A 42,075-nucleotide genomic window follows, 5' to 3' on the forward strand; every position below is an offset into this window, starting at 1 on the left:
GGCCGCCCCTCTGCCGATGGCGATGACATCTGCGGCAGCTCCCGCCGCCGCACCTGCCGTCATCGTGCTGCGGCCGCTGCGCCCGCGCGAAGAACTGTTCATCATTCGATCGGCCTGCGGCGCCGACATCCGCTCGCTGTGCGCCGGCGTGGCGCCCGGCGGCGGCCGCATCGTGCAATGTGTCGCGAGCAATGCCGCCTCGCTCTCGCCCGCCTGCAGGGACGTGCTCGCCCCGTTCGCCGCGCGATGAGGCCGCGGCCGATGCGACAGCCAATGACCGGCGGCGTGCGCGCAGGAATTCCGCATGCCTTCGGCGACTTCGCGGACCGTTGACATAGACTGGTTTCGATCACGACAAGACCGGGAGGAAGACATGCGTTCGTGCCTGCTTATCGCCTCTGCGCTCCTCGCCTTCGCGGCGACCATGACCTTCGAAGCGTCCGACGCCAATGCCGTGGTCTGCGCCCGCGGCGTCTACCGCGCCGGTTGCGCGGGACCGAACGCCGCGGTGGTGGTCCGCAGGCCGGTGCCGGCGGTCCGGTGCACCACCGTGCTGGTCAACGGTGCCTGGGTGAAGCGCTGCGTCTGAGCGCGGATGGCCAAGCCGGTCCGGTTTGGCTATGCTTCGACGTGATGGTTTCGGACACGCGCCGGGCGTGTTCGAAAGCGGGTTTTGGCGTGCCTCGCCTTGCCGATAATTCTGCTGGCGCCGGATACCGGAGCACATTAGTCTACCCCTAGATAGTAAGTATACTGTCAATTAGGGAGGCGAACGTTGCGGATCGCCGTGATCGGCGGAGGGCCCGGCGGGCTCTATTTCGCCTATCTCTGGAAGAAGCGTCACCCCGAGGATCAAGTCGACCTGTTCGAACAGAACCCGGCCGATGCGACCTGGGGCTTCGGCGTCGTGTTCTCGGACCAGGCGCTGGAGTTCCTGCGCGCCGACGACCCCGAGACCGTCGACGCGATCGCGCCGCATATGGAGAGCTGGGAGAACATCACCCTCAACCTGCATGGCGACAGCGTCGCCATCGACGGCGTCGGCTTCTCCTCGATCGGCCGGCTCGAGTTGCTGAAGTTCCTTCAGCAGCGTGCGCTCGACACCGGCGTCACGCCCCGCTTCGACACGCAGGTGCACGCCATCGATCAGTTCAACGGCTATGACCTGATCGTTGCCGCCGACGGGCTGAACTCGCTGGTGCGCCGCGCCTTCGAAGGCGATTTCGGCACCTCGCTGTCCTACTCGTCCAACAAATTCGTCTGGTACGGCACCTCCAAGCGCTTCGACACGCTGTCGCAGACTTTCGTGAAGACCGATCGCGGCGCCTTCAACGCCCACCATTATCGCTATTCGGCGACCATGAGCACGTTCCTGGTCGAATGCGACCACGCGACCTGGCAGGCCTATGGCTTCGCCTACAAGGACGTCGAGCAGTCCAAGGGCGTCTGCGAGGAGGTCTTCGCCGACACGCTCGGCGGGCACTGCCTGGTGTCCAACAAGTCGGTGTGGCGCAATTTCCCCTGGGTCTGGAACGAGCACTGGTCGTTCAAGAACATGGTGCTGATCGGCGATGCGCTGCATTCGGCACATTTCTCCATCGGCTCGGGCACGCGGCTTGCGATCGAGGACGCCATCGCGCTGGTCAAGGCGCTGGAATCGGATGCGCATCTTGCGACCGCGCTGCATCGCTACCAGGCCGCGCGCAAGCCGATCGTGCAGAAGCTCGTCAATGCGGCGCGTACCTCGGCCGGCTGGTACGAGCGCTTCGCCGAACACATGAAGCTCGACGTCATGGATTTCGCCTACAGCTACATCACCCGTTCCGGGCGCATCGACGATTCCCGGCTGCGGACGATGTCGCCCGGCTTCATGGCACGCTACGAGGCCGCCAAGAACGGCGGAGACGCCGCATGAGCCGCGAGATTCACGACCAAGTGCCCGCCGAAAATCCGGGCGCGCGGGAAATCGGCTTTGCCGTTCCGCAGACCTACAACGCCAGCCGCGTGCTGTTCGACAATCTTGCCAAGGGCCGCGGCGACAAGCCGGCGCTGATCGGGCCGGCGGGCTCACGCAGCTATGCCGAACTCTGCGCAGAAGCCGCCCGGTGGGGCAACGGTCTCGCCTCGCTGGGGCTCGAGCGCGGCGATCGCGTGCTGCTGTTCCTCGACGACACGCCGGCTTATCCGGCGGCGTTCTTCGGCGCCGTCCGCGCCGGCTTCGTGCCGCTGCTGATCAACACGCTGACGCCGCCGGACCTGCTGCAGTTCTATCTCGCCGATTCCGGCGCGGCCGTCGCGGTCGCGGATGCCGAGTTCTGTGGGCGCTTCAACGCGGAAGCCTGCAAGGCGACCGGCCTGAAGACGCTGATCATCGTCAACGGCGCGGCCGGCGATCACGCCGTGCCGCAGGCGATCGCGGCTGCGAGCTGGCTGACCGAGTTCCCGGCCGAACTCGCGGAGGCCGACACCGATCGCAACGAGATGGCGTTCTGGATGTACTCGTCCGGCTCGACCGGCCGGCCCAAGGGCATCGTGCATCTCCAGCACGACATGGCCTACAGCGAGGCCGCCTTTGCAAAGAACGTGTTGAAGCTCGGGCCGGACGACATCTGCTTCTCCGTGCCGAAGATCTTCTTCGCCTACGGCTTCGGCAATTCCGTGACTTTCCCGTTCTCGGCGGGCGCGGCGACGCTGCTGCTGCCGGGCCAGCCGAAGCCCGCCGCGATCTTCGCCGCGGTCGAACAGTACAGGCCGACGGTGTTCTTCGGCCTGCCCACGCTCTACACCTCGCTGACCAAGGCCGACGGCGCGGACAGGACCGATTTCTCGTCGCTGCGCATGTCGCTGTCCGCCGCGGAGGTGCTCTCGGCGGAGGTCTTCAACGGCTGGAAGACGCTCACCGGCCTCGAGATCGTCGAAGGACTCGGTTCGACCGAGGTGCTGCACATCTATCTCTCCAACCGTCCGGAGCGGAAGAAGCTCGGTGCCGCCGGCTTGCGCGTGCCCGGCTACGAGGTTGCGCTCCGCGACAAGGACGGCCGCGAGGTCGGCGACAACGAGGAAGGGATCCTGTGGGTGCGCGGCGATTCCAACACGCCGCTGTACTGGAACCGGCCGGACAAATCAGCCGAGACCATCCGTGAGGAAGGGTGGATCTACACCGGCGACCGCTTCGTGCGCGACAGCGACGGCTTCCACTTCTTCCGCGGCCGCGCCGACGACCTCATCAAGATCTCCGGCCAGTGGGTCTATCCGCTCGAGGTCGAGCTGTGCCTTGCCGATCATCCCGACATCCGCGAATGCGCGGTGTTCGCCGCCGAACTCCCGGATCGCCGGATGACGCTGAAGGCGGTCGTGGTGATGAACAATCGCGCCGCCGACCAAAGCGAGGCGACGCGCAGGCTGCAGGACTACGTCAAGGGCAAGCTGCTGCCGTACAAATATCCGCGCGAGGTGATCTTCACCGACGAACTGCCGAAGACCGGCACCGGCAAGATCGACCGGCAGGCATTGCTGCGGATGTGAGGGCGCGCGCGGGAGAGGCGCAGAGGGTCGTCATGGCCGCCCCCGCGTTTCCTGAGAGGTCCCCGGCCCCCTCGGTATCGTCCCGGCGCAGGCCCCCATACGCCGCAGCGCTGGTCGTTGCGCGAGATGGTCATTGCCGATCTTCGCCAAATCGGGATTTGTGGTTAGGGGTCCCGGCCTTCGCCGGGACGACGGCGGAAAGTCTGGACGGCGAAATGTTTGGCCGCCGCCTGCGTCCCCTCACCCCGCCTTGCCGAGATGCTCCAGCGCGTCTTCCGCCCGCAGCGGCACGCGCGAGGCCTCGTTGTTGAGATCGACGAGCTGCGTCAGCAGCGTCATCAGAACCTTGCGGTCGGCGGCCTTGAGCGGCTCCATCATGCGCGCCTGGGCGCGTTCAACGACGGGGATGATCTCGCGCAGGATCGCCGCGCCCGACCGCGTGAGATACAGCAGCTTGATCCGCTTGTCCTCGGGTGCGGGTTTGCGCTCGATATAGTCCTTGGCCTGCAGCCGCTCGATCACGCTGCCGAGCGTCGAGCGGTCGAAGGCGATCACCGCCGACAGCCGCGTCGCGTCGATGCCTGGATGGGTATGGATCGCGATCAGCGCCGCATATTGCACCGGCGTCAGGTCGAACGCCTTGCACTCCTCCATGAAGATCGAGACCGCGATCTGCTGCATGCGCCGGAACAGGTAGCCCGGCGCGGCATAGACTGCGTCGATGGTGATCGGCGGCAGCGGCTTACTCGGCATCGGGCTGCTTCTCCGGCGCGGCATCGGCGAAGGCCGGCAGCGCCTTGGCCGCGGCCTCCGCCTCGAGCAGGCGCGGATAGGCGGACACGTCGACTCCGAAGCGGCGCGCATTGGCGAGCTGCGGCACGAGGCAGAGATCGGCCAGCGTCGGAGCATCGCCGAAGCAGAACGGGCCGGGTTCATCCCTGATCAGCGTCTCGCAGGCCGAGAGCCCTTCGCGGTTGACCCAGGCCGCCCATTCCTGGACCTTCTCCTCGGCAAGGCCGAGCTCGCGCAAGCGCGCCAGCACCTTCAGGTTCTGCACGGGATGGGTGTCGCAGGCGATCGCCAGCGCGAATGCCCTCACCCTCGCACGGCGCAATAGCTCCTTCGGCAGCAGCGGCGGATTGGGATGGGTCTCGTCGAGCCATTCGATGATGGCGACCGACTGGGTCAGCACCGCTCCCGCATCGTCCTCGAGCGTCGGCACCAGGCCCTGCGGATTGATGGCGAGATAGGCCGGCGCGCATTGCTCGCCCTTGCGCAGATGGTGCGGCAGATGCTCGGCCCCGAGGCCCTTCAGGTTCAGCGCGATCCGCACGCGGTAGGCGGCGCTGGAGCGGAAATAACCGTGCAGCTTCATCGGAACCCTCCCGTGTCGTTCTTGTTCGTCGCGTTGACGCTACCTAGATCGTAAGTATACTGTCAATCAACAATACGAACGAACGGGAGCCGTACCATGGAAGCCGTGACGAAGACGCCGGAACGCGAGGCGTTCTACAAGAAGATCGACGGCGAAAATCTCACCGCACTGTGGACGGTGATGAGCGACCTGATCACGCCGGAGCCGAAGAGCGCCTGCCGGCCGCATCTCTGGAAGTTCGACGTCATCCGCGACTACATGACCGAGGCCGGCAAGCTGATCACCGCCAAGGAGGCCGAGCGGCGCGTGCTGGTTCTGGAAAATCCCGGCCTGCGCGGCCAGTCCAAGATCACGACCTCGCTCTATGCCGGCGTGCAGATGGTGGTGCCCGGCGACGTCGCGCCCGCGCACCGGCACAGCCAGTCGGCGCTGCGCTTCGTGCTCGAGGGCAAGGGCGCCCATACCGCGGTGGACGGCGAGCGCACCGCGATGGAGCCCGGCGACTTCATCATCACGCCGTCGATGACCTGGCACGATCATTCCAACGAGACTGATGAGCCGATGTTCTGGCTCGACGGCCTCGATATCCCGCTGGTGCAGTTCTTCGACTGCTCCTTTGCGGAGGGGTCGAAGGACGATCAGCAGAAGATCACCAAACCCGCCGGCGACAGCTTCGCCCGCTACGGCCACAACCTGTTGCCGGTCGACCTGAAGCGGAGCTCGAAGACCTCGCCGATCTTCAGCTATCCCTATGCCTACACCCGCGAAGCGCTGGAAAAGGCCCGCGCAAGCCAGGAGTGGGATCCATGTCACGGGCTGAAGCTGAAGTTCAGCAACCCCGAGACCGGCGATTTCGCGATGCCGACCATCGGCACCTTCATCCAGCTCCTGCCCAAGGGGTTCAAGACCGCGCGCTATCGCGCGACGGATGCCACCGTGTTCTGCCCGATCGAGGGACGCGGCCGCAGCCGGATCGGCGATGCCGTCTTCGAGTGGGGGCCGCGCGACCTGTTCGTGGTGCCGAGCTGGCAATGGGTGACGCACGAAGCCGATGATGACGCCGTGCTGTTCAGCTTCTCGGATCGTCCGGTGCAGCAGAAACTGGATCTGTTCCGCGAAGACCGCGGCAACGCCTGAACGCCGCCTCATCCTCCGTCATCGCCGGGCCTGCCCCGGCCATCCACGTGCCGCCAGGTCCCCAGAATAGAGGTGGATGCCCGGGACAAGCCCGGGCATGACGACTTCGATTGTGGCGCGCAGCTCCACTCACATCGACATTGCGAGCGCAGCGAAACAATCCAGAATGCCCCGCAGAGACAGCCTGGATTGCTTCGTCGCTTCGCTCCGCGCAATGACGGTGGCTACCGCCAGTGCAGCAGCCGCGTCTCCAGCCAGCCGATCACCTTTCCGACCGCCAGCCCGAACACCGACAGGATCACGACGCCCGCGAGCAGCTGATCCGTCTGCATCAGGTTTCCGGCCTGGAGCACGAATGCCCCGATGCCGTATTGCGCGCCGATCATCTCGGCGCTGACGACGAGGAGCAGCGCGACCGACGCGGTGATGCGGAAGCCGGCGAGGATCGCGGGCAGCGCGCCCGGCCAGATCACCCTGCGCACAATGGTGGCGAAGGGCACGTTGAAGCTCTGCGCCATGCGGATCAGGTTGCGCGGCACGGCGTCGACGCCGCTATAGACCGAGATGGCGGTCGAGAAGAAGACGCCGAGCGCGATGGTCGCGATCTTCGGTTCTTCGCCGATGCCGAGCCAGAGGATGAGGAGCGGCAGCAGCGCGATCTTCGGGATCGGGAACAACGCCGAGATGAAGGTGATGCCGACGCTGCGCGCCAGCCGCGACAAGCCGATGGCGAAGCCGACGGCGACGCCGGCCGCCGTTCCCAACAGCCAACCGACGCCGATGCGCAGCAGCGAGGCCGAAACGTGTTGCCAGAGCGCACCCGACAGCGCGAGCTGGTAGATCGCGCGCGCGATCGCCGACGGCGCCGGAAGGAACAGCGGATTGACGAGACCGGCGCTCCCGGCCGCCTGCCAGATCGCGATGACGAGCGCGAGTGCGATCCAGCCGCCGAAACGGCTGCTGGCGGGCACGAAGCCTGCGCCGCGGAAGCGGACGCGTCGCACCGTGTCGTCTTTCGAAGTCATTCCCTGCGGCGCGCGATCAAGCATGCTGGACCTCGCGCTCGGCATCGATCGCCTCGTTGCGGATCAGCGACCAGATCTCGTTCTGGAGGGCGATCAGCTTCTCCCGCGCCGCCGGCTCGCCGCGCACAGCGCGGGTCATCGGCACGGCGACGACCTCGCGAATGCGTCCCGGCCGGCGCGACAGCACCACGATACGGTCGGCGAGGCGCGCCGCCTCTTCGAGATTGTGCGTGACATAGACCGCGCCCATGCCGCCGTCGGCGAGCAAGCGGACGAAGTCCTCCATCAACAGTTCACGCGTCTGCGAATCCAGCGCGGAGAGCGGCTCGTCCATCAGGAGAATGGCCGGCCTCACCGCGAGCGCGCGCGAAATGCCGACGCGCTGGCGCATGCCGCCGGAGAGCTGCTTCGGATAGGTCGCGCGAAAATCGGTCAAGCCCGTGCGGCGAAGGGCATCGTCGACCAGCGCGCGGCGCTCGGCGGCCGAAAGCCGGGTGTGCAGCAGCGGAAACTCGACGTTCTCCTCGACCGTGGCCCAGGGCAGCAGTGCGAAATCCTGGAACACGAAGGTGAGCGGGTTGAGGCTGTCGGCCGGCGGCGCGCCGCGCAGTTCGGGTGCACCCGATGTCGGCTGCAGCAGCCCGCCAAGGATCGACAGCAGCGTGCTCTTGCCGCAACCGGAAGGTCCGACGATCGCCACCACTTCGCCGGCGCCGACCGTGAACGAAACGTCGTCGAGCACGGCGAGATCGCCGAAGCGGTGGCTGATGTGGTTGGCGATCAGGTCCATTCTGGCTTGTCTATCCTCAACTCCGTCGTTCCGGGGATGGTCCATCGCCCCGGAATGACGGGAGCATCAATCCGCTTTCACGTAATCCCCGGCAATGATCGCATTGGCATCAAAGCCCCTGTCGGCGAAGCCCTGCTCCTGCAACCATTTGATCTGGTTGTCGACGTTCTTGACGTCGAGCTTTCCGTCCGGATCGATATAGGCGCAATTGCCGACCACCTGCTCCAGCGGCAGGTTGGTGTACTTGGCGATGATCTCCAGCAGCGGCTTCGTTTGCTCGTTGACCGGCGCGACGCCGTCCTTCATCGATGCGAGGATGACGTCGTGATATTCGCGATCCGCCTTTGCCAGCGCGCCGAGCAGCTTCGTCACCAGCGCCTTGTTGGTAAGTGTCTTCGGCGAAGCGAATACCGCGCCCAGTTGCCACGGCGTCTCGTCGCCGACCCAGCCCAGGAATTTCGCGCCGCCCTCGTCCATCAGCTTGCGCGCGGTGGAGACCGGAAGCAGCGCGGCATCGACGGTCTCGCCCTTCAGCGCGGCGGCCGCATTCGACAGCGATTGCAGCGGCACGATCTTCACATCCGCGAGCTTGAAGCCGTATTTGTCGGCGAGCAGGCCGAGCGAATAGTGAAAGCTCGAGCCGACCTGCGTCACGGCCACGCGCTTGCCCGCGAGATCCTTTGGCGTCTTCAGCCCGGCGGCATAGGCATTGTTGCTGGCGAAATAGCCGATCAGGGGATAGCCGGCCTTCTCGCGGCTCATGCCGCCGATCACCTTGAGCACGCCCTTGCCGGCGAGATTGTAGAGGCCGGCGGTAAAGGCGGTGACGCCGAAATCGACGTCTCCCGAAGTGGTCGCGACGGCGATCGGCTGCGCCGCGTCGAAGAATTTCAGCTCGACGTCGAGGCCGGCCTCGCGAAAATAACCCTTGTCCTGCGCGATGAAGACGGGCGCCGACGACGACAGGCGGAGCACGCCGATCCTGGCCTTCAGCACGTCCCCGGCCTGGGCCGCACCCATCGCCATGATCGCCACCAGGCCCGCAAGTGCGAGCCGCGCCATCCCGATCATTCCGCTTCCTCCGTCGCCATTCTCTTGGTCGTTCTGTTGCAGCCTGTCACAGCCCTTCGGGCACGGGCTGATCCCGTCCGATGAAGGCGCCCTGTTGTTTCAACGTTTCCTGCAATTTTTCAACCGGGATGTCACGCGGGCTCCGGTTTCCGGACAACGCCAGCGCGGCTGCGGAACCGGCCGCCTCTCCCATCACGAAACAGGCGCCGGACACCCGCGCCGCCGACTGGCCCTCGTGGGTCATCGACGCGCAGCGCCCGGCGACCAGCAGGTTGTCGACGCCTTCCGGCACCAGCATGCGGTAGGGCAACTCGTTATAGCCGCGCGATTCCGGAATCGGCGGGAAGGTGAAGACGACATCGCCGGGAACATGGGCTTCGATCGGCCATCCATTGACACCGATCGAGTCCGCGAAGGAGGCGCAGCCGAGCACATCCTCGCCGCTGAGCTGGTATCCGCCCCTGATGCGACGGGTCTCGCGGATGCCGAGTTGCGGCGGCAGGTCGACGATGTAGGAGTTCTCGAAGCCCGGCACGGTGCGGAGGAATTCGAAGGCGGCAAGCGCCTGCTTGCGGCCCTCGATCTCGCCGCGGGTGAGATCATCGGGCTCGATGCCGTTGATGGCATGACCGTCCTCACGGGCGACCTGCGTGAAATTCACCCGCCATTCGATGCCGGACTTCTGCGGCCGCACGATCGCGCTCTTGCGCGGGAACGTGTGCGTGCCGGCGGCGAGCGCCTTGTCCATCAATTGCGGAATGGTCCGCCACGCATCGCCCGCCTTGTCCGGGTCGATGCCGTTGAGGCGCAGCATCATCGACGGATAGAGCGGATGGCCGTGCTCGTCGCCGACCTCGAACGGCGCGCCGGCCCAGGCCGCGAGATCGCCGTCACCGGAACAATCGATGAAGACCCCGGCGCGCACCGCCTGCCTTCCGGCCTTGGTCTCGACCATCAGCGCGTCGATGCGGCGGTCGCCGGCCATCACCACGCCGGCGCCCAGGGCATGAAAGAGGATGTGCACGTTGTGGCTGGCGAGAAGATCGTCGGCCGCGATCTTGTAGGCCGCGGTGTCGTAGGCCTGCGCGTAGACCTTGCCGAGGATCAGGTGCGGCGCGTTGAGACCGTTCAGGCGATCGATCCGGGCCAGCAAGTCGGACGCCATGCCCTGCACCAGCCGGTGGGCCTTGCCGTGGACGTTGCCATGCAGGCCGCAGAAATTGGTGACGCCGGCGGCCGTGCCCATGCCGCCGAGGAAGCCATAACGCTCGATCAGGAGCGTCCGCCGTCCGGCCCGCGCGGCCGACGCCGCCGCCACGATGCCGGCCGGACCGCCGCCGAGCACGACGACCTCATACTCGCCGTAGAGCGGCACCTGACGTGCCGGTTCTTCGATCGTCATGGCCCGCATGGCGCATCCTGCTCCCGAAATCGCTTGCTTGGAGCGGACTATGAATTAACGCGAGCTGGGCTACAATCCACCGAAATACGCGATCAGCTTTCTCGAATCGCGAAAGGTCGAAAATGGACATCCTGGTGAACCTTCAGGCGTTCCTCGCCACGGCGGACGCGGCCGGTTTCTCGGCCGCCGCGCGAAAACTCGGCGTCTCGACTTCGGTTGTCGCCAAGCGCGTCACGCAACTGGAGGCGCGGATCGGCACGCCGCTGTTTCACCGCTCGACCCGGCAATTGCGGCTGACCGAAGCAGGCCAGCGCTACGTGCATCGGGCGCGCGGTGTCGTCACCGACGCCGCCGATCTGCTCTCACGCATGGGCGAGAAGGGCCACGACCTCGTCGATCACCTCCGCATCAAGGCGCCGACATCGCTGACGGTGGCACGACTCGCCGATGCGTTCAGCGCATTCCAGACGCAGAACCCGCGGCTGAAACTGGAGATCGTGCTGATCGATCGCCCGGTCGATCCCGTCGCCGAAGGGTTCGACATCGCGATCGGCGCGTTCCCGCATTCCTTCGGCGGCGTGGTGGACGAGCCGCTATGTCCGCTGAAGCGGCTGCTGTGCGCCTCGCCGGCCTACCTGAAGACGCACGGAACGCCGAAGCATCCGCGCGATCTCGTCGATCATCGCTGCCTCAGCTTCCTGCCGACCGGCCCCGAGTGGATCTTCGACGGGCCGCGCGGCCGCATCAGCATCCAGGTCAGCCCCCTGCTCTCCTCCAACGAGGGGCGTGTGCTGGTACGGAGCGCGATCGCGGGCAACGGGATCGCGCTGATCTCGGACTATCTCGTGATGGATGCCTTGCGCGACGGCACGCTGAAGCCGGTGCTGCCCGACTTTCCGATTCCGGAACTGTGGGTGAAGGCCGCGATCCCGCAACGGCGGCGCAACGCGGCCGCGGTACAGGCGCTGCTCAAACTGCTCAAGACGTCGCTTGCGCCGGTGCCGTGAACGTGTCGCGCACCCGTCACAACATCGCGGTTGCCCTTGGCCGGCAGACCTGAGAGAAGTCGCGCCGAGCGTGCGGGGCTGCCCGCGACTTTCTATTGTCACGTCAATGAATGGATCCGACCTTTTGAAATTCGCTCCCGTTGCCCTGATCGCGATCGCACTTTCAACCGCCCCCGCCGCGGCCATCGAGCAGAACTGCCGCTTCATCCAGGCCAAGCCCGATCGCGAGGCCTGTTACAAGCGCCAGGAAGACGAGCTTGCGGCAAAGCGAAAGGCCCCCGCGCCGACGGATGATGGCAAGCGACTCGAAACGCTGCGCCAGATGCGCCAGGACGACGAGGCCGTCTATCGCAGCATCCAGAACATCTGCCGGGGCTGCTGACGCTCAGCCGGTCCCGTCTCGCCAGTTCGCCGCGCGCTTCTCGACGAAGGAGGCCAGCCCTTCCGCCGCCTCGGCGCTTTGGCGCTTCACCGAATGCAGGTGCACGAGCCGTTCGTAGGCGGCATCGTCCACGGCCATTCCGCCGAACGAACTCTCCAGCGCGAGACGCTTGGTCTCGGCCATTGCCTCCGGGCCGTTGGCCAGCAATTGCTCGACCACCTTCGTACCGGCGGCTTCCAGCTCGGCCAGCGGCACCACCTCATGCACGAGGCCGATGCGGCGGGCATCCTCGGCGCCGAAGCGTTCGCCGGTCAGCGCATAGCGGCGCACCTGCCGCACGCCGATGGCGTCGCAGAGTTGCGGGATGATGATCGCCGCCGTCAGGCCCCAGCGCACCTCCGTGATCGAGAACAGGGCGTTGTCGGCCGCGATCACGACGTCGCAGGCCGCAATCACGCCGGTGCCGCCGCCGAAACAGCCGCCCTGCACCAGCGCGACCGTCGGGATCGGCAACGTATTGAGCCGTTGCACGGCCTCGAACGTCGCCCGAGACGCGGCCTCGTTCGCCTCGGCAGATTGTGGCCGCACGCCGTTGATCCATTTGAGATCGGCGCCGGCCTGGAAGTGTTTGCCGTTCCCCCTGAGCACGACGACGCGGAGGTTCGGCTTCTTGCCGAGATCGTCCATGGCCGCGAGCACGCCGGCGATCAAGGCGCCGTCATAGGCGTTGTTCACCTCGGGGCGATTCAGCGTGACGGTCGCAACGCCGCGCGCATCGAGGCTCCACAGAACGGGGGTGGCGGTCATCGGCGAATCCTCCGGTCGCTTGCTTGATGCGCACTATGGCCGAGGCCATGCGCCCCGATCCATATCTTTCCGGCGTGGGGTGGCCGCGCCCACCGCATGGCGAGTTGTGCCATGCTGGCATCGGGCGGCAGCCAAGGGACCAGGACGGAACATTACATATGCGTATTTGCATTTTCGGCGCGGGCGCCGTCGGCAGCCATCTCGCGGTCCGGCTGGCGCGCGCCGGCCACGAGGTCTCTTGCGTGATGCGGGGGGCGCATCTGGAGGCTGTGCGCGCCGGAGGTCTCAAGCTGCGCGTCGGCGATTCCGAGGTCAGCGCAAAGGTCAATGCCTCCGGCGATCCGGCGCAGCTCGGCCCGCAGGACGTCGTGATCTGCACGCTGAAGGCGACCGCGCTTCCGGGGATGGTTGCCAGCGTGAAGCCCCTGCTGCAGGACGACACCGCGATCGTGTTCGCGCAGAACGGCATTCCCTGGTGGTATGGTATCGGCCTGCCGCCGCGGCATCCGACGCCGCCCGACATTTCCTTCCTCGACCCGGGCGGGCGCTTGCGCGCCTGCATCCCGAAGGAGCGGATCATCGGCGGGGTGATCTTCTCGTCCAACGAGGTGACCGCGCCGGGCGTCGTGCAGAACCTCACGCCGGACCGCAACCGCCTGCTGATCGGCGAATGCGACGACCGCAATTGCGAGCGCATCACCAGGCTGCGCGGCGTCCTGAACGACGCGCGGCTGGAATCGCCGCCGGTGGCCGAGATCCGCGAGGCGATCTGGTCGAAACTGCTGACCAACATGTCGCTCTCGGTGCTGTGCCTGCTGACCGGCCAGACCGCGCGCGGCGTGCGCGACGACCCCGCCTTTGCCGAAGTGATTCCGCGCATGCTGACCGAGGCCAACGACATCGCGCAGCATTTCATTCCCGAGGTGAAGCGCGTGACGCGCAGCGGCCCCGCTCCCAACCACAAGCCGTCGCTGCTGCAGGATTACGAGCTCGGCCGCGCCATGGAGATCGACGTGCTGGTGAGGGCGCCGGCCGCCTTCGCGCGCACCGCCGGCCTGTCGACGCCGACGCTCGACCTGATCGCCGCGCTCGCGATCCAGAAGGCGCGCGACAAGGGGCTTTATGCCGCGTGACGCGCTTCAGGAAAGCGCGTCGATCCAGGCCGTGAGCGTATCGAGCACCTCCGCAAGCGCTTCGTCATTGCTGCGGCCGGATTTCTTCAGCACCGCGAAGGAATGATCGCCGCCTTCGATCTCGTGCAGCGTCGCTTTCGGACCGAGCGCCTCGATCACGGGCCTGAGGATGCCGAGGTCCGCGAGTTTGTCGCGCGTGCCCTGCAGGAACAGCATTGGACTGGCGATGCCGGCGAGATGCTCGGCGCGCTCGGCCGACGGCTTCCCGTCGGCATGCAGGGGAAAGCCGAGGAAGGCGAGCCCCCTGACGCCCGGCAAGGGTGCCTTCGACTGCGCCTGCGAGGTCATGCGGCCGCCGAACGATTTTCCGCCAGCCACGAGCTTCAGTCCGGGGCACAGCCGTGCCGCCTCCTCGACCGCCGCGCGGATCGCGGCATGCGCGACCGGAGGCTGGTCGGGACGGCCCTGCTTCTTCTCCATATAGGGGAAGTTGAAGCGGAACGTCGCAACGTCCCGCGCCGCGAGGCCTTCCGCGACCTTGGCCATGAAGGAATGCCGCATATCGGCCCCCGCGCCATGCGCCAGAACGTAGCAGGCGCGCGCATCGGCCGGCAGCGTCAGGATCGCGGAGAGCGGCCCGTTGGGCCCGAGGTCGAGCTTGAGCTCTTGAGTTTTGACAGCCACAATCGGACATCCCAACAGATGCGAACCCGGGCGCCTTGGTAGCGTCACCGACGCAGCCTGAAAACACAATAATTGCCGCCGCCGGCTGGCCTACCAAGCCGGAAAAGCCGCATCAATCGAGGTAACCATGGCCTACCGCTCATCCTGGATGACCGAAGAGCTCGACGTCTTCCGCGACCAGTTCCGGAAATATCTCGCCAAGGATCTGGCGCCGCACGCCGAGAAATGGCGCGAGCAGAAGATGGTCGACCGCTTCGCCTGGCGCGGGCTCGGCGAGATGGGGGCGCTGCTGGCGAGCGTACCGGAGGAATATGGCGGACTCGGCGCGACCTTCGCCTACGACGCCGCCGTGCTGGACGACCTCGAAAGCACCGTGCCGGAACTGACGACGGGTGTCTCCGTGCACAGCGCCATCGTCGCGCACTACATCCTCAACTACGGCTCGGAGGAGCAGAAGAAGCGCTGGCTGCCGAAAATGGCCTCGGGCGAGATGGTCGGCGCCATCGCCATGACCGAGCCCGGCACCGGCTCGGACCTGCAGAGCGTCAAGACCACCGCGAAGAAGCAGGGCAATTCCTACGTCATCAACGGCCAGAAGACCTTCATCACCAACGGCCAGGCCGCCGACCTCGTCGTCGTAGTCGCGCGCACCGGCGATGCCGGCGCCAAGGGCATTTCGCTGATCGTGGTCGAGACGGCGGGTGCCGACGGCTACAAGCGCGGACGCAACCTCGACAAGATCGGCCTGCACGCCTCCGACACCTCGGAACTGTTCTTCGACAACGTCACGGTGCCGCCGGAGAACCTGCTCGGCAACGAGGAAGGCCAGGGCTTCGTCCAGCTCATGCAGCAATTGCCGCAGGAACGGCTCGCGCTGGCGGTCGGCGCAGTCGCCTCGATGGAGCGCGCGGTCAGACTCACCACGGAGTACACCAAGGAGCGGAAGGCGTTCGGCAAGCCGCTGATGGATTTCCAGAACACCGCCTTCAAACTCGCCGAGCGCAAGACCGAGGCGATGATCGCGCGCGTCTTCGTCGACTGGTGCGTCGAGCGGCTGGTCGCCAAGGATCTCGACACCGTCACCGCCTCCATGGCGAAATACTGGTGCTCGGAGAAGCAGGTCGAGACCGCCGACGAATGCCTCCAGCTGTTCGGCGGCTACGGCTACATGCAGGAATATCCGATCTCGCGCATCTTCATCGATTCCCGCATCCAGAAGATCTATGGCGGCACCAACGAGATCATGAAGCTGCTGATCGCGAGGTCGCTGTAGCGGTTTCTATCCCGGCGTCCGGGGGCTCCCCGATCGCGGAGATCCCCGGGCATTCTTGCGTCACGATGAGTGGCGATCCCGGCATGACTCGAACATGCGACCTACGGTTTAGGAAACCGCCGCTCTATCCGGCTGAGCTACGGGACCGCGGAACCCGCCGCGTGGCGGGTTGCCTGGGCCCACTCATATCAAAGCAGTGGCCGGATCGGAAGCCCTTCGGTGGGCCCGATGCGGCCGCAGGCCGGTGTCACACCTCAGAATCTGTAGTTCAGGCCGGCGCGCACGATGTTGAAGCTGAGGCTCGAAAAATTCGCGGTGTAGGACGCCGGAATGCCTCCATTGCCCCTGAACGCGGTGCCGATGACGCTGTTGCCGCCGAGGTCGACATAGAGGTACTCGGCCTTCGCGGTCAGATTCTGCAGGAGCGCGTATTCAAAGCCGGCGCCCGCGGTCCAGCCGGCACGAACTCCGGAGGAGGCACCCGCAAAGCATGTCTCGTTCGGTGAGCAGCTGAAGCCATACACGCCGTTTCTGACGTTGACGCCGGACGGCCGCGTAAGTGAGATGTCTTCCCCGACATGGCCGTAGGCCAGGCCGCCGGTCGCGAACACAAGGAAGCGATCGGACGGAAGCCAGCCGAGACGTGCCCTCACTGTGCCGAACCAGTCGACCTTCTGGCTCGCCGCAAAGAAGGCGGCGCCGAAGCTGACGGGACTGGTCGCGACGGCCGATCCCTTGATATCGGAGGCGTTGATGTCGGTTTCGACACCGGCCACCCATTGCCTGCCGATCTGCCTGTTGTAGCCGATCTGGACACCGCCCAAGGCGCCCGAATTATTCCAGGTGCTGGAGGGGAACGTCGATCCCGTCACCATGATCGCGTTGTTCGGAACGTACGAGACCGAGCGGTCGTCCCAGCCATATCCTGCGTTCACGCCGACATAGAAGCCGGACCAGTCATATGCGGCCGCCGGCACCGGTGCCTTCGTGTAGGGGCGGGCGGCAATATCGGCGGCATGAGCGCCGGACACTCCGAGCATGACGGCGGCCGCCGCAATCAAAGACTTCTTCATCATAGCTATCAACATCCATTCCAAAAGAGCCGAGGAGCGGCAACGCCAACCGGGCACGGATGACGCGGCGCCGCGAGCGCAAGCGACCGCCGACCCGCTCGCGCGAATCGCCATCTTGCAAACAACGGGATCATCATCGGGAAATGATGTCGCACCGTCCTTGCATGTCGCGCAAAAATCTTGCACGGCACGCAATAGACGGGTGACGGAATTCAGCAGCGGGTTGGGGCCAGTGCCGAAGTTCAGGTTTACATCGGATCATCTTCCATCGGCTCTGCCTGCGCGCATGCGGGCAAAACTCTGGGCGGATTCCATGGAGGCGATCGGCTCGTCCTTCGCCATGGGCATCGTCGCGAGCCGCAAGTTTCACGGAGAGGTTTCCGTCCTGAAGCTGGGCCGGATCCAGCTCGGCTCGGCTACGACGATCTCGGACGGCGCCGTGACGGTGCTCCGATCCGAAGCCAAGCTTCGTCAGGATTCCGACGATCGCATCATGATCCTGGTCAATCGCGGCGAGACGCCCATGCACGTTCGCCAGTTCGACCGTGAGGTCAAGCTGAAGTCCGGCGAGATGACCGTGCTGACGATGGACATGCCGAGCGAATGCTCGACACCGCAAAGCGGCCAGTCGCATGTGATCCTGCTGCCGCGGGAGATCCTGCAACGACCCGGTCGCATGCTGGAGCAATTCTCGGCGACGCATCTCGACACGCATCGCGCCGCTCAACGCCTGCTGAGTCAGCATGTGCAGCATCTGCTTGACGCCGAAGACGATCTCGACGATCTGCTGGAAACCGCGTCGGGCGAATACATCGCGCAGCTCGCAACCGGCATCCTGCAGACACGACACCCGCAGCCGGCGGTATCGCAGGCCGGAAAGCCGAGCACGCGGAAGCCGGGCACGCGCCTTGCCGACATCCGCAAGCAGATCGCCCGCTGCTACCGCTCTCCCGATCTCAAGCCCGCAACGATCGGCAAACGCCTCGGCATGTCCGGGCGGTCGATCCAGCACGTTCTGAACCAACACGACACGACCTTCAGCGCGGAAGTCATGGCGATGAGGCTGGAAGCCGCGTTCGGAATGCTCCGGAGCGGCATGACCGATTCGATCTCCGACATCGCCTTCCGATGCGGCTTCACCGATCTTTCGACATTCTACCGCGCATTTCGCGCACGCTACGGCGGCACCCCGAATGCATCGCGTGGCGCCAAGGAGACCGCACGCAGGTAACCGCGCGGTCGCAACCGCTTCCGCCGCGACGAAGCCCCGGTATCTTACGTCGCCCCGAAACCAGAGCCCGCCTTCCTGTATTCCGGACGCGGCGGGCTGAAGATGTCCAGCACGCGCGCGCCGTCGGGGCCGGCGCGCATGGTGTGCGGCACGTTGCCGGGCGTCCGCCAGAAATCGCCCTTCTTCACCGCGATCTCTTCATCGCCCTGGACGCGGATGGCGGAGCCGTCGAGCAGCACGCCCCATTGCTCCTCGGGATGATGATGCAGCGTGCCCTGCGCATGCGGTGCCAGCGTCACCACCGACAGCATCGCCTGTTCGCCGGAGAAAATGCGCGTGGTCACACCGGCCGCGAGCTCCCGAAACAGTCCGTCGGCGGCATCGTCGAGATTGTGGAATTCTTCCTTCTGGCTCACGCCATCCTCCCCGTCTTCGTCGCCTGATCAGGATTTGCCGTACGAGCCCTGGTAGCGGCCCTCGCGGATCGCCTTCAGCGTCTCTTCCTCGCGTGCGACCTGGGCGCGCACGGCGTCGAGCAGTGCCGCGGCACCAGCGGCGGGAAAGGACACGACGCCGTCCTCGTCGCCGACGACGATGTCGCCCGGCGCGATGACGCTGCCGCCGATCGTGACGGGCACGTTGATCTCACCGGGACCGCTCTTGTAGGGACCGCGATGGATCACCGCGCGGGCGTAGCAGGGAAAGTCGGACGCCGCGAAGGCCGCGACGTCGCGGATCGCGCCGTCGATGACATAGCCTTCGGCTTTGCGCCACTGCGCGATGTTCTTCATGATCTCGCCGACCAGCGCCCGCGTCTCGTCCCCGCCGCCATCGACCACGATGACGTCACCCGGCCCGACCAGCTCGAGGGCGCGGTGAATCGCCAGATTGTCACCCGCCCGGGTGCGCACCGTGAACGCCGTCCCCACCAGCTTGCCGCCGCGATGATAGGGCCTCAGTCCCACTGCACCGGGCAGCCGGCCGAGATTGTCCGAAATCACCGAGGTCGGCGCATTTCGGAAACCTTCGATGATGTCGGCCGGCGGCTTCGGCACACTGTTCGCGGCGATGGTGATGGTCATGACGGTCTCGTCCTTTTCGAATGTGTCTCAGTCGGCATGCGGCCGCGCGTTCGCCGGCAGGATCCGGAACGCGCGCCCTTCTCTCATCCACGCCGCGCGCTCGTCGCGCAACAGGGTGCGGCGGACTTTTCCGGAATCATCGCGCGGCGGAGCGCTCACGATCTCGAAACTCTCGGGGTGCTTGTAGCGGCTGAGCTTGTCCTTGACGAAGTCCGCCATGCTGTCGGCGATCGCCTGGCCGTCCGCGCCGGGGTCCGGCTCGATGATGGCGTGCACGCGCTGGCCGAATTCCGGATCGGGCAGACCCACCACCACGCAGGAGCGCACGCCGGGACAGGCGGAGACCGCGGCCTCGACCTCGGCCGGATAGATGTTGGCACCACCGCGCAACACCATGTCGGCGAGGCGATCGCCGAGATAGAGATAGCCGTCCGCGTCCAGCCTGCCGATATCGCCGAGCGATTCCCAGCCGTCCGCGCGGCGCTTCGGCTCGGCGCCGAGGTAGTGATAGGTGGCGTCCTTGCCGTCATTGTTGAGGAAATAGATCTCGCCGGTTTCGCCCGGCGCGACATCGTTGCCGTCCTCGCCGACGATGCGCAGCTTCGCCATCTCGCCGATCTTGCCGACCGAGCCCTTGTGCGCGAGCCATTCCGTGCCCGAGATGATGCAGGAGCCCTGCCGCTCGGTGCCGCCGTAGAGCTCCCAGACCCGCTCCGGTCCGAGCCACGCGATCCAGTTCTCCTTCAACCAGGGCGGCATCGGCGCGGCCATATGGAAAACGGTCTGCAGGCTCGACAGATCGTAACCGTTGCGCACGTTCTCCGGCAGCGCCCAGATCCGGTGCATCATGGTCGGCACGAAATTGATCCACTGCACACGCTCGCGCTCGATCTGGCGCAGCGTCTCCTCAGCGTCGAACTTGATGAGGCCGGTGAGCGTGCCGCCGGTGAACAGCGCGAAATGCGACACGATGAAGGGCGCATTGTGATAGAGCGGGCCCGGATTGAGCAGCGAGGCACCGACGGGGATGTTGAGCGGCGGCGGCGCCACGGTGTCGGTCACGGCCGGCTGGTGGTCTAGGATCACCTTCGGCCGCCCTGTCGAGCCGCCGCTGGTCATCGCTTTCCAGTAGCGCGCGACGGGCGAGGTCAGCGGCTCGTCCGAAAACCCTTCCGGCACGAAATCCGCGGGAAGCCGGTTCGGCGCGTTCCAGTCGGCCTCGCCGCCGACCACCAGCGCCGGCTTCAGGATGTCGAGCACAGCGGCAGCTTCGCCGCGCGGCAGCCGCCACGACAGCGAGGTCGGCGTCGCCCCGCATTTCCACACGGCGAAACTGGTTTCGAAGAACGCATTGCCATTCGGCAACCCGATGGCGACGAAGTCACCGGGCTTCACGCCCTTGGCGGCAAAGGCCCGCGCCCGCCGGTTGGCGCCGCGCTCGAGCTCGTCCCATGTCAGCGTGTCCTGCCCATGGCGGACGGCGACCGTACCTTGCGGCTTGCGTTGAGCGTACCAGCGCGGCACATCGGACAGGGGCAGCAGCATCAGGCGTTTCCACTTCGTCTTCTTGGCGTCGCCTCACGATGAGGCACGTCGCGGATGGAAGTGTAACAGCCGGAGCCGAGCCTTCAAGGCATCTGCCCTCAAGACGTTTAGGTTGAGGATGCCCGCGTCAGCGCTCCGCTCCGCAGCCCGGAATATCGAACAGCGCGGCGAGCCCGCATTTCGAGGTCAGCATCTTGTCGCCGTCATGACCGACGCCGACGACGTCCCACACCTTGTGATTGGGCGTGCCGTGGTCGCGCTTCGCCATCACGTCCGCATAGGCGTGACCGCGGGCATAGCGATAGGGACCTTGCGCCCTGGCCATGCAGCTCTTGTCCAGCGCCGGATGCTGGGGATTGGTGTCGAGCGTGCCGAGCAGATAGATCACGTCGCGCTCGACATAGCGCTGCTCCAGCGCGGCCGGCGTTGCGTCCGCGAGATAAGGCGGACGCTCGTCCATACCGTATTTCCAGTTGTTGTAGCCCTGGCACGATGCGGCGATCTCGGGTACGGGCCGTTCCGCGCTGAAATAGGCGTAGGAGGACGGATTGGCGACGACGTAACGCACATCGATGTGCTGACGCGACAGCATCGCCTCGCCCTTGCCGGCGATGGCGTAGCGCTGTGCGACCTGGCCGCCGCCGGAATGGCCGGCGACCACGACCTGCTTCAGGTTCGGGAAGATACGCCGGTCGGACAGCTTCGCGAGGATGGCATCGAGCGCGTCGAACGAGGAGACCGGATTCGGTGCAAGCGCGGCATCGCCGCCCTCCCAGCCTTCCAGTGACCAGCGCAGCGTGTCCTCGGGCAGCTTGTGCGCGTCGACATCGATCTGCGCCAGGAACTGCGGCACGATCATCAGCGCGCTCCGGCCGTCATTGCCCGCGGCGAGTTGCGCGGTGTGGGCCGACATGTAGTACTCGTCGGCGTTGCGCAGGCGACCATGCAGCACGATGATGGCGCGCGAGATCGCCGGCAGCGGCATCGACCAGTCGCTGGAGAGATAGAGCGGCAGGATGCCCTGGCCTCCGACCGAGAGGCGTGCGTCCGCAATCGCCTTCACCGGCTTGCGGTTGGGGGCGTCCTCCTCAGCGGCGAGCACACGCCCGCACATGAGCGCCAACGCGATTGCCGCGAAACAAGCCAGCGCTCTCATGTCCGGTCCCTCCTCGTGTTCCGATCCGTAAAATTCTAATCGCTTCACGTGCCGCGAGGCTGTGACTCCGGCGCCACGTCAAGCAAAAAATGTCAGCATTACAGCCACGAAATTCCCGAGTTCCATGCGTGACATTCCGGCGATAAACGGGCAAAAATTCACTGCGACTCAGTTGAAGTTGCGCCTTTCAGGGAATGCTCTCGTAGAATGCCGTCCGTGTTCGCATCGCGTCATGTGGCGCCTCTTGTCGTTGCGACAGCAGGCTTTTTTCTGCTGATGCCGTCGCATGCCGACGCGCAATGGTGGAAGCGCGCGCCGGCCGACTTCGAGGAATGTGCCGACGCCGCCGAAAAGGCCGCGACCAAGGCCGAGAAGACGAGCGCGCTCGCTCAATGCAACGCGAAGTTCGCCGGCCGCCGCAAGCCCGGCGGCGGCTATGCCTATTACGACTTCCTGCAGGACCGCACCTTCGACATCGCGGGACCGAATCCGACGCCTGACGAACAAAGGAAGATCGACGAAGCCTACACCGCCTATCTCGCCAATCAGCGCCGCAGCAACGAAGCGGCGGCAGCCGCCGCGCGCCAGCAGCGCGAGCAGGAGGAACAGCAGGCGAAGCAGGTCCAGCAGGTCGCATTGCGAACCGAAACCGCGCGCGTGCCCGTTCCGGTCGAGCGGCCCAAGGTGCAGCAGGGTGCAAGCCCGCGGCAGAAGGGCGCGCCCTGCACCAAAGGATCGTTCTCCTGCGAATGGCCGCGGCTGTCGGAGGGATTGAACGACCTGAAGAAGCTGTTCAACCCGACGCCGAGCAAGCCCGCCAAGAAGGGCTGAGTCAGCTACGACCATCATTGCATGCGCAGCTGGCGATGACGCGTCGGATGGAAATCCATCTCAACGCCTCCGCCGTGATCATGGCGAAAGCCGGGACGGCGACCGGCGATGGCGTCAGTTCGTCTGCTTCTTCTTGCCACGCTTCGGCGTGACGACCACAGGGGTCACCGGCGCCGGCGCTGCCGGTGGATTGCCCAGCGCAGACCGGCTCTCCTTCAGGCGCGCGTCGTAGCCGGGCGAGTTCATGACGGTCGGCGGCCGCGCATGCGCGACAGTCGAGGCGCCGCAGAGCACAGCCAGCATGATCCCGATCGTCAAACCGCGCGTCATCATCGCTTCGCCCCCTTGACCTGTTTCAAGCCACGCCGCGGATCTGCCGGGGCGTCAATCCCGGCGGGCCGTTGCCCGCGCTCTCGGCGTCCTTGATCAGCGCAACAATGCGGCGCATCAACGGCACATCCACGCGGTTCTGCTCGGCAAGCGAGATCAGGGCGCCCTGGAGATAGTCGATCTCGGTCCGGCGGCCCTGCTTCAAATCCTGCCACATCGACGAGCGCGCCTCGGGATCGATCTTCATGGTCCGTCCGAGGATCGCGTTGAAGATCGTATCGGGCAGCCTCAGCAGGGTCGGCATCCATTTCGGCGGGATCGGCGTTGCCGAAACCGGCGTGATGCCGGCAGCCTTCATAGCAGCCACCCCCTCAACCATCTGATCCGCGAACAGTTTCCGCCATTCGCGATTCGCCAGTTGCGCGGCGAGCGGCATGTCCGACAACGCGCTGAGCGCATTGTTCAGGTTGATGATCAGCTTGCCCCATTGCACGCCCGCGATGTCGCGGCTCGGACGGATGTCGAGACCGGGGACCGAGAGTGCCGCGGCCGTGTTCTCGGCGTCCTCCCCGACATGGATGTCGCCGGAGGTCGAACGGTGGAAGCGGCCCTCGCCCATCGCGATGACGTTGAAAGGCACCATGCCGGCGAGCACGCGCCGGCCGCCGAGACGCTGGCGCAGGACGGCGACATTGCCGACGCCGTTCTGCAAGGAGACGACGACGGCGTCTTCCGGAGCGTGCTCTGCGATCTGGTCCGCCACATCGGCGGTGTCGGCGCTCTTCACGGTCACCAGCACGATGCCGGCGCGATGGAAGATCGAGGGATCGTCCGAGAGCGCGAGCTGGCCCGGATCCAGCTTCCTCTCGGAGCCGTCGAAATCGGTCAGGCGGAGGCCGAAGCGCTCGATCTCGGTCTTCACCCGTGGCCGCACCAGCAACGCGACGCGCCGCCCGGCGGCCCCCAGCACGCCTCCGACGAAACAGCCGATGGCACCGGCACCGGCCACCACGATCGGTCGATCCGCGTCCACCCGACCACGCTCCCTGAATGACCCGCTCTCGATAGCAGAGACGAGGCCGGCTGCCCATCGCGGTTGCGGCACATCTGCCTTGTAACCGTCATGAGAGCCCCATATGTTTTTGTTCCGGGGGCTATCATCGGCGAGAGGTCGCCAAAGGAGAACGCCATGGGTCTACTCGATGTCCTCAACGGCATGCAGAACGGCCCGCGGGGCCCGAGCACGCCGAGCTCACAGCAATCCTCCGGCGGCATGTCGCCGATGACCATGGCGATCCTCGGCCTCCTTGCCTGGAAAACGTTCAAGCATTTGACCGCAGGCCAGTCCGGCGCCGCACCGGCATCGCCGTCGACGCCCGTACCCCCGCCGGCGACAACGGGCGGCGGTCTCGGCGGCGCGCTTGGTGGCGCACTCGGCGGTGGCGGCGGCCTTGGAAATGTTCTCAAGGGCGGCCTCGGCGGCTTGCTCGCGGGCGGAGCGGCCGGCACCGTGCTGAGCGGCGGCCTCGGCGATCTGCTCAATCAGCTCCAGCAGAGCGGCCATGGCGAGACCGCGAACTCATGGGTCGGCAACGGACAGAACAAGCCGATCGCTCCCGGCGATCTCGCCAACGCGCTCGGCGCCGACCAGATCGAGAGCCTGTCCGCCCAGAGCGGCCTGTCACGCGACGAACTGCTCTCCGGCCTCAGCCAGTACCTGCCGCAGGTCATCGATCACCTGACGCCGGATGGACGTCTGCCGTCCGAGCACGAGATCTCGAACAAAATCTAGTCGAAGACCGGTCTAGGCGTTCAGGAAAGGGAGCACTGACATGAGCATGGGCGGCCTGTTGTGGATCATCGTCGTCGGCTTCGTTGCCGGCCTCATCGCGCGCTTTCTGGCGCCTGGACCGAACAACCCGAGCGGCTTCATCCTCACCACCATTCTCGGTATCGTCGGTGCATTCCTCGCGACCTTCGTCGGCCAGGCCATCGGCCATTACAGCCCCGATCAGGGCGCCGGATTCATCATGGCGACGATCGGCGCCGTGGTGGTGCTGTTCATCTGGCACCGGCTGGTGGCGAGCGGCGTGATCAAAGGGTAGCGCCTGGTTGCTTCAGGCGCGATTGATCACCAAACGCGATGTCGTCCCGGCGAAGGCCGGGACCCCTAGCCACCGAACTGAGTTCAGCGAAGATTCGTCATCGCCGGCTTCACGCCACAATCGGCTGCCGGCTGATGGGTCCCGGCCTTCGCCGGGACGATAATCGTGTTTGCCGCGCTGGCGGAGCGCGACCTCACGTAATCAGATGCATTCCCGCATCCATCCGCACGACCTCGCCGGTCATGTTGCTAGAGGCCGGCATCGCCAGGAAGCAGACGAGCTGCGCGATATCGTCGGCGGATGATGCGACCTTGAGCGGCACCTTCGCCACGACGCTGTCCCGCACCTGCTTCGCGCCGTCCTCGCCGCGCCCCTTGGTGAACCAGGGCGTATCGATATAGCCCGGGCATACCGTGTTGACGCGGATCAGAGGCGCGAGCGCGCGTGCCAGCGACAGCGTCATCGTGTTGAGCGCGCCCTTGCTCGCGGCATAGGCGATCGACGACCCGACGCCGCTGATGCCGGCGACCGACGAGACGTTCACCACGGCCGACGGGCGACCCGACGCCTTCGCGCCGGCCTCGAGCAGGCTGCGTGCGGCACGCACCATCTGGAACGGCCCGATGGTGTTGACGCCGTAGAGCCGCTGGAAATCCTCCGCCGACAATCCGTCGAGATTGCCATGGGCGACATGCTTGGTGGTGCCCGCGTTGTTGACGAGCATGTCGAGCCTGCCCCAGCCCGCGGCCGCCGCGACGATCTTCCGGCAGTCCTCGTCACGCGAGACATCGCCCTGCGCGACCAGGACCTCGGTAGCGCCGGCCTTGCGGCAGGCCTCCGCGGTGGCCTCGGCCTCCTTCTGGCTCGACGAATAATTGATCACGAGCCGCGCCCCGCTCCGCGCGAGAATTTCCGCGGTCGCCGCGCCCAGGCCGGATGCGGACCCCGTCACGATTGCGCACAAGCTGTCCTTTGCCATCCGGTTTTCCTTCCCTGTGTTGACTGCATGCTCTTTCGATGGAGCCGGCCTTGTTTAGCGAGTTTGCGGCACCCTGCAAATCGAGCAAACTCCGCTAAGCGGAATTAATCCGTTCCCCATGCCGACGCCGCAGATGCACCTGCGATCAGCGCTTGTCAGGGCCATGGCTTTTTCCGATCATCGGGCGCAAGAAGAGACCGCGCGCCAGCCCTAGGCCGGACGCCAATGGCAAAACACGGGGAACGCTGTGGCGGAGAGTGACAATATCGTCGTCGAGACCGCGGAGAAGATTTTCGCCGACCTCGCCGATCCGCAAACCATCAACAACGACAAGAAGGACGCGTGGAAGGCGCCGCTGTGGCAGGCGCTGAGCGAGGCCGGCTTGCCGCTCTCCTGGGTACCGGACGACCTCGGCGGCTCCGGCGCAAGCCTTGCCGACGGCTTTGCGTTGCTCAACGCCGCCGGACGCTTTGCCGTCGCGGTTCCGCTGGCCGAGACCATGCTGGCGGGTTGGCTGCTCGCACAGGCGAAGATCGCCTCGCCCGAGGGCGAGATGACCGTGCTGCCGGCGAGCCCGAAGGATCGCATCACGCGCGATGCCGATGGCGCCCTCTCCGGCCGCGCCCGCGGCGTTCCCTTCGCCAAGGCCGCCAGGCACTTCGCTGTGCTCGCGCACGGCAGGGACGGCGTCTCGATCGCGCTGATCGACGCGGCCAAGGTCCGGATCGAGGCCGGACTCAATGTCGGATACGATCACAGCGATATTGTCACGCTCGACAAGGTTCAGCCGGTCTCGGTCAAGCCTGCGCCGAAGGGCTTCGACCAGACCTCGCTGATGCTGATGGGCGGCGTTGCGCGGAGCCTGCAGATCGCAGGCGCGCTGGAAGCGATGCTCGACATCTCCGTGCGTTATTCCAACGAGCGCGTCGCCTTCGAGAAGAAGATCTCGAAATTCCAGGCGGTGCAGCACAATCTCGCCCGCCTCGCCGGCGAATCCGCGGCGGCATTGGCGGCCGCGACTTCCGCGGCCGACGCCATCGCGAATGCGACGTCGTTCGACGACGCGGTCTATCTCGAAGCGGCCGCCGCAAAGATCCGCTGCGCGGAAGCCGCGGAGAAAGGCGGCGGCATCGCGCACCAGGTGCATGGCGCGATCGGTTTCACGATCGAGCACATCCTGCATCGCTACTCGTTGCGGGCGCTCGCCTGGCGCGACGATTTCGGGTCGGAGAGCCACTGGGCCGTCGAGCTCGGCAAGCTCGTCGCCGATCGCGGCGCCGACGAATTGTGGCCGCTCGTGGCTTCGCGATGATCAGGGGACGAGACCTATGACCGCTGCCCTCCGTTTCGATCCGATCCGCCTGCCGCCCGAATGCGAACAACTGCGCAAGGAAGTGCGCGCATTCCTCGCGGACGAGATCGCCGCCGGCACCTTCGATCCGCACAAGCCCAACCGCGAAGACACCGACGCGCCGGAATTCTCCCGCCGGGTCGGCGCCAAGGGCTGGCTCGGCATGACCTGGCCGAAGAAATATGGCGGCCAGGAGCGCTCCTTCCTCGAACGTTATGTCGTGACCGAGGAGATGCGCATCGCGAACGCCCCGACGCGGCGGTTCTTCGTCGCCGACCGGCAGAGCGGCCCGGTGCTGTTGAAATACGCGCCCGAGCACATCAAGATGGAGATCCTGCCGCGCATCTGCCGCGGCGAGGTCTGCTTTGCGATCGGCATGAGCGAGCCGAACTCCGGCTCTGATCTGTTCGCGGCGAAGACGCGCGCGACCAAGACCGACGGCGGCTATCTCATCAACGGGACGAAGATCTGGACGTCGTCGGCGCATATCGCCGACTACATGATCGCGATCTTCCGGACCTCGCCGCCGACCAAGGAAAATCGCCGCCACGGCCTGACGCAATTCCTGGTGAAGATGAAGCAGCCGGGCATCAAGGTGAACCCGATCGGCCAGATCACCGGCCAGTTCGAGTTCAACGAGGTCGTCTTCACCGACTTCTTCGTGCCCGACGACCACGTGCTCGGCGAGGTCGACGGCGCCTGGAAGCAGGCGACATCAGAGCTCGCCTATGAGCGCTCCGGCCCCGAGCGTTTCCTCGAAACCTATTACGTGCTGACCGAGCTCGTGCGCGCGGTCGGCCCCAACCCGGACACGCGCAGCGCCGAAGGCATCGGCCGGCTGGTCGCGCAGCTCCACACCATGCGGCGCATGTCGGTCTCCGTGGCCGGCATGCTGCAGGCCGGCAAGGAGCCGGTGGTGGAGGCGTCCATCGTCAAGGACATCGGCACGGTCTGGGAGCAGCAGCTTCCGCACCGCGTCCGCGATCTTGCCGCCTTCGTCGAGGAGACCGCAACCAACCGCGAGACGCTGGAGCGGCAACTCGACTTCGCCATCAAGACCGCGCCGAAACTCACCATCCAGGGCGGCACCACCGAGGTGCTGCGCGGCATCATCGCCCGCGGGCTTGGACTGCGCTAATTCACGCGAGGATCATCATGACCACCTACAAAGATATCGGCGTCGAGAAGGTCGGGCACGTCGGCACCATCGAGATTCGCAGGCCGCCACTCAACTTCTTCGATATCTCGCTGATCAACCAGATCGCGGACGCGCTCGACGAATTCGACCGCGACATCGAGATCCGCGCATCGGTCCTGTCGGCGCAAGGCAAGGCGTTCTGCGCCGGCGCCAATTTCAACGATCCGGCGCGGCAGGCGCAGGAGGCCGATGAAGCCAGGAAGGCAGCGAAGGGCGATCCCGCCGACAGCCTCGGCGCGATCAACCATCTCTACATCCAGGCCGTGCGCATCTTCCGCGCAAAGAAGCCGATCGTGGCGGCCGTACAGGGCGCGGCCATCGGCGGCGGGCTCGGGCTCGCGGTGTCGGCCGACTTCCGCGTCACCTGCCCCGAAGCGCGTTTCTCCGCCAATTTCACCAAGCTGGGTTTCCATCCCGGCTTCGGCCTGACCGTGACGCTGCCCGAGCTCATCGGCAAGAACAACGCCGAGCTGATGTTCTACACCAGCCGCCGCGTCACCGGCGAAGAGGCCGTGAAGTGGGGCCTCGCCAACGAGTTGGTGCCGCAGGACCAGGTGAAGGCGGCGGCGATGAAGCTCGCCGGCGAAATCGCCGAGTGCTCCCCGCTCGGCCTCATCTCCACCCGCGCCACGATGCGCGCGGGCCTCGCCGACCGCGTGATGGCCGCGACCAATCACGAGCTCGCCGAGCAGACGCACCTGCGCGCCACGGAAGATTTCAAAGAAGGCGTGAAGGCCACAGAAGAGCGGCGCGCGGCGAACTTCAAGGGGCGGTGACCGCGACCGCATCGCCGTATCACTCCGGCGCCTTTCAACTTCCCTGTCGTCCCGGCTCAGGCCGGGACCCGTACTCCGAGGAGAAGTTGAGTCAGGAGGCAGGTAACTCCGTGCCTCGTCCAACCTGATTATGTGGTTATAAGTCCAGGCCTGCGCCGGGACGAAGGTCGTGCTCGCAGCCGGCCACATCCGCCCCAAGCCGGAGGTCGCGGACGCTCAGGCAGCGAGCCGGAACGTTACCCCGCCCAGCACGAATTCGTTGCCTGCGACCGCCAGTCCCTTGGCCCGTGCCGCATCGAGCACACGCGTTGTGTCGGTCACCCGAAACTCCAGCGCACTCATGAGCTCGCTCGCGCCCTTCACGAAACGGAACGTCGCATTGGGCAATTTCAGTTCATCATCGCCGTTCGGCGCAACGCCGATGATCTTGCCCCAATGCATAGCGAGGCCCCGCGGATCCGGCCCCTGCATCTCCACCGCCGTCAGCGCTTTCGTCACATCCTTGCGGATGAAGGCCTGCCAGTCCGGACCAGCAGGCGGATACGGCCCCAGAATGTCGTCGCTCCCGTCGGTGTGATTGAACTCGATGAAGGCCGCGCGGCAGTCGCGGGGATGGAGCTGCACGCCGTGATAGGGCGCATGGTCGATGACATTGGCGGTACGCACGCCCAGCGCGGTGGCGTTGCGGCCGCGCTCATCGGGATCGTCGCAGCAGAAGATCGCCATGTAGCCGCCGCGACCGCCGCTCTTGGCGATGAAACGGCCAGCCGCAGTGCCGTCCCTGAACGGTGCGACGACTTCGAGGAGGATGGTGTCGACGGGGAGCAGGGCATTCTCCAGACCGTATTTCGCCACATTGCCGTCACGATAGCAGACGGCGAGCCCCATGATCTCCGCAATGTCGGAGATCACCGGCTCGAGCTGCGGCGCAACCAGGCAGATCTGCCGCAGCCGCATGTAGGGGGCCATCGTCACGCGCCCTTGAACGCCGGCTTGCGCTTCTCGACGAAGGCCTTCGCCGCTTCCTTGTGATCCTCGGTGTCGCTGCAGCGGGTGTGATGGATCGCCTCGCCGTCGAAGCAATCCTCCAGCGGAAGGTGCTCGGCATTGTTGATGTTGCGCTTGATGTAGCCGAGCGCGATCGAGGGCCCCTGCGCCAGCGACAGCGCGAGCTCGTGCGCGGCCGCGTCGATCTCGGCATCGGGCACGACCTTGGTCACCATGCCGATCGCGTGCGCTTCCTTCGCCGTGAGCACCGGCGAGGTCAGATAGAGTTCGCGCGCCCGCGCGCTGCCGAGCAGCTGCGTGAGGAAATAGGTGCCGCCATAGTCGCCGGAGAAGCCGACCTTGGCGAAGGCGGTCGTGATCTTGCAGGATTCCGAGGCGACGCGCAGGTCGCACGACAGCGCCATCGAGAGCCCCGCGCCGGCCGCCGCGCCGTCGAGCTGCGCCACCACGGGCTTCGGCATCTGGTGCAGGATGCGCGAAACCTCCATGCCGCGGCGCAGATTCGCCATCTTCACCTCGAAGGGCAGCGGCGCGCGCCCTGCCGCCATCGACTTGACGTCGCCGCCCACGCAGAAGCTGCCGCCGGCTCCCTTGAGCAGCACCGCCCGCACCTCGGGATCATCGGCCGCGCGCCGCGCCGCTTCGACAAGCCCGGTCACCATCTCCGGGTTGAGCGCATTCTTGCGCTCGGGACGGTTCATGGTGATGGTGAGCAGGCCGCCTTCGAGCTTCTGCAGGACCATTTCGTTGCTCATGGGAATTTCCTTCTTGTTGTTCGATGGATTTATCACCACCGTCGTTGAGAGCAAAGCGAAGCAATCCAGAGATGCCTCAGCGGAGACAGACCGGATTGCTTCGTCGCTTCGCTCCTCGCAACGACGGTGGCTATTTCTTCACCAGCGGACAGCGCGACAATTCCAGCGGCTGGAACGCCTCGCTGCCGGGCACGGTGGCGAGCAGCTTGTAGTCGTCCCAGCGGCCCTTCGATTCCAACGGCTTCTTGACCTCGAACAGGTACATATCGTGGATCATGCGGCCGTCCTCGCGAATCTTGCCGTTATGCGCGAAGAAGTCGTTGATCGGGGTTTCCTTCATCACCTTGATCACGGCAGCGGAGTCGGTCGTGCCCGCCGCCTTCACCGCCTTCAGGTAATGCATCACGGACGAGTAGACACCGGCCTGCGCCGAGGTCGGCACCCGCTTGGTGCGCTCCATGAAGCGCTTCGAGAACGCGCGCGTCTCGTCGTTGAGATCCCAGTAGAACGCTTCGGCGAGCAACAGGCCCTGCGCGGTCTCGAGCCCGATCGAATCGATGTCGGAGACGAAAGCCAGCAACGGCGAGACCTTCTGGCCGCCCTTGGTGATGCCGAACTCGGCCGCCTGCTTGATCGCGTTGACGGTGTCGCCGCCGGCGTTCGCCAACCCGATCACCTTGGCCTTCGACGCCTGCGCCTGAAGCAGGAACGACGAGAAATCGGAGGTGTTGAGCGGATGACGCACGCTGCCGAGCACCTTGCCGCCGGTCTTGGTCACGACGGCGCTGGTGTCCTTTTCCAGATCCTGGCCGAAGGCGTAGTCGGCGGTCAGGAAGAACCAGGTGTCGAGGCCCGACTTCACGGCCGCAAGGCCGGTCACGTTGGCCTGGCCGTAGGTGTCGAACACGTAGTGGATGGTGTAGGGACCGCAGGCCTCGTTGGTGAGACGGATCGAACCGGGGCCGTTGAACATGATGATCTTGTTGCGCGCCTTCGCGATCTCGGCCGCGGCCAGCGCGGTCGCGGAAGCCGCGACGTCGTAGATCATCTCGACGCCCTGATTGTCGATCATGTCGCGGGCGATGTTGGCGGAGAGATCGGCCTTGTTGAGATGGTCGGCCGCGAGCACCTGGATCTTGCGTCCCAGCACCTCGCCGCCGAAGTCCTCGACCGCCATCTTGGCCGCGGTCTCGCTGCCGGGACCGGTGATGTCGGCATAGAGGCTGGACATGTCGAGAATGCCGCCGATCTTCAGGGGCGGCTTGTCCTGGGCCTGCGCGACGCTGGCGCTCGCTGCAAGCGCGGCGGCGAAAATGCCGGACATGACTCTTTTCATCGAAATGAACCTCCCTCATCACGCCGCGCTCTGCTGGCGGCTTGAGCATGATTTTTGCGGCGATCATGCCGCATGCGGCAGACCGCAGCAAGCGCGGTCGCGAAGCAAGCGACTGTCCGCGCAGATGATTTCCGCAAAGCGGAATGGCCAGCACGAGACGTCACCACATCGTCATCGCGAGCGCAGCGAAACCATCCGGAATTCTCTCCGGAGAAATAGTCCGGACTGCTTCGCTGCGCTCGCAATGACGGCGTGTGAGGACGAAGCTCTCTTCAACAACGGCCGCATCCGAGCTAGAGAGAGAATGACCTACAACCTCTCCGGGCAACGTGACGCGATCGCTCATCCTCTTCGCGACGGCAGCGCTGGTCCTCGCCTCGCACATCGCTGCGTTCGCGAGCCCGTGCCAGTTCGAGTCTCAAGGCGCGGGACGCGTCGCAGCCGTCGTCGATGCCCGCACTGTCCGTCTCGATGACGACCGCGAAGTCCGTCTCATCGGCATCGAGCCCACGGCAGCCACCAGGCAGGCGCTGGCCTCAAGGCTGATCGGCCGCGACGTGAGGCTGCGCGGGATCGACGACACGCCCGACCGTTACGGCCGGCAATCCGCCCTGGTGTTCCTCGGCGAGGACGAGGCTCCCATCCAGGCCCTGCTGCTCGCCCAGGGCGAGGCCATCGCCTCCGCCGAGATCCTCGACAAGGACTGCGCAGCCGCCCTGATGTCGTCCGAAGCCGGGGCGCGGCGCGAAAAAAAGGGCAACTGGGCTGACCCGTCGGCCATAAAAAACGCGGAAAGTCCGGACGATATTTTGGCCGGGATCGGGCGCTTTATGGTGGTCGAGGGCAAAGTCCTGTCGGTCCGGCAAGCTGGGGCAATGACCTACCTCAACTTCGGACGGAACTGGACACGCGGCTTCGCGGTGACTATTTCAAAGCGTATCTGGCCGGCGTTTGAAAGCGCCGGGGTAGCCCTTAAGTCCCTGGAAAATCGAAATATTCGAGTCCGGGGCTGGGTCGAGGGGAATGCGGGGCCACGTATCGATGTGCACCGGGTGGGGCAGATCGAGTTGCTGGGCGCCAACGAGCCGACAGGGGTAAGGCCTTAAAGGCCAGGCACGGATCAAGCGACGTGAATGGGGTGCTAGAACGGCACGGCAAGGGTGAAGCACGCCGCCTTCGGGTAGCGCCGGCTGCGCTGTGCCTCGTGCTGGGCGCGACGCTGGCCGGCTGTGGCGACATGGGCCGATTCCAGACCGCCGTGACGGCGCCGACGGTGGCGATGCCCAAGCCGAAGCCGGCAGTGGCGCAGACCCCCGCCACCGAAAAGGAGCACGAGCGCATCCTGGCGAGCTATGGCGGCACCTACGACGACCCCAAGCTCGAGGCGCTCGTCACCAAGACCGTCGAACGGCTCGTCGCCGCGTCCGACCGTCCGGACCAGGGCTACAAGGTCACGATCCTCAATTCCGGCGCGGTAAACGCCTTCGCGCTGCCGAACGGGCAGCTCTATGTGACGCGCGGCCTGCTCGCGCTCGCCAGCGACACCTCGGAATTGTCCTCCGTGCTCAGCCACGAAATGGCGCATGTGCTGTCCAAGCACGCCGCGATGCGCGAGGACCAAGCGCGCCAGGCCGCGATCGTCACCCGCGTCGTCACCGACATGAGCAACGATCCCGATCTCACCGCGCTGGCGCTGGCCAAGACGAAGCTCACCATGGCGAGCTTCTCGCGCAATCAGGAGTTCGAGGCCGACGGCATCGGTGTCGGCATTTCCGCCCGCGCACATTTCGACCCCTACGGCGCCGCGCGTTTCCTCTCGGCGATGGAGCGCAATGCGGAGCTCAAGGCCGGCAAGAGCTCGCTCGATCCGCGCGCGCAGGATTTCACCTCGTCGCATCCGGCGACCCCCGAGCGCGTCCAGAATGCGCAGACCATCGCGCGCCAATATGCTGCGCCGGAAGGCGCAGAGCGTGACCGCGAGACCTATCTCGCCGCGATCGACAACCTCGTCTACGGCGAGGATCCCAGCGAGGGCTTTGTCCGCGGCCGGCGCTTCCTGCATCCGAAGCTCGGCTTCACCTTCCAGGCGCCCGACAATTTCACGCTCGACAACACCGCGCAGGCCGTGATCGGCGTGCGCGAGGGCGGCACCCAGGCGATGCGCTTCGACGTCGTGCGCGTGCCCGCCGAGCAGTCCCTGGGCGATTACCTCAACTCGGGATGGATGGAAGGCGTCGACAAGGCGTCCACCGAAGACCTCACCATCAACGGCTTTCCGGCCGCATCCGCCAGCGCCAAGGGCGATCAGTGGCAGTTCAAGGTCTTCGCGCTGCGGTTCGGTAGCGACGTCTACCGTTTCATCTTCGCCACGAAGCAGAAGTCGATCGAGAGCGATCGCAACGCCCGCGACACCGTCAATTCATTCCGCCGGCTGACCCTCGACGAGATCCAGGCGGCGCGCCCCCTGCGCATCAAGGTCATCACCGTGCAGCCCGGCGACACCGTGGAGTCGCTCTCCCACCGCATGGCCGGCGTCGACCATCCCGCGGAGCGCTTTCGCGTGCTCAACGGTCTCGATGCACATGCGCAGGTCAAGGTCCGCGACCGCGTGAAGATCGTCTCTGACTGACGGGCCGCCAACGCGGCAGCATGATACCGTGACGTTCCGCCAGCGCCACGATCTCCTTGAGCGTTGCCCGTCCCACGTTCGGCGCCGACCGAATCTCGCACTGGCTGAGCGCGCCAAGCGATTCCGGGGTGAGCTCCTTGCCCTCCAGCAATCTTTCGATTGCACTCCGCGCGCGGCCGCTGAGACCGTCGAGCACCACCGCCCCGCTAGTTGACGAGTACCGCGCCATCGCAACGGATACCCGACACCCACACGTCGGCCTGGCCGACCCCGACACCGAGCGTCGACAGAACCGTGACGATGAGCTGATCAATCGGGCCGGTGGCTCCGGACAGGATGCCGCTGACGACCGACGTCAGTCCCGGAATGGGAAGCCCGACGCCGTTGACGCTGAGCGAGAGGTCGCCGAGCAGGCTCGAGGTCAGCGAGGATGTGAAGTTTTGCGTGGTCACCGTCTTCGCCGTTTGCGACTGAATGTCGGCGTAGCTGAAATTGACCGATGTCGGCGAGGTATTGCCGATCGCGGCATGGGCAAGGCCCGAGACGTTGAGGCCGGCGACACTGACGAGCACGGCGGGGGGCGGATTCGGCTTGCTCGTGAAGTTCGTCATGTCCGCCAGCGAGACGTTGCCGATCCACGCGTCCACGAGTCCGGGCGTCACGCCCAGCGTCACCGTCGAATTGGCCATGTTCGCATGGTTGCAGGCGATGGCGTTGAGCGTCGCCGTTCCCTGGGCGATCTCGACATAGAGCGGCAGGGTCACGGACGGAACGACGCCGCTGCCGCCGATCTGGACCATCAGCAGGATTCGCGTCTGGGCGGTGTGAACGCTCGCACCCTGCGTGCCGACCGCCAGCCAGACCGAACCGACGGGACGCTCGCCAACCGTCACGATCAGGCTGGTGCTGGCGATGCCCGGCAGCCCGAGATTGACCGGCGCGGCGATCTGGTGCGTGCCGTTGGCGACCTCGGCGATCGCCGACACCAGGCTGAGAACGGACACGCTGACGCCGACCTTCGGCTTCTGGCCGGCGATCATGCCGTCGTAGGGTCCGAGGTCCAGCATCGAGCCGAGACTGATCTTGGTCGAGAGGCCGGACACGGCCTGCGAGATCGTCGACAAGGCGATCGTGGCCGAGCCGGCTCCGTTGGTCGCGTGCTGCGCCGCGAGCGCCGCGGCGATCACGTCGGGCAGCTTGACGTTGCCCGTCAGCAGCGAGTTGTAGGTCACCCCGGTCAGGTTCACGCGCGTCGCCAGGGCCGACAGGAAGTCGAAGGCATCGATGTTGGCACTGAGCAGCGATTGATAGTCCATCGCCGAGAGCGAGAGGGTGGTGCCGAGCATGCCGCCGAGAACGGCATTCAGCAGGCCTCCGTTGATCGACAGCAGGCGCGAGCCGATGGCAAAGGAAGCGAACGCGGTGCTCGAGGCCGTCGCCTGCGTGTTGATCGTGAACTGGGTGCTGCCGGTGATGTAGCGCGCGAAATAGAGCGGGGTCGTCGTCGTCAGCGACACCCGGGCGGCGTTCGCGGCAGGTCCGGTCGCAGGCGTCACGAAGCGAGCCTGCGGCGTTACCGCGGCGTTGGGCGTGTAGGTCCCGAGATCGACGGCGGCGAGCGCGCTGGCGGGATAGTTGTTCTTCACGACCGTTGCGGAGGCGGCATTGTAGGCGTTGGTGATGTTGCTCGCGGCGACGATGGCGGCGAGATCGGCGGCGCTCTGCGCCTTCCGCTTGTCCGCGAAGATCGCTCCGACATCCACGCCGAGCGCAGCGCAACCGATCACCAGGGTCATCACCCCGACGCCGATGATCGTGAAGTTGCCGGAGCGATCGGCCGTGAAACGCCGAATCAGCGACGTCAGCTCCATGTCAGAAACCTCCGTAAGGGATTACCGCAGATCGTGAGATCGATGGCGGCAACGGCGGCACGAAGGGGAGCGAGAAGATGAAGCTGGCGGAGGCGTCGTAGTTGACCGTGACGACGTAGACGTTCGCATCCGCACCCGATGGCGCGGCCACGACATTGACTTTCCTGGCGTCGAGAAGCGGATAATCCGCGACGTTGGTCGTCACGTAGGATGTGGCGAGGCTGTTGCGCTCGGTATCACTGAGGCCTGCAACCGACGTTCGCGCAGCTTCCGCTGCGAGTTGCTGAATACCGTGGATCATCGCGAGGTATGAACCGAAGACCACGATTCCGAATATCATCGTCAGAAACACCGGAAGCATGATCGCGAACTCGACCGCAGACGCTCCGTTCTCGTCCCGAGTAAAGCACATGTGAAAATTGCCTCTTCTTCCCAACCTCGAAGAGCTTGAGAAGGGCGCATTTATAATGTATGGACAAAATTACACGTAACAGTTGAAGTAGTCATGCATGCGGATAGACATATAGATTTCTATCGGATGCTCGGCGCGAGGCAGAGACATAGAAACCAGGCGTTCACCTAAAATCGTTGGACTGCGAAGATATGGTGGGCTGCACTCAATCAAAAAAACACGGTCGGACAGGGAGATGAGACTTCATTGATGTTCGCTGCCTGAAGGAGCCGCGATGCGTCTGCAGCAAATTCAGAATATTCCCATGGAAATCATGCGCACCGTCGTCGCGATCGCCGAGACGGGCAGCATGTCCAAGGCAGCTGAGCGGCTCAACCTGAGCCAGCCTGCGGTCAGTGCTCAGATCAAGCGGCTGCAAAGCCTGATCGGCGGTGAACTCTTTGCTCGAACCGCGAACGGAACGGCCCTGACCGAACTCGGCAAGCTCGCACTGCAACAGGCGCGCCGCATCATCGATGCCAACGACCAACTGCTGAGACTCGGAGGAGCCGACAAATATCCGGTTCGCCGGCTCGGCCTCAGTCAGCTTCTCGCCGAACGGTTGTTCGACGAGTTCAGCAAGGAGAGTCTCTCCAACGTCTTCGTCTCCGCCGAGCATTCCGGCGAAATCCGCAGAGGCCTGCTCGAAGGATTCGTCGATATCGCCTGCCTGTTCCTGCGCGAGAATTTCGGCCAGGAGCTCGAAAACCTGGTCGTCGGCGACTTCCAGTTCGAGACGAGCTGGGTCAGGTCGAATGATTTCGTCGCGCGGCCCGGCGCGCCGATTCCGATCATCACTTTGCCGGAAGACAATTGGATGATCGAGCCGCTCGACCGAAGCGGCATCGCCTATCGCGTGGTGCTGCGGAGCTCGGACTCAGCCGTGCGCATCAGTGCCGTACGCGCGGGACTTGGCATATCGGCCATGCCCAGCGCCCTGGCGACGCCGGACATCGTCAAATCCAGAGACTACTATCTGCCCAAGCTGCCGCCCTCGCGCGCGGTCGTCTGCATCCGCGAGGGACTGACGGATTCCGACGTCAAGCAGCTGGCGAAGCGGTTGTCGGCACTTCTTGCGAATCTCGACGCCGGCGCGAACTCTCCGAAAGCCAGCGCGCCGCGTCACTGACGTTCGCGGTCGCGATGGCTGCCGGCGCGATCGTGCTCAGTTGGCCGAGGGGGTGCCCGCGTCCATGTCGCCCGGCTCGCGGTGGCCGCTCAGCCAGAGCGCGAGCAGGGTCCAGAACGCGCCGGAGAGCAGATACGCACCCGAGGCGATGACGCCGAGATTGGTCGCGAGCAGCAGCGCCACGAGCGGAGCGAAGCCGGCACCGAACAGCCAGGCGAGGTCCGAGGTCAGCGCCGATGCCGTGTAGCGGTAGGCGTGCCGGAAGTTCGAGGCGATCGCACCCGACGACTGGCCGAAGGACAGGCCGAGCAGGATGAAGCCGATCACCATGTAGATGGTCTCGCCGAACGGGCCGGCGTCGAGCAGCTGCGGCGCGAAGCCGCTGTAGATCGCGATCGCGATCGCCGATCCCATCAGCAGCGACTTGCGGCCGACCCGGTCGGCGATGACGCCGGAGGCGACGATCGCGGCGAGGCCGAACACGGCGGCGACGATCTCGATGATCAGGAAGCGCACCGGGTTTTCACGGGTGAACAGGAACACCCAGGACAGCGGAAAGACCGTGACCATGTGGAACAGCGCGAAGCTCGCCAGCGGCGCGAACGCGCCGAGCATGATGTTGTGGCCTTCGCGTGCGACGGTGTCGGAGATGCGCGCGGGCTGGAGGTCGCGGTTTTCGAACAGCGAGGCATATTCCTCCGTCGTCACCATGCGCAGGCGGGCGAACAGCGCCACGACGTTGATGGCGAAGGCGACGAAGAACGGATAGCGCCAGCCCCAATCGAAGAAATCGTCCGCCGAGAGGTTGCCGGCGAAATAGGCGAACAACGCGCTCGCCACGATCAGCCCGAGCGGCGCGCCGAGTTGCGGCACCATCGCGTACCAGCCGCGCCTGGACGGCGGCGCATTCAGCGCCAGCAGCGAGGCGAGACCATCCCAGGCGCCGCCCCAGGCCAGACCCTGCGCGATGCGCGCCAGCGCCAGCAGCCAGATCGCGGCCGCTCCGATCTCGTGATAGCCCGGCAGGAACGCGATCGCGACGGTCGCGGTGCCGAGCAGGAACAGCGCCGAGATCAGCTTGGCCGCCTTGCCGTACTGCCGGTCGATCGTCATGAAGATGACGGTGCCGAGCGGCCGCGCCACGAAGGCCAGCGCGAAGATCATGAAAGAATAAAGAGTGCCGGTCAGTTCGCTCGCGAACGGGAACACCAGGCGCGGGAACACGATCACCGAGGCGATCGCGAAGACGAAGAAGTCGAAGAATTCCGAGGTGCGGCCGATGATGACGCCGATGGCGATCTCGCCGGGACTGGCCTGGTCGTGGCCATGCTCGCCCGAGTGGATGTCTGCCATTGCGGGGGTCTGTGCCGTCGCCATCGTGCGCCCTTAACGTCCTGAAAACCAAAGCCGAGCACCCGGCAGGGGCCGGGCATTCCGGACTTGTCTGACCCAACATTTCGCACTGCAACATTGGACAAATTGTCCAATGTCCGGATTGCTGCGCCGCAGCTACCCGTTGGCCCCGCAAAGGAAACTCATTCTAAAAAGGCTCGGCCCGTGTCTCGTCTCAAGATCCTGGCGCTACTACCTTTGGCAGTTGCGCTTAGCGGCTGCAACTACGTCGTGCTGGCGCCAGCCGGCGATATCGCTGCCCAGCAGCGTGACCTCGTCATCATCTCCACCGTCCTGATGCTCCTGATCGTCGTCCCCGTGATGGCGCTGACGGTGCTGTTCGCCTGGCGCTATCGCCAGTCCAACACGTCCGCCCGCTACGAGCCGGAATGGGATCACTCGACCAAGCTCGAACTGGTGATCTGGTCGGCGCCGCTGCTGATCATCGTCTGCCTGGGCGCGCTGACCTGGATGGGCACGCACCTGCTCGACCCCTATCGCACGCTCGGCCGCATCCATGCGGACCGCGCCATCGACCAATCCAAGGCGCCGCTCGAAGTCGATGTCGTCGCGCTCGACTGGAAATGGCTCTTCATCTATCCGGACTACGGCATCGCCACCGTCAACGACCTGGCGGCACCCGTCGACCGCCCGATCAACTTCCGCATCACCGCATCCTCGGTGATGAACTCGTTCTACATTCCCGCGCTCGCCGGCCAGATCTACGCGATGCCGGGCATGGAGACGAAGCTCCACGCCGTCGTGAACCACGCCGGCTCCTACAAGGGCTTCTCGGCGAACTACAGCGGCGCCGGCTTCTCCGGCATGCACTTCATGTTCCACGGCCTCGACGACAAGGGCTTCGACGCCTGGATCGCCAGCGCCAAATCGGCCGGCGGCTCGCTCGGCCGCGCCGAATACCTCCAGCTCGAAAAACCCAGCCAGAACGAGCCGGTGCGCCGCTTCGGCACCGTCGACGCCGATCTCTACCGCCTGATCCTCAACATGTGCGTCGAGACCGGCAAGATGTGCCAGAGCGAGATGATGGCGATCGATGCCAAGGGCGGCCTCGGCCATGAGGGCCTGAACAACACGCTGCCGCTCGCCTACGACAAATACGCCCGCCGCGGCACGGCATTCGGACCCGAGCCGACCTTCGTTGCCGGCACCTGCACGCCGGATGCACCGCAGGGCCAGACCACGGCGTCGATCAAGGCTCCCGCCGATGCCACGCCGCTGCTCGGCGCCGGCCTGAAGCGGCCGAGCTTCACGCCGTTCAAGTCGTCGTCCTTCTTCCTCGGACTACGTCCGAAGTCAGACTCCTAACGAGAGCTCGCATGTCTCCTGATCTTCTCAAGCTCATCTTCGGCCGCCTCGGCATCGAATCGCTGCCGCTGCACGAGCCGATCGTCGTCGGCACCTTCGTCGTGGTCGCCCTCGGCGGCATCACGCTGCTCGGCGGCCTCACCTATTTCCGTCTCTGGGGCTATCTGTGGCGCGAATGGTTCACCACGGTGGACCACAAGCGCATCGGCATCATGTACATGATCCTCGGCATCGTGATGCTGCTGCGCGGCTTCGCCGACGCGCTGATGATGCGCGGCCAGCAGGCGCTCGCCTTCAACGGCTCCGAAGGCTACCTCAATGCCCATCACTACGATCAGGTCTTCACCGCCCACGGCGTGATCATGATCTTCTTCGTGGCGATGCCGCTGGTCACCGGCCTGATGAACTACGTCGTGCCGCTGCAGATCGGCGCCCGCGACGTGTCGTTCCCGTTCCTGAACAATTTCAGCTTCTGGATGACGGTCGGCGGCGCGGTGCTGGTGATGGCCTCGCTGTTCATCGGCGAATTCGCCCGCACCGGCTGGCTCGCTTATCCGCCGCTCTCGAACATCGGCTACAGTCCGGATGTCGGCGTCGACTATTACATATGGGCGCTGCAGGTCGCCGGTGTCGGAACGACCCTGTCGGGCATCAACCTGATCTGTACCATCGTCAAGCTGCGCTGCCCGGGCATGACCATGATGAAGATGCCCGTCTTCACCTGGACCTCGCTCTGCACCAACATCCTGATCGTCGCTTCCTTCCCGGTGCTGACCGTGGTGCTCGCGCTGCTGTCGCTCGATCGCTACGTCGGCACCAACTTCTTCACGAACGATTTCGGCGGCAGCCCGATGATGTACGTGAACCTGATCTGGATCTGGGGCCATCCCGAGGTCTACATCCTGGTGCT

43 protein-coding genes and 1 tRNA gene are annotated in these 42,075 nt (G+C 65.5%); 21 read left to right on the forward strand and 23 right to left on the reverse strand.

Going from position 1 to position 42,075, the window contains the following annotated elements; genetic code table 11:
• The 4 genes from QM712_RS29510 to QM712_RS29525 form a co-directional block, all read left to right on the forward strand.
• The coding region (locus tag QM712_RS29510) for a cysteine rich repeat-containing protein (protein WP_415026669.1) at positions 1-250 on the forward strand (250 nt) is incomplete at its 5' end.
• Between the two features lie 123 nt (positions 251-373).
• Positions 374-589, forward strand: a complete 216-nt coding sequence (locus tag QM712_RS29515) for a hypothetical protein (protein WP_415026670.1) — start codon at positions 374-376, stop codon at positions 587-589.
• Positions 590-775: 186 nt separating this feature from the next.
• Positions 776-1,915 (forward strand): FAD-dependent monooxygenase, encoded by a 1,140-nt coding sequence (locus QM712_RS29520; protein WP_415026671.1) that lies wholly within the window; start codon positions 776-778, stop codon positions 1,913-1,915.
• The gene (locus tag QM712_RS29525) at positions 1,912-3,525 is read left to right on the forward strand and encodes a benzoate-CoA ligase family protein (protein WP_415026672.1); all 1,614 of its coding nucleotides are present in this window, start codon (positions 1,912-1,914) and stop codon (positions 3,523-3,525) included. The genes QM712_RS29520 and QM712_RS29525 overlap by 4 nt, the downstream gene beginning before the upstream one ends.
• A gap of 240 nt (positions 3,526-3,765) precedes the next feature.
• Here the strand turns inward: QM712_RS29525 and QM712_RS29530 are convergent, their stop codons facing one another.
• Positions 3,766-4,278: a MarR family winged helix-turn-helix transcriptional regulator gene (locus QM712_RS29530; protein ID WP_415026673.1), complete on the reverse strand. Its 513-nt coding sequence runs from the start codon at positions 4,276-4,278 to the stop codon at positions 3,766-3,768.
• A complete protein-coding gene (maiA, locus tag QM712_RS29535; protein WP_415026674.1) occupies positions 4,268-4,900 on the reverse strand; it encodes a maleylacetoacetate isomerase in 633 nt (210 codons plus the stop codon). The genes QM712_RS29530 and maiA overlap by 11 nt, the downstream gene beginning before the upstream one ends.
• A 96-nt stretch (positions 4,901-4,996) precedes the next feature.
• Here maiA and gtdA point away from each other — a divergent pair, with 96 nt between their 5' ends.
• Entirely contained in the window at positions 4,997-6,037 is a 1,041-nt protein-coding gene (gene gtdA / locus QM712_RS29540; protein ID WP_415026675.1) for a gentisate 1,2-dioxygenase, read from the forward strand.
• Positions 6,038-6,261: 224 nt separating this feature from the next.
• Here the strand turns inward: gtdA and QM712_RS29545 are convergent, their stop codons facing one another.
• The 4 genes from QM712_RS29545 to QM712_RS29560 all read right to left on the reverse strand — a co-directional run bounded on the left by QM712_RS29545 (position 6,262) and on the right by QM712_RS29560 (position 10,334).
• On the reverse strand, positions 6,262-7,086 hold the full coding sequence (locus tag QM712_RS29545) for an ABC transporter permease (protein WP_415026676.1): 825 nt from the start codon (positions 7,084-7,086) through the stop codon (positions 6,262-6,264).
• Positions 7,079-7,852, reverse strand: coding sequence for an ABC transporter ATP-binding protein (locus tag QM712_RS29550; RefSeq protein WP_415026677.1), 774 nt, complete (start codon positions 7,850-7,852; stop codon positions 7,079-7,081). Before QM712_RS29550 ends, QM712_RS29545 begins: the two co-directional genes overlap by 8 nt.
• A 66-nt stretch (positions 7,853-7,918) precedes the next feature.
• The gene (locus tag QM712_RS29555) at positions 7,919-8,923 is read right to left on the reverse strand and encodes an ABC transporter substrate-binding protein (protein ID WP_415026678.1); all 1,005 of its coding nucleotides are present in this window, start codon (positions 8,921-8,923) and stop codon (positions 7,919-7,921) included.
• Between the two features lie 46 nt (positions 8,924-8,969).
• Entirely contained in the window at positions 8,970-10,334 is a 1,365-nt protein-coding gene (locus QM712_RS29560; RefSeq protein ID WP_415026679.1) for an FAD-dependent oxidoreductase, read from the reverse strand.
• 113 nt (positions 10,335-10,447) lie between these two features.
• Between QM712_RS29560 and QM712_RS29565 the strand changes: the two genes are divergently transcribed.
• Positions 10,448-11,332, forward strand: coding sequence for a LysR family transcriptional regulator (locus QM712_RS29565; RefSeq protein ID WP_415026680.1), 885 nt, complete (start codon positions 10,448-10,450; stop codon positions 11,330-11,332).
• Between the two features lie 124 nt (positions 11,333-11,456).
• On the forward strand, positions 11,457-11,714 hold the full coding sequence (locus QM712_RS29570; protein WP_415026681.1) for a hypothetical protein: 258 nt from the start codon (positions 11,457-11,459) through the stop codon (positions 11,712-11,714).
• Positions 11,715-11,717: 3 nt separating this feature from the next.
• Here QM712_RS29570 and QM712_RS29575 read toward each other — a convergent pair whose 3' ends face one another.
• On the reverse strand, positions 11,718-12,521 hold the full coding sequence (locus tag QM712_RS29575; protein ID WP_415026682.1) for an enoyl-CoA hydratase-related protein: 804 nt from the start codon (positions 12,519-12,521) through the stop codon (positions 11,718-11,720).
• Positions 12,522-12,679: 158 nt separating this feature from the next.
• On the opposite strand from QM712_RS29575, the gene QM712_RS29580 reads away from it, so the two are divergent.
• On the forward strand, positions 12,680-13,654 hold the full coding sequence (locus QM712_RS29580; protein WP_415026683.1) for a ketopantoate reductase family protein: 975 nt from the start codon (positions 12,680-12,682) through the stop codon (positions 13,652-13,654).
• Between the two features lie 6 nt (positions 13,655-13,660).
• Here QM712_RS29580 and QM712_RS29585 read toward each other — a convergent pair whose 3' ends face one another.
• Positions 13,661-14,338: an alpha/beta family hydrolase gene (locus QM712_RS29585; protein ID WP_415026684.1), complete on the reverse strand. Its 678-nt coding sequence runs from the start codon at positions 14,336-14,338 to the stop codon at positions 13,661-13,663.
• Positions 14,339-14,465: 127 nt separating this feature from the next.
• On the opposite strand from QM712_RS29585, the gene QM712_RS29590 reads away from it, so the two are divergent.
• A complete protein-coding gene (locus QM712_RS29590; RefSeq protein WP_415026685.1) occupies positions 14,466-15,611 on the forward strand; it encodes an acyl-CoA dehydrogenase family protein in 1,146 nt (381 codons plus the stop codon).
• A 70-nt stretch (positions 15,612-15,681) separates the two neighbouring features.
• Here QM712_RS29590 and QM712_RS29595 read toward each other — a convergent pair.
• Positions 15,682-15,758, reverse strand: a tRNA-Arg gene (locus tag QM712_RS29595).
• Between the two features lie 107 nt (positions 15,759-15,865).
• On the reverse strand, positions 15,866-16,684 hold the full coding sequence (locus QM712_RS29600; protein ID WP_415026686.1) for an outer membrane protein: 819 nt from the start codon (positions 16,682-16,684) through the stop codon (positions 15,866-15,868).
• On the opposite strand from QM712_RS29600, the gene QM712_RS29605 reads away from it, so the two are divergent.
• Positions 16,650-17,915 carry a helix-turn-helix domain-containing protein gene (locus QM712_RS29605; RefSeq protein ID WP_415026687.1) on the forward strand — a complete coding sequence of 422 codons (1,266 nt, stop codon included), beginning with the start codon at positions 16,650-16,652 and terminating at the stop codon, positions 17,913-17,915. The two genes, QM712_RS29600 and QM712_RS29605, sit on opposite strands and share 35 nt — an antisense overlap.
• Positions 17,916-17,959: 44 nt before the next feature.
• Here the strand turns inward: QM712_RS29605 and QM712_RS29610 are convergent, their stop codons facing one another.
• The 4 genes from QM712_RS29610 to QM712_RS29625 form a co-directional block, all read right to left on the reverse strand.
• Entirely contained in the window at positions 17,960-18,331 is a 372-nt protein-coding gene (locus QM712_RS29610; protein WP_415026688.1) for a cupin domain-containing protein, read from the reverse strand.
• Between the two features lie 27 nt (positions 18,332-18,358).
• Positions 18,359-18,997: an RraA family protein gene (locus QM712_RS29615; RefSeq protein WP_415026689.1), complete on the reverse strand. Its 639-nt coding sequence runs from the start codon at positions 18,995-18,997 to the stop codon at positions 18,359-18,361.
• A 27-nt stretch (positions 18,998-19,024) separates the two neighbouring features.
• Positions 19,025-20,542: an AMP-binding protein gene (locus QM712_RS29620; RefSeq protein ID WP_415026690.1), complete on the reverse strand. Its 1,518-nt coding sequence runs from the start codon at positions 20,540-20,542 to the stop codon at positions 19,025-19,027.
• A gap of 127 nt (positions 20,543-20,669) precedes the next feature.
• Positions 20,670-21,698 (reverse strand): alpha/beta hydrolase, encoded by a 1,029-nt coding sequence (locus QM712_RS29625; protein ID WP_415026691.1) that lies wholly within the window; start codon positions 21,696-21,698, stop codon positions 20,670-20,672.
• A 207-nt stretch (positions 21,699-21,905) separates the two neighbouring features.
• Here QM712_RS29625 and QM712_RS29630 point away from each other — a divergent pair, with 207 nt between their 5' ends.
• Positions 21,906-22,529: a hypothetical protein gene (locus tag QM712_RS29630; RefSeq protein ID WP_415026692.1), complete on the forward strand. Its 624-nt coding sequence runs from the start codon at positions 21,906-21,908 to the stop codon at positions 22,527-22,529.
• A 114-nt stretch (positions 22,530-22,643) separates the two neighbouring features.
• Here QM712_RS29630 and QM712_RS29635 read toward each other — a convergent pair whose 3' ends face one another.
• Together QM712_RS29635 and QM712_RS29640 are read right to left on the reverse strand one after the other, a co-directional pair.
• Complete coding sequence (locus QM712_RS29635; RefSeq protein WP_415026693.1) at positions 22,644-22,859, reverse strand: hypothetical protein; 216 nt, start codon at positions 22,857-22,859, stop codon at positions 22,644-22,646.
• Positions 22,860-22,884: 25 nt separating this feature from the next.
• Positions 22,885-23,892, reverse strand: a complete 1,008-nt coding sequence (locus QM712_RS29640) for a 2-dehydropantoate 2-reductase (RefSeq protein WP_415026694.1) — start codon at positions 23,890-23,892, stop codon at positions 22,885-22,887.
• A 156-nt stretch (positions 23,893-24,048) separates the two neighbouring features.
• On the opposite strand from QM712_RS29640, the gene QM712_RS29645 reads away from it, so the two are divergent.
• Both QM712_RS29645 and QM712_RS29650 read left to right on the forward strand, forming a co-directional pair.
• Entirely contained in the window at positions 24,049-24,651 is a 603-nt protein-coding gene (locus QM712_RS29645) for a YidB family protein (protein WP_415026695.1), read from the forward strand.
• A 40-nt stretch (positions 24,652-24,691) separates the two neighbouring features.
• A complete protein-coding gene (locus QM712_RS29650; protein ID WP_194479162.1) occupies positions 24,692-24,964 on the forward strand; it encodes a GlsB/YeaQ/YmgE family stress response membrane protein in 273 nt (90 codons plus the stop codon).
• Between the two features lie 193 nt (positions 24,965-25,157).
• On the opposite strand, the gene QM712_RS29655 is transcribed toward QM712_RS29650, so the two are convergent.
• Complete coding sequence (locus tag QM712_RS29655; protein ID WP_415026696.1) at positions 25,158-25,943, reverse strand: SDR family NAD(P)-dependent oxidoreductase; 786 nt, start codon at positions 25,941-25,943, stop codon at positions 25,158-25,160.
• A 247-nt stretch (positions 25,944-26,190) separates the two neighbouring features.
• Here QM712_RS29655 and QM712_RS29660 point away from each other — a divergent pair, with 247 nt between their 5' ends.
• From QM712_RS29660 to QM712_RS29670, 3 genes are read left to right on the forward strand one after another with little or no spacing between them, the layout of a single operon-like run.
• Entirely contained in the window at positions 26,191-27,255 is a 1,065-nt protein-coding gene (locus QM712_RS29660; protein WP_415026697.1) for an acyl-CoA dehydrogenase family protein, read from the forward strand.
• A gap of 16 nt (positions 27,256-27,271) precedes the next feature.
• Positions 27,272-28,432, forward strand: coding sequence for an acyl-CoA dehydrogenase family protein (locus QM712_RS29665; RefSeq protein WP_415026698.1), 1,161 nt, complete (start codon positions 27,272-27,274; stop codon positions 28,430-28,432).
• A 17-nt stretch (positions 28,433-28,449) separates the two neighbouring features.
• Positions 28,450-29,268: an enoyl-CoA hydratase/isomerase family protein gene (locus QM712_RS29670; RefSeq protein WP_415026699.1), complete on the forward strand. Its 819-nt coding sequence runs from the start codon at positions 28,450-28,452 to the stop codon at positions 29,266-29,268.
• 216 nt (positions 29,269-29,484) lie between these two features.
• Here the strand turns inward: QM712_RS29670 and QM712_RS29675 are convergent, their stop codons facing one another.
• From QM712_RS29675 to QM712_RS29685, 3 genes are all read right to left on the reverse strand, one after another.
• The gene (locus QM712_RS29675; RefSeq protein WP_415026700.1) at positions 29,485-30,237 is read right to left on the reverse strand and encodes a hypothetical protein; all 753 of its coding nucleotides are present in this window, start codon (positions 30,235-30,237) and stop codon (positions 29,485-29,487) included.
• Positions 30,238-30,239: 2 nt separating this feature from the next.
• Positions 30,240-31,031, reverse strand: coding sequence for an enoyl-CoA hydratase (locus QM712_RS29680; RefSeq protein ID WP_415026701.1), 792 nt, complete (start codon positions 31,029-31,031; stop codon positions 30,240-30,242).
• Positions 31,032-31,161: 130 nt separating this feature from the next.
• Positions 31,162-32,367, reverse strand: a complete 1,206-nt coding sequence (locus QM712_RS29685) for an ABC transporter substrate-binding protein (protein WP_415026702.1) — start codon at positions 32,365-32,367, stop codon at positions 31,162-31,164.
• A 329-nt stretch (positions 32,368-32,696) separates the two neighbouring features.
• Here QM712_RS29685 and QM712_RS29690 point away from each other — a divergent pair, with 329 nt between their 5' ends.
• Positions 32,697-33,473, forward strand: a complete 777-nt coding sequence (locus QM712_RS29690) for a thermonuclease family protein (RefSeq protein ID WP_415026703.1) — start codon at positions 32,697-32,699, stop codon at positions 33,471-33,473.
• A gap of 131 nt (positions 33,474-33,604) precedes the next feature.
• On the forward strand, positions 33,605-34,996 hold the full coding sequence (locus QM712_RS29695) for a M48 family metalloprotease (protein WP_415026710.1): 1,392 nt from the start codon (positions 33,605-33,607) through the stop codon (positions 34,994-34,996).
• Positions 34,997-35,202: 206 nt separating this feature from the next.
• Here QM712_RS29695 and QM712_RS29700 read toward each other — a convergent pair whose 3' ends face one another.
• Positions 35,203-36,867, reverse strand: a complete 1,665-nt coding sequence (locus QM712_RS29700; RefSeq protein ID WP_415026704.1) for a pilus assembly protein TadG-related protein — start codon at positions 36,865-36,867, stop codon at positions 35,203-35,205.
• 1 nt (position 36,868) lies between these two features.
• Positions 36,869-37,279 carry a TadE/TadG family type IV pilus assembly protein gene (locus QM712_RS29705; protein ID WP_415026705.1) on the reverse strand — a complete coding sequence of 137 codons (411 nt, stop codon included), beginning with the start codon at positions 37,277-37,279 and terminating at the stop codon, positions 36,869-36,871.
• Between the two features lie 304 nt (positions 37,280-37,583).
• On the opposite strand from QM712_RS29705, the gene QM712_RS29710 reads away from it, so the two are divergent.
• The gene (locus QM712_RS29710) at positions 37,584-38,447 is read left to right on the forward strand and encodes a LysR family transcriptional regulator (protein ID WP_415026706.1); all 864 of its coding nucleotides are present in this window, start codon (positions 37,584-37,586) and stop codon (positions 38,445-38,447) included.
• A gap of 36 nt (positions 38,448-38,483) precedes the next feature.
• On the opposite strand, the gene QM712_RS29715 is transcribed toward QM712_RS29710, so the two are convergent.
• Positions 38,484-39,824 carry an MFS transporter gene (locus tag QM712_RS29715; RefSeq protein WP_415026707.1) on the reverse strand — a complete coding sequence of 447 codons (1,341 nt, stop codon included), beginning with the start codon at positions 39,822-39,824 and terminating at the stop codon, positions 38,484-38,486.
• A 180-nt stretch (positions 39,825-40,004) separates the two neighbouring features.
• Between QM712_RS29715 and cyoA the strand changes: the two genes are divergently transcribed.
• Positions 40,005-41,165 carry a ubiquinol oxidase subunit II gene (gene cyoA, locus QM712_RS29720; protein ID WP_415026708.1) on the forward strand — a complete coding sequence of 387 codons (1,161 nt, stop codon included), beginning with the start codon at positions 40,005-40,007 and terminating at the stop codon, positions 41,163-41,165.
• Positions 41,166-41,176: 11 nt separating this feature from the next.
• Positions 41,177-42,075, forward strand: an 899-nt coding sequence (locus QM712_RS29725) for a cbb3-type cytochrome c oxidase subunit I (RefSeq protein ID WP_415026709.1), incomplete at its 3' end; no start/stop codon positions are given.

The organism is Bradyrhizobium sp. (assembly GCF_047605465.1).
In the GTDB taxonomy this organism is placed as follows: domain Bacteria; phylum Pseudomonadota; class Alphaproteobacteria; order Rhizobiales; family Xanthobacteraceae; genus Bradyrhizobium.

Excerpts from the sequence above, each read along its gene's own strand:
- QM712_RS29515 (WP_415026670.1), top strand. The coding sequence starts at position 374 with ATGCGTTCGTGCCTGCTTATCGCCTCTGCGCTCCTCGCCTTCGCGGCG.
- QM712_RS29525 (WP_415026672.1), top strand. The coding sequence starts at position 1,912 with ATGAGCCGCGAGATTCACGACCAAGTGCCCGCCGAAAATCCGGGCGCG.
- QM712_RS29530 (WP_415026673.1), bottom strand. The coding sequence starts at position 4,278 with ATGCCGAGTAAGCCGCTGCCGCCGATCACCATCGACGCAGTCTATGCC.
- maiA (WP_415026674.1), bottom strand. The coding sequence starts at position 4,900 with ATGAAGCTGCACGGTTATTTCCGCTCCAGCGCCGCCTACCGCGTGCGG.
- gtdA (WP_415026675.1), top strand. The coding sequence starts at position 4,997 with ATGGAAGCCGTGACGAAGACGCCGGAACGCGAGGCGTTCTACAAGAAG.
- QM712_RS29545 (WP_415026676.1), bottom strand. The coding sequence starts at position 7,086 with ATGCTTGATCGCGCGCCGCAGGGAATGACTTCGAAAGACGACACGGTG.
- QM712_RS29550 (WP_415026677.1), bottom strand. The coding sequence starts at position 7,852 with ATGGACCTGATCGCCAACCACATCAGCCACCGCTTCGGCGATCTCGCC.
- QM712_RS29555 (WP_415026678.1), bottom strand. The coding sequence starts at position 8,923 with ATGATCGGGATGGCGCGGCTCGCACTTGCGGGCCTGGTGGCGATCATG.
- QM712_RS29560 (WP_415026679.1), bottom strand. The coding sequence starts at position 10,334 with ATGCGGGCCATGACGATCGAAGAACCGGCACGTCAGGTGCCGCTCTAC.
- QM712_RS29565 (WP_415026680.1), top strand. The coding sequence starts at position 10,448 with ATGGACATCCTGGTGAACCTTCAGGCGTTCCTCGCCACGGCGGACGCG.
- QM712_RS29575 (WP_415026682.1), bottom strand. The coding sequence starts at position 12,521 with ATGACCGCCACCCCCGTTCTGTGGAGCCTCGATGCGCGCGGCGTTGCG.
- QM712_RS29580 (WP_415026683.1), top strand. The coding sequence starts at position 12,680 with ATGCGTATTTGCATTTTCGGCGCGGGCGCCGTCGGCAGCCATCTCGCG.
- QM712_RS29590 (WP_415026685.1), top strand. The coding sequence starts at position 14,466 with ATGGCCTACCGCTCATCCTGGATGACCGAAGAGCTCGACGTCTTCCGC.
- QM712_RS29605 (WP_415026687.1), top strand. The coding sequence starts at position 16,650 with ATGACGGCGGCCGCCGCAATCAAAGACTTCTTCATCATAGCTATCAAC.
- QM712_RS29600 (WP_415026686.1), bottom strand. The coding sequence starts at position 16,684 with ATGAAGAAGTCTTTGATTGCGGCGGCCGCCGTCATGCTCGGAGTGTCC.
- QM712_RS29615 (WP_415026689.1), bottom strand. The coding sequence starts at position 18,997 with ATGACCATCACCATCGCCGCGAACAGTGTGCCGAAGCCGCCGGCCGAC.
- QM712_RS29620 (WP_415026690.1), bottom strand. The coding sequence starts at position 20,542 with ATGCTGCTGCCCCTGTCCGATGTGCCGCGCTGGTACGCTCAACGCAAG.
- QM712_RS29625 (WP_415026691.1), bottom strand. The coding sequence starts at position 21,698 with ATGAGAGCGCTGGCTTGTTTCGCGGCAATCGCGTTGGCGCTCATGTGC.
- QM712_RS29630 (WP_415026692.1), top strand. The coding sequence starts at position 21,906 with ATGCCGTCCGTGTTCGCATCGCGTCATGTGGCGCCTCTTGTCGTTGCG.
- QM712_RS29635 (WP_415026693.1), bottom strand. The coding sequence starts at position 22,859 with ATGACGCGCGGTTTGACGATCGGGATCATGCTGGCTGTGCTCTGCGGC.
- QM712_RS29645 (WP_415026695.1), top strand. The coding sequence starts at position 24,049 with ATGGGTCTACTCGATGTCCTCAACGGCATGCAGAACGGCCCGCGGGGC.
- QM712_RS29650 (WP_194479162.1), top strand. The coding sequence starts at position 24,692 with ATGAGCATGGGCGGCCTGTTGTGGATCATCGTCGTCGGCTTCGTTGCC.
- QM712_RS29655 (WP_415026696.1), bottom strand. The coding sequence starts at position 25,943 with ATGGCAAAGGACAGCTTGTGCGCAATCGTGACGGGGTCCGCATCCGGC.
- QM712_RS29665 (WP_415026698.1), top strand. The coding sequence starts at position 27,272 with ATGACCGCTGCCCTCCGTTTCGATCCGATCCGCCTGCCGCCCGAATGC.
- QM712_RS29670 (WP_415026699.1), top strand. The coding sequence starts at position 28,450 with ATGACCACCTACAAAGATATCGGCGTCGAGAAGGTCGGGCACGTCGGC.
- QM712_RS29675 (WP_415026700.1), bottom strand. The coding sequence starts at position 30,237 with ATGGCCCCCTACATGCGGCTGCGGCAGATCTGCCTGGTTGCGCCGCAG.
- QM712_RS29680 (WP_415026701.1), bottom strand. The coding sequence starts at position 31,031 with ATGAGCAACGAAATGGTCCTGCAGAAGCTCGAAGGCGGCCTGCTCACC.
- QM712_RS29685 (WP_415026702.1), bottom strand. The coding sequence starts at position 32,367 with ATGAAAAGAGTCATGTCCGGCATTTTCGCCGCCGCGCTTGCAGCGAGC.
- QM712_RS29695 (WP_415026710.1), top strand. The coding sequence starts at position 33,605 with ATGGGCCGATTCCAGACCGCCGTGACGGCGCCGACGGTGGCGATGCCC.
- QM712_RS29700 (WP_415026704.1), bottom strand. The coding sequence starts at position 36,867 with ATGGAGCTGACGTCGCTGATTCGGCGTTTCACGGCCGATCGCTCCGGC.
- QM712_RS29705 (WP_415026705.1), bottom strand. The coding sequence starts at position 37,279 with ATGTGCTTTACTCGGGACGAGAACGGAGCGTCTGCGGTCGAGTTCGCG.
- QM712_RS29710 (WP_415026706.1), top strand. The coding sequence starts at position 37,584 with ATGGAAATCATGCGCACCGTCGTCGCGATCGCCGAGACGGGCAGCATG.
- QM712_RS29715 (WP_415026707.1), bottom strand. The coding sequence starts at position 39,824 with ATGGCGACGGCACAGACCCCCGCAATGGCAGACATCCACTCGGGCGAG.